Source organism: Massilimicrobiota sp. An134, assembly GCF_002160815.1.
GTDB classification, from domain to species: Bacteria; Bacillota_I; Bacilli_A; order Erysipelotrichales; family Coprobacillaceae; genus Allocoprobacillus; species Allocoprobacillus merdigallinarum.
Genome location: NZ_NFLH01000018.1, coordinates 1 through 46,722, shown reverse-complemented (window position 1 = coordinate 46,722; position 46,722 = coordinate 1). Strand labels below are relative to the sequence as shown.

The window sequence follows — 46,722 nt, the reverse complement described above, 5'->3', positions numbered from 1 at the left end:
TTGACATTTGATCAAAGACTGGAATTATTGGTTGATGCCGAAGTTGACAGTCAGCGTATACATAAGATAGAAAGACTGATCAATAATGCACATTTTGCGGAATCCAAAGCATCCATAACACAGATTAAATATTATGCAGACAGACATCTTGATAGAATCGTACCAAAATCACATACAATAAAGATACTAGGTGATAAATCAATGAGAAGTCGATAATAAATAAAAGGATCCTGATTAAACAATAATCAGGATTTCATTATTGATCAGATTGATCGGAATAGCTGGTCCGGATAATCAGAATGTCGAGAACAATGTTGGTTGATCAGGGATATCGGAATAGTTGGTCAGCATAATCGGAATGATTGGTCAACTTGAGCAGAATAATCAATTACAACTTATAGAAGGTATTTTTGATTATTTAATTTTATTATCAAAATGGCTCTCAACAGCAATCAGCATGGCTCTGCTCTGTTATACCAGAATATTCAGATAATCCATGAGATATATCCACCTTCATAATTCTTCAGTTGTTTAGGGTATGATTTATCCCATGATAATCTAGACCCCAATAACTGGAGAGTTCTCATTATTTTAGATTACCTTTAAATTAATTCTTATTATCTTTTTTTCTTTGCTTTTAAACCAAATTTATTTGCAAGAATACAAGCATCTTTAAACCCATCTTTCTTTTCAAAAGAATTCATAATTTTATTCATTGTTTCAGGAGTCCAATAAACAGCTAATTCATTTTTTGATCTAGTAATCGCAGTATAAAAAATATTATGTGTTATCTTTTCTTCAGAATCACTAGTAATCACTATTTTGACTGAATCATATTCTAATCCTTGAGCTTTATGAATTGAAACTGCATATGCAACCTGGAAAGGCATAACACTATCATATGATTCTACATCTTTATCAGAATCATCTTCTTTTGCTACACTAAATTCAATAATTGATTTACTTGATGCAGCATCATTACCTATATATTTAAGGCCTTCATAGTGTTTAACATCAAATTCATTAATACTTTTATTGAGTATAATTTGAAAAATTATTTCATCATCTTTATCATTGATATTATAAATCTTACCTTTTAAATTATTATGTATTAATGGAGAAAATCTATTTGAATCATTAAATAATATAGGATCTCCTACTTTATATGTATTTAATTTAAAGATATACTCTTTATTAAGATTACTACTTTGTAAAAATTTATTTATGTTATTTACACCATATAAACCATCATAATTTAAACATAATACAATCTCATCAATAGAAGTTTTACTAAATATTGAATTATCAATATTTTTTGTAAAATCATATGCAACCATTTTAGAAATCATATCATCTTTTATATTTCTAACAGATTGCCAAAAATCCAAAAGTTCTTCTTTTTCTGTTCTAAATGGTTTTGTTAATTCAAAAATAGATGATGAAGGAATAAAGTATCTTACGATTTTAAACCAATTTCCAAAATATATTGACTCAATTTGATAAATATCTCCCACTAGAATTAGTAAATCAAAATTAATGCTATTTAAAACTCTTGCCATATCTTGATTACTAACTGTGCTACACTCATCAATTATTAAAATATCATACGATAATTTTTTATTTATACTTGCTATTGTTGTAAAATCCGAATTTGATATATTAACTTTCTGTCTTAAATTCTCAACAGCTGGATTAGTATTTGCCAAATACAACTTTTTCTTATTAGCAAAAAATTTAGATATATAATTAATCAATGTTGTTTTACCAGTTCCAGCAGCTCCATAAATCATAGCAACAGATGACGAAATAAACAAATTTTTTAGAATTTGTTTTTTAGTATCATCATCTATCTGATTTTCTTGATTTGCTAGCCACCATTCAACAGAATCTTTATAACCTTCAATTCCATATTTTGATAATTCAAGAATTTTATTTATTATATTTATAGCATCTTTTTCATATTGACTAATATATAAATAATTTTTATATTCTAATAGCTTTCGATGTGTGTGTTTATAATATAATTTATTATTGTACTGTAAACTAAAATCATCAATTTGTTTAAAATTAATTAGTTCTGACTTATCAGTATATAATACTCCTCTATTTTCTGTATTTATTTTTATATAACGTGGTAAAAATTCAAACTCATGATTTTTGAAATCAAAACAATACATTAAGTCATATATTCTAGGATTATGTGCTTTAAGTGAAGTAACAAAAGGCATTTTATCAAAAGGAATACATCCATAATCTAAATACATTTTAGATAGATTATCATTTTCTTCTCCATATTGTTTTTTCAAAACTCTGTTATTCATAATATATAATAAATAACGTATTACATTTGATCCAGAAATATTATTATCAATAATATTTTTGCATTTATTTAATACATCAATATATTCTGCTTTTCTTACTGAGAAACTTATTTCACGCAAATATTCTTCAAAAAAGTATTGATCCAATTGTACCATATCTAATAAATTAATTTCATTTAATGTTAATATTTTCATTATATTTTTATATTCATTACTATTACTTTTTAAATCAGTTTTTATTCCTATCAATCTAGAAAAATTACTCAATTCACAAGGCCTAATTGAACATTCCCATCCCATTATTAAGGATATGGGCATTTCACTATCAATAACATTAATTTTATCTTGAACAATATCAACTTTTATTGCATAATTGGTCAATAATTTATATTTTGTAAAAGCTATCACTCTGTCAAATTTACTTATTTTATCATCAGCGGGAGTAAGTACAACTTCATAAATTAAATCATTATTTATGAAAATAGGTTTGAATTTTTGAACATAGCATCTTTGACCCTTTGAATTAGAAAATGGAGCATAATTTTCATACAAAGAAAATAGGTGATTAATTTTCAAATAATAATCATGAAGTTTTGGATCTATATCCATTGGATATTTATATAGCTTATCTAAAATATCAATATTATCTTCAGTTTTAACAAACTGCTTTATTTCTAATAAATATTCAAAATACTCTAACATTAATCTTTCTGATCCATCTTCATCCTGAATATAATGGGATTCTGTCATTTGTAGACAATTATGAAATTTATTCAAAAAAATCAATTTAGGATTTTTCTTTAAATATTTACTTGCTTCGCGTATTACATCCCAATTATATGATAGATTTTGTTTTGTAAACTTCATATAATATTTTACAGCCAATATCTCAACTAATGTACGAAATTGTGCTAATAAATTTTGTGAAATAAATCCTCTATTCTCTTCAGAAATCAAATTTAAATTTTTACAAATATTTTTATTAATATTATATAATTTATTATTTATATTATCCATTATAATTTATTCTCCCATTCGTCCTTCTAAGTCATTGTCTTTTTAAAATCAAATAATAAAATTGTTTCGAAAATATATTTTAATTGTCAGTACGTACCCAACCAGCAGGATAACTTCACAACTTATCTTAAGCGTCTATACAAACTTATCTTTTTATTATATTAGTTTCCTATTATCTTGTACTCAATATTTCATTTGTGATTATTTTCAAATATCAGTATTGTCTGCCCATAGTTCACATTGAATCATAACTGTTTGAACAGCATCAGACATTCCTTCTGGTGGATATCTATGTTTTTTTAATAGTTTTTTAATTAACATACGCATTTTTGCTCTTGCAGATTCTTTGCGTTGCCAATCAACTGTTTTATTTTTTCGTAATGTTTCTGTCAATTCTTTAGTTAATGCAATTAATTCATCATTCTCATAAAAATCTTTAATAGCTTGTGGTTTCGTTAAAGCATCATAAAAAGCCAATTCTTCATTAGTTAACCCTAACTTATTTCCTTCTTTTTGTGATTCTGAAATCTGCTTTGCTAAATTTAATAACTCCTGAATAACTTCTTCATTAGTTAACATTCCATTTAAATAACTATTTAGAGCTCTTTGAATTCTTTCGCTAAATTTTTCAGACTTAACTACATTTGTTCGTTTGTAAATGCTAACTTGTTCAGCAATTAATTTTTTCAATAATTCTACTGCTAAATTTTTTTCTTTCATTTTTGAAACTTCTTCTAAAAACTTAGAATCAAATATAGAAATCTCTTCTTTTACATCAGAAAACAAATTGATAACTCCATCACTTTTTATACTATATTTCAATAATTCATTTATTCTTTCATTCATTTCTTTTAAAGAAATTTTTTTATTTACACCTGTATTACTTAATCTCAAAACTAAGACACGAACTGATTCAAAGAAAGCCGCTTCAAAGCGTAAATCTTCTTCTACTAAAGAAGAACATAATGATAATGCTTGATGTAGCAATAATGATTCTTTGAGAAAATCTTGTTTTTCTTTTTCTCTGGATATATCAACAATAAAGTTGACTGCTCCACTAATTGTTTTTGCTCTTTCTAAGTCAGTTCCTTCCTTAAAATTAGAATAATCATATTCATAAAATAAATCTTGACATATAGATAATTTTTCTAAAAATTTAGGATATGCTACTTTAGCAATATCAGTATCGCCATAATTCTTTTTATCTCTAGAAGTATAATCATTCATAGCACGTTTTAAAGCTCCTGCTATTCCAACATAGTCAACAATAAGTCCACCTTCTTTATCTTTATAAACACGGTTAACACGTGCTATAGCTTGCATAAGGTTATGTCCAGCCATAGGCTTATATATGTACATAGTTGCTAAGGATGGGACATCAAAACCAGTAAGCCACATATCGACAACAATAGCAATTTTTAATTCACTTTCATTATCTTTGAATTTTTTTGCTAATTCATTTTTATATTTTTTATTTCCTATAATATCTCGCCATTCTTCAGGATCATTATTTCCAGAAGTCATGACAACTGCAACTTTTTGTGTCCAATTTGGGCGTAGATCCAAAATACGTTGATATATTTTCATAGCAATTGGTCTTGAATAAGCAACTATCATCGCTTTACCAGTTAATAAATGTTCCCTATTATTTTCATAATGATATAAAATGTCATCAACTAAAGAATTAATGGTGTCATCAGCCCCTAAAATAGCATCCATACGACTTAATTCTTTTTTACTTCTTTCAATGACTTCTTCATCAGCATTATTAGCCATTATTTCATATTCATTATCAATCAATTTCAAAGTTTCTTGGTCTAATTTTAATTTAACAACTCGACTTTCATAATATACAGGTCTTGTTGCCCCATCTTCAACCGCTTGTGTCATATCATAAATATCAATATAATTTCCAAAAACCTCTCTTGTACTTCTGTCTTTTGTCGAAATAGGAGTTCCTGTAAACCCTATATAAGTTGCATTTGGTAAACTATTACGTATCATTCTTGCAGTCCCAATAACTTTGGTGGCTATTTCTTCACCATCTTTATTTTTTGTTATTTTTATTTTTTCAGTCAATCCATATTGACCTCGATGAGCTTCATCTGCCATCACAACAATATTTCTTCTTTGTGATAATGAACTGTCATAATTTTCAAACTTTTGCATTGTTGTAAAGATAATTCCATTTGCTTTTCTACCTTCTAACAAAGATCTTAAATGTTCTCTATTTTCTGCTTGAATAGGTGTCTGTCTTAAAAAATCTTTACATTTTGAAAATTGTCCAAACAATTGATCATCCAAATCATTTCTATCTGTAATAACAACTATCGTTGGACTATTTAATTCCTCTTGTAATAAATGTGCATAAAATACCATAGATAATGATTTACCACTACCTTGAGTATGCCAAAAAACTCCACCTTTACCATCAGAAACCATAGCATTTTTCGTAGATTCAATTGCTTTCTTTACTGCAAAATATTGGTGATATCCTGCTAAAATTTTAAATTTTTCTATACCATCATTAGAAAAACATACAAAATTTTTAATAATATCTAATAATCTTTCTTTTTGGAACATTCCTTCAAAAAAAGTATCAAATTGAGCATGTTGTGTATTCTCTTTATTACCATCCACTGTTTTCCATTCCATGAAACGATCAATCCCAGAAGTAATAGTTCCAGCCCTAGAGCTCAATTGATCACTCATTACACATATAACATTGTAAACAAACATACTAGGAATTTCTTTCATATAATTTCTTAGCTGCCTATATGCATCTGATACATCAGTTTCTTCTCGAGAAGGAGATTTTAATTCCATTAATACAACGGGAATACCATTTAAAAATAATATAACATCAGGTATTTTTGTGCTATTTTCAATAAATGTCCACTGATTAGCAATAACAAATGAATTATTATCAATATTTTTATAATCAACAAGATAAACGATATCTGACTTTTCTTCACCATTATCAAAATAATTAACAGTTATTCCATTTTGTAAATAATCCATAAATACTATATTCTTTTGAACTAAAGAACCATTTTCAATATTTCTTAACTTATTTACCGCTTCCTGCAATGCAGTGTATGATAATCCTCTATTGATATTATGTAATGAATTTTCTAATTCTTCTTCATAAAATGGACTATAAAAGTCTCTTTCAATATTTGGACCATAAACATGTTCATAACCCATATTTTCAAATAATTCTATTATTGAATTTTCATAACTAGCTTCCGTAAATAACTGTTCCATACTATTCTCCATTCTCATTGTTAATCATATGCTTTTTTATTAACTCATTCATAATATTCATTATATTGTCAACTAAAAATTCAGGATTTTTTCCATTCAACAGATTTACACTTGATAAACAATAGGTACTAATGCTTCTCCTAATCTTGCTTCGTATATTTTCTCTTTTATACCAATCAACTACTAAATTATCTTTAACAATTTCTAAAATACTCTTGCACTCATTTTTATCTAAACAAGTAGATAAAAACTTTTCTATTTCAGTAATAAACTCTTTATTTAATATTTCTTCATTAACATTTTCATAGTCAATTATATTTTTATAATTCTCTTCATATTGATGAAAATCACTAACAGGATGTGTTTGATCTTGATGGATAAATTTAATATAACTTAATTGATGTTCCAATTCTGGAAATAAGGTTGACTCATTTATTCCCAATAAATCAAGTTCTTTAAGAATTAAGTTTTTATTTTCACCTAGCACATAAAAGTAGTTATCATCAAATTCACTTCTCAAATTTCTTGAACTCTTTGTGATAATTCCCTTCTCAACCGCATCATTAATTTCAACAGTAAATGAACTAACTAACAATAGTACTCCACTTTGCTTTTTTAATCTTTCATTACTATAAGTTGGAATAATCAAGTAATTACTTTGGATAATATCAATAAATTCTTTTATATGTTCCTTTTCTAACCACTTTTTTCTGTTATCATTACTTATAATATTTTCTTTAACTAATTTATCTAAAACATCCTTAATTGTATTTTCTCTATCTAAATTATATTTAGCTAAAGTGGTAACAATTCTAACATTAATATCATTTACTTGCGAAGGATAATATTTAGCAAAATACACAACCCCGTTTGGTTCTTTTTCCTCATCTTGATATCTAATTTTACCATGAAGTTTACATGCAAAATACAAAGCAACCAGTGGATTTGTGGTAAGGTCAAGTAGCCTAGTACACATGCCATAATGTTGATATTTTGTCATGATATCAAAAGTATCATTCAAATCTCTAAAATCAAAAGGATTTTTTTGTAATGGAATTCTCATAAGCTTATGTTCAACACTGAGCATATCATTTCTGAAAACGCTAGGTACTATTCCCCAGAAATCTACTTCTTGTCCTCTAAAGTAAATTTCCGTAGATGATCCATCTTCATCACTTCTCAATTTTTTTATTACATCAATAAATGCACCAACTGAAGTGATTTCGATACCATAACCCAAATTAGAATCTTTATTTTCCATTGATCTCCCTCCTTCCATATCTATTATAAAGTTACATACATAAACAATAATTTAGCGGCTTAAAACTCAATGTCGGAAACATCAATTTCACCAGACATCAATTTTGGTAAAAGAGTGTCTCTTAGGAGTTTAAGTTTTTCTATTTCTTTAGAATTAGAATAAATTTCTTCTGTCATTGCACGAGCAATTATGTCAAAAGAATTTAATTTTTCTTCTGAAGGCACATATATAGGATGTTTTACAATGTGTGTAACCTTTATACTTGGTTGTACAGAACCAATATTATATGAGACTAAGTCATTTTTTATATAATTTAGGTATTGATATATGTATAAAGGAGATATTCCTTTACTTCTAAAACCTACAACATTTTGAGCGATACAGCCGATATTACCAAGATATATTTTCATTTCAGCAAGACTTCCAACTGTTGAAATAAGAATGTCATAAGGTTTAGGATGACCACTTCTAAACCAACTATTATAAGTTTCCTCTAAGACATATTTTGTGCAGTTATTATAATCAACAATTCTTGATGTACCTGAAAGTGCTCTTACATCAATAATTGGATAGTTTGTTGGTTCAGATGACAGAGGGGGTGTTTTTCCCCTGTTATCAATACTTGTAACTAAATCACCAAGAGTTGTACTTGATTCAGTAAGCGAATCAATATATTCAGAGAATAATTCTTTAAATATTGCACAGAGTTGCTGCTCTAAATTATTGTTTATCTTATTATTCAATTCAATTTTATTATCTATTAAATCTAATATTGATGCTATTTTTCTTTGCTCATTTTTTGATTTAGGAATTTTCACTTCAAAATGCTTCATTACAGTTGCTGATACTTCTTTAAATGTAGTACCACTTCCTATATTTTCTATATTACTTTTATTATACTTTAATAGATAATACAAAAATAAATAATCTATGTTCTCATTAGGAACTATACTTTTAAATCCTTGATTAGTACATAATTCTTTATTAGCAATTGCAATATAGCCTATAGGTGCTCGTGAAGAAAAAAGTATTGAATTTTTAGGGATCAATCGAGTTGAACAACTTTTTAATCCTAATTCTGTTATATTTCTTTCTCCTCTATCAATATATCTGTCCTTAAAACAAGATAAATCTTTTGGCGTTATCCAAGAAATATTTCCATTTTCATAATTCTGTATTTGTTTAGTTGATGGTGTAGCACCTCCTACTATCATACCTAAATCTGATAGTTTACAAGTTATCCAATCTTTCACAAAAATCCCCCTATCCAATATATTTCTTATGTGCGATTTTTACATTACTTTGCTTAACCATTGCATATTGCAATGTTGTATCAATCTTTTGATGCCCTAATAATTTTTGCAATTGTTCAATGGGCATTCCTTTATCAATTGCCTTTGTTGCTAACGTCCTTCTAAATTTGTGAGGATGAGCTTTATGGATATCTAATTTTCTCCCCATCTCTCTAATTCTTGTTTCTATCCCGCTAATGGTAATACGATTAAATGGCTTTCTTAAAGTAACAAATAATGCTTTATTATCATCATTTCGACTATTTAAATAATTTTGTAAATGTATTTTTGTTCTAGCATCAAAATAAACGATACGTTCTTTATCACCTTTACCAAACACAACACATTCTCTTTCATTAAAGTTAATATCATCTTTATTTAACAACACTAATTCACCAACACGCATCCCAGTTGAAGCCAAGATATCAATTAAAGCTAAATCTCGCAAATTATCACAATTATCTCTCATTAATTCTAATGATTCATCACTATACGTTTCTTTAATAACAGAAGCAGATTTAACCTTATGTATTCTTCTAACAGGACTTTTTATAATAAAATCTTCATCCTCTAACCAAGAAAAGAAACTAGATAATATTCGTCGTATGTTATCAATTGTCACTCTACTTGATCCATGTTCTTCCTGATATTGTGTTAAATAATCTCTTAAATCATTAGTTGTAACATTTTTAATAGATTTATTTATTGAATTAAGTACTATTTCAATAGTTGATTTATAATATTTAAGTGATTTTTCAGAGCATCCTTCTAATCTTTTGGCTGATAAAAATGAATCTATATAGTGTTGATTCGTTTTGTCATTTGTTGCACTTTGAATCTCTTCAATTTGGTAATTAGACAATACTTTTATAAGTATGCAATTTAATTTTTCATATTGATTATCATCTAAACATGTAACCATATCATGTAATATCATATTTTTTATAATTTCATTCATATATATTCTCCTTTTTCGAGAACACATAGAGAGTGGTTGTTCTTCTTATTAACTCTTGCCACTCACAAGAGTTTTACATATATAAACAATAATTTAGAGCAGCAAGCACGAGCTCTTTATAAGTCTTGGTTTATCGATTTTGAACCTTTTGGTGGCGTAATGCCCATAGATTGGAGAACGGGTCAACTTAAAGATATTTTAAAATTGAAACGCAACTCAATCAAAGCTGGACAAAACACAGAGTTACCATATCTTCCAATTGATGTAATACCAATGAAAACGTTCGCAATCTCAGAATTCAAACTTAACGAAGAGGCAAAAAGCAGTTTAGTAACATTTTCAAAAAATGACATTATCATTGGTGCAATGCGTGTGTATTTTCACCGTGTTGTTTTAGCTCCTTGTGATGGAATTACAAGGACAACTTGTTTTACATTAGTGCCACATAATCCTGAATACCTTTCATATTGTTTGCTTTGTTGTGACTTAGATAGTAGCATCGAATATGCACAGACAACTTCAAAAGGTTCCACTATGCCATATGCTATATGGGATGGAGGATTAGGAGATATGGAAATCTCAATTCCATCTTTAAAAGTAGCAAAAGAATTTAACGATGTCATATTACCAATGTTGGAAAAAATACAATCGTCATATTATGAGAATACATACTTAAAAGAGTTGCGTGATTCCTTGTTGTCAAAGTTAATGTCAGGTGATATTGATGTTTCAAGAGTAGAAATTTAATAAGCTAAATTATTGTTTATCTGATTATTCAGTTTAATTTTGTCATCTAATATACATAATACAGATGATATTTTCTTTTGAATTGCAAACTCAGGAATCTCTAATTGTATTTTTCTAAACTCTGCTTGTTTAATACCTGTAACTGTTGTTCCAGATTCTCTAGATTTTAATAAATACTGTCCATTTGGAGATTGTAAAAAATACAACAAATAATCGTTATCTAAAATACCTTTTTTCCCTCGTAAAGTTAATAACCTTTGTGCAATTGCCACATCATCCCTATCTAATTTAGCAACCTCCCCAAGAGGTGCTTCGGTAGTTAATAAAACATCTCCTTTTTTAGGAAAACCTCTAACCATAAATTTTTTATATTCATCAGATGAAATATAATAACATTTTGAATAATCAATATATCCATTTTTAATAGTTTTAGCACTTAATGTTGGTATACCCTTTTCTGATTTTTTTGGAGTTTTACCTCTATAATCAATAATTACTTCTAAAACATCAGCCATCGTATATGTGTTATATTTCATATCCAATGACTCCTAACTTCTTACGTATTTCTTCTTCTAATTCATGAGATTTTTCAAACATGTCAGATAATTCAGAAGTTAAACGTTGCATTTTAACATCAAAGGGTTCTCCATCATCCTCTTGTTGTTCAATTCCTACATATCTGCCAGGAGTTAAAATATAATCTTGTTTTCTAATTTCTTCTGTTTCTACAACAGCACAGAAACCTTTTACATTTTCTAATGTTCCATTTTGAAATTCTTCAAATATATTTGCAAGTTTTTTTATGTCTTTTTCATCGTCAAAATCACGATGTTTTCTATCTACCATATGTCCCATTTTACGAGCATCTATAAATAACGTTTTTCCTTTTTGTTTTTTATTTTTTGATATAAACCAAAGAGTAACGGGAATTGTAACACTATAAAATAATTGAGGAGGTAGAGCAACTATTCCTTCTATAAGATCAGCTTCAATAATATTTTTACGTATTTCTCCTTCACCCGACGTCTGTGATGATAATGCGCCATTAGCTAGAACCAAACCAATTTTCCCATTTGGCGCTAAATGATGTATCATATGTTGAATCCAAGCAAAGTTTGCATTTCCAGCAGGTGGAATACCAAATTTCCAACGTTTATCATCTTTTAATTTATCCTGCCCCCAATTTGATAAGTTGAAAGGTGGGTTTGCCATAATAAAATCGGCTTTTAAAGTTGGATGTAAATCTTCAAAAAATGTATCTGCATGATAAGGCCCAAAATTTGCATCTATTCCTCTAATAGCCATATTCATTTTTGCCATTTTCCAAGTATCAGCATTTGACTCTTGTCCATAAACAGAAATATGATTTCTATTTCCACTATGAGCCTGTAAAAATTTAACACTTTGGACAAACATTCCCCCAGATCCACAACACGGATCGTATACTCTACAATTATCAAATGGTTTTAAAATTTCAACAATCGTTTTAACAATGCTTGACGGTGTATAGAATTCACCACCCTTTACTCCTTCATATGCAGCAAATTGTTGTATACAATATTCATATGTTCTTCCTAATAAATCTTTACTTTCTTCTGTGTTTCCCATATCCATATTAGTAAATAAATCAACAACGTCTCCTAATACTCTTTTATCAAGATCAGGACTTGCATAATTTTTTGGAAGCACATTTTTCAAAGTTTTATTTTCTTTTTCAATTGCCCTCATAGCATTATCAATAACTTTACCTATTTCTGGAGTATGTGCAGCTGACGATATTTGTTCCCATCTTGCTTCTTCAGGAACATAGAAAACATTTTCTTCAATATAGGCATCTCTATCATCCTCAAACCCATATCCTTCCTTGACTAAATCATTGTACCTTTTCTCAAAGGCACTTGAAATATAACGTAAAAATATTAATCCAACTATAACCTTTCTATATTCGGCAGCGGGTATGTGACCCCATAAAACACAAGCTGCATCCCATATTTGTTTTTCAAATCCAATATTTGCATTATTACTTGCCACTATCATCATCCTCTCTTTTTGTTAGTAAGATTTCTAATGCATCGTCAACTGTACAATTTAAGCCTCTAAAAATTTTGATAAATAATTCCATTGATACAAATTCATTTCTAGAAAGTTTTGCTAAAGTATTTTGACTTATATCTACTATTTAGCAAATTCTGTTTCCTTTAAATACTTATCTATCAACATTTAGAAAAACTTATTGTAGCAAACATCTATATTCTATCTTCCTTGACAAATATCTGCTAAATAATATTATAAAATATTTTTGTAAACAAAAAAATACTTTCTTTATATTTGGCAAGTTTTTTGTAAATATGGTTTTTGTAAATATCGAAAGTATTTTCAATAAAATAAATATCTATACTTATTGAATATGTGATAAAAATCATTCATTATACAGTTCTTTATATTTCATAATATAACTATAAATAGAATAATGACATATTCATTGATTAATAGATTTTTTAATTTTTTTATACTGCTTTTTGATTTTATGATTTTAATAAATTTTAATTCACTTTCCAAATCAAACCATTTATTCTAAACAAACATTAATATTTTTATATCCAATATTAGTTTGAATAGTTAATTATGCAATACTATATTAAAAAGTGAAAAATTATCATTTTAATCTTTTATGAATTAACACATTCAACAAATAGACTTTAATCAAAACATCTATATTCCCCATACTATTATTTATCATCTAGCTAAATTATAAAACTTTTAAATATTTATTTTATATACATTTTAAACTGTTTGTTTTTTGCGTTGAATAATCTTTGATACCAGTATCAAAGCAATCCCTATAACAAGCACTATCATCCCTATAATCTGCATCATACTTGTATTGATGTACATTGCTCTCCCTAAGAAATGATTTGTAAGTTCAAATCCAATACTTTGAGCAATACTTGGAATAATCCATGCAACAACAATTCCCACAATGAACACTGGTATGCCTAAATGCATCATAATTTTATTCAGTGATTGTTTCCAAGAAACAATCAAATAAACACTAATAATCAAAACAATCAGAAGAATAAACCTAAAGATCCAAGATGTTATAAACTGATACATCTTCATAAGCATTGATTGAACATCAGGTAAATAACTTGTATTTATAAGAGAATCAGTATACGTTTGAATTGATGATTCAATATCCTGACTTTTTTCAAGAAGTTGTGAAAGAATGACTTGTTGCTGTGATTCACTTATTTCAATATTTAAATGATTTTCTATTGTATTAATCGTTTCATTTGCTAATGTGACTAAATCATTGGAAATATCAGGATATTGAGGAACTTGATTGTTTGATATAGCATCACTCATTGCATCAATATACTTACCTGTAATTGTATCAAGAGCTTCTGAATTTCCAAGAGCCTCTTGAATATCAACCAATGTATCAATAGGTGTATCAGGAAAAGCTTCATCAACGACATCCATAATACGAATGGCTACTGCGTGACCAATAGCTCCTTCATTAACCGTTTGAACAATCATATCTTTTGCTGAAAAGCTGATACACATTAAACAAACAACAATACCAACAATAATATCAAAAAGTATAACCTTACCTTGTTTCATATTCTTTACTCCTTATGCTTACTTTCTTCATCATCATTATATTAGAAAAAATATATTTTAAAAGAACCACCATATGGAAACCATGCAAATCAATACATATAAATCTTCTTTAATCAATTATAATACTTATAATTGGATAAAATAAAGCTAAAATATGTCTTTATTTATTTTATAAGTTAATCGATAAATCAATAACTCCATTTTTATTTGGTCATTTATTTAGTCATTTTATTGGTCATCGCTATCATAAAAATTCTTTGACGTATGAAATTCTTTTAAAACTAAAAAATCAAACAATAAATAGCATTCAGGCTGTTGGCAAACAAAAAGCCAACAGCCTAAAAGAAGATGTTATAGATTCCTCTATTTTGCATCCTTGAGCCATTTTTTATTTTACCGATGTGTCTTTGCTCTCACACATCATCAAATTCTCGGTCATTTTTTATTTTACCGACGAGTCAGAACCGTCACTCGTCATCATAGGATGTCTTGAGGTTAAATAACTCATTATTAATAAATATTATACTTATTTAAATAATAAAATCTATAATTTTCAATACTAAATCAACCATAAAATTTTTCAAAAATGAAAATATTATTTTTGGAAATAAATTAATAAATGATTTATCTTTAAAGCAAAAAGGAATTCATTAACAATCACAAAAATTGATTATTTTAATTCATAGTTCATGTCTATTCTTACAATAATAGTTTTAAATAGAAATCATTGATTTTTTGACACTAAACTAAATTTCAAACATAGTAATAGATGAAGTTACTTCAAATTCTCTAACTCCTTTATTGCATCTAAATAATCTCTTTCTACATCACTTAATGTTCTTGCTTTATATTTCTTATACTCTGTTTCAGCTTTTTCCATAGCTTGTTGGTGAGAAACCGAACCATTGCCAACTAATAATTGTTCTCCAGTGACCGTTAAAATATTATCTAGGTGTTTGACCCAGTCTTCCATTGTCATCACTTGTTCACGCTGTGCTTGTCTTTCTGCAAAATCAAGATATCCTGACACAAGTTGCCCCATTGCCTTTAGCTCTTTTTCATTGAGATAATTCTTTGCAATTTTTGCTTCTCTTAGTGTTGGTTGATTACCTGCAAAAGTAGTTAAACCCATAAATTCCTTTTCAGCATCTGCTCTATGATAAATAACTTCAGCTGCAGTCTCACCATGAATAGCATAATGAATCTTATTTTGTACTTTTTTAAAGAATTGGATAGAAACATCAGCTGTTGGATCATAATCAATACTTGTAGCATATATTTCAAGTATCTGTCTATAAAATACTTTTTCAGATGCGCGAATATCTCGAATTCTTTCAAGCAACTCTTTAAAGTATCCTCCACCGCCTAGTTCTTTTAAACGATCATCATCAAGCACAAAACCTTTTTTCATATATTCTTTAATAAGATTAGTTGCCCATATTCTAAATTGAACTCCTCGTTTTGATTTTACACGATAGCCAACAGAGATAATTACGTCTAGATTATAGTAATCAACATGATATGTTTTTCCATCACTGGCAGTTGTTGCAAAATTTGCAACAACTGATTCTTTAATTAATTCGCCTTCATCAAAAATATTTTTAATATGCCTAGATATAGTAGATTTATCCCTCTGAAATAATGATGACATTTGATCTAACGATAACCAAACTGTTTCATCATTAAAAGTTGTTTCTATTTTCACCAAACCATCTTCTGTTGTATAAATAATCATTTTTGAATTATTATCCATTGTCATATTTCTCCTGGTATATTATATATTTAGTCTCTTATTTAAACATTATATCATAAAGTGATTTAACTATCATTTGCTTTTATTTTAATTTAAGTTTTTCATTCTCTTTTTCATTCTCTTTTTTATAAATCAAAAATTGTTCTTCAAATTAAATTTCTATTGACTTTAGAAAATAAAAAAGTGCTTCTATTCATATAGAAACACCTTCTTCGAAAATATAATTATTTATAGAGGTTTATAATGTATATTATGAAATATTCAAATTTTGATTTATACCTTATAATATATAATTATTTTGCATTGTCATTTTTAATTGCAAATTCAATTGATAAGATATTAGGAATTGTATCATGATTATTTAAATCAAAAATTTTCTTTGCTTCCTCTATTGGATTAATATTAGGAGAAGTAACTAGTGTATCAAATGATTGTAGAGAGACATTTCTCAATGATTCATTTTTTATAATATCATCTCTAACACTTTTTGAAATAAAATAATCTTCAGTATATAAAAATATTATGTAATTAATGATTGATAACTTTAATTCAAGAGGCAGTTTATTAAATTTTTTATAAAACTTTCTATATCTCTTATGTGTATTTTCTACAAACATTAAAATCTCCGTTTTGCTTTCAAAAGGGAAAATACAAATATGTAAGTTTGCAATTTTATATTTACAATCTTTATTATAAATATTATTTATAATTGCTCCATCTAAATCTGTTATTAAAGCCACAGTACCTTGAAATGCAATAGGAACTGTATAGTCCAATTTAATACGACTAAACAAATAATATTCTGTATTATCTTCCTTTTGACTTAACCGCTTCGCCTTGTAAAAACAAGACAAATATTCTTTCAAATCTAACATTTTCACTTCTTCATATAGTCTTTCAATTCCGATAGGATAATTAATTCCTAATTCTCTAGATGCTTTAGGCATTTCAAGTTCAATATTTCTTTTATCTATTTGTTTCAAATAATTCTTCATGGCGATTTCAGCTAACATTTTTCCACTGATTTTATCATTATAGCTAATAGGATTCTCGTATGTTTGAAAGGCTGTATTATCACATTTTTGACATATCAAATGAAAAGTTCCAGAATTTTTAATTCCTTTTTCTGTATCCATAAATGGTAAATCTATTAATTTATTAGAATAATATACCTTTCCTTGATTTGCAATTTGTTTTAAACAAAACGCAGGTATACTATGAGAATTGCAAAAACTGTCTACTTCTCTTCCACATATCAAACATCTACTTTTTTTAGAAGTCCTTCTTGCTTTAGATACAACTTGATTTATTTTCTTTTTGTATTTAATTTTATCTTTTTCTATTATTTCTTTATCAATGTCACTTAATTTAAAATTAGTGAAATCAACATCTTTCATTGTTGTTCCCTCCGACTATAAATATTTAATATTAACTATTTTTATATCAAACATCTAAGATCATTTCTCTTAACGATAGATACTTAAAGATAAGAAACAATTTCATTCCCTTAAATATTTTTCTGCTATATCATTAAATTTATCTGCTTGTCCTTTTAACCAATAAAAAAGTTACTAAATCAACTAATGAATTTTAGCGCAAGTACGGAACAATTACATCATAGAATTTTTTACTCCATTCAGCATGAAATCTCGCCATTTGAAGCCAATCTACTTCATTTTCAATACTTACATTATTCAATTGATAAAAAATCTTCGACGCCTTTGCTTCATCGTTCCTATTCCAACTCAAAGAAATTCCTAAGCTTGCTTCAATTTTCTCTTTATTTACAATTAGCATATCAAAAGTTTTCTTATTAATCTCTTTATCAGATTTTCCTAAATACATTTCTACTCTCGCAGAATCATAATTAGCAACACAATTAATTGAAAAACCACTAACACCTATAAATCCAGAAATATAATTTTCTATCGTTGCATTAACATTGCTAAAAGATTTATCTCCATGTGCTTCATGAATAAAATCAAGTGCATAAGTCCAATAGCGTCTTCTCAATTCGAAACGGCTACCCGGTTCATCTTCATTCTCCTCGTTTTCATCTCTTAAATAAAACACAAAATCATCAGGATCGACATCATACAATTTTACTAGCCTGCGTAAAATAGATAATTTCATATCAGTACTTGTGTTTTTCTCTGTATAGATATTTTCATCAATTTCTAGCGCAGATCTTAACGTATTTTTATTATCACTAAAATATACCGATAAATCATAATCTCCTTTTTGTGCTGCTAAGTGATTTAATACTGATTTTTCATCAGCATGTAGCAACTTCACGACTCTTTCATACATATCTACCCAACTTGTTACTGGCTGTTCAGCTTTTTTAAAACTAAATCGAACAATTTGTCTTCCACTTAAAGAAATATCTTCTCCTAACGTAACGCTATCCATCTGTTTTTCAGCAGGTAAATAATCTGTTATAGGTGCAGACCATATTTGTAATGCTTTATTTTTTAAATAATCACTTCTATCTTTAAGTTCAGCTAATGTCCATTTATCCTTTTGAGCAATATAAGTATTCATTCGTATTCCACTGTCTAAAAAACCATTTTGCATATTTTTCTTTTCTACGAAAGAGCTATTACTATATTTTGAGTTATAAGCAGTCAAAGTTAAATTCGCAATTCTATGAAGCCACTCCTCGTGAATTAATTCATAATTTTCACCAAGTTCTTTTTGCCATAATGGAGTAAGATGTTGGGGCATTATATGTTCAATTGAATATGTTCCATCATCACAATGACCATAAATATCCTTATCCTCAACAGTGCCAAAATTTTCAATACGTTCTAGGATATAGATTTTATTTTTACTATTCATTAAATAAATTTGTCGTTCGGTAAAATCACGAGCAAATTCATCATCATTTGGAAAACGTGCTCTATCTTTTTTTGATAATAATGTATATTTAAATTTAGATACGTAATCATTATCAGTTCCATCGTATCGAATAATCTCTCTATGCAACATCAAAAAAATTTTATTTAAAGCATTTGTTGGTAAATCACAAATATTTCTTCTAAACAAGTAATTTTCAGTTGTTATAAAAATATCCGAAACATCATCAATATTCAATTTATTTTCATCAAATAATCTTAAAACTTCCAAAAAAAATGGTCTCGTTACTGTTGTTTCTAAACGATTCAATCTATAGATACAAGCATTCAATATTTTATCAACACTATTTCCGTTTAGAAGTACTTGATATCTTTTAGCATATGCCAACATATCTTTCAATAGTTCTTCTGTTTCAATTTTTGTATATTCAACAAATTCTTTAAAATTAATATACACTTTCTTTTGAGATGGAATTGCTTGTTGTTTAATACTTAAGTAATCTCTGATAAAAGAACTAACATCATATTTAGTACAAATTTCAATTTTATTCCAATACTTATCATAATATTCATTTTGAACATTTGCTGGTAATCCCATTAAAATAAAATTGCGAATTTTATCTCCTTCACTAAGATCTAGTCCAGTAGAGTTCAAACTCTCAAAAATCAATTGAGGATTATCATCATTGCTAAGTGTGATATTAATAATTTCAAGCTTACAAATAGCATCGAATAATTCATCAACTGTAACCTCTTGTTTTTTTATGCGATCATAAAAATAATTGTAATTCGTAGTTAGATTTGAATCGCGTATATATTCATCTTCACTATTAAACAACTTATCAAATGCCTCTCTATCATTCTTAACTGGTTTTAATTTAATACGTGTTTCCTTTGGCTGATATTTATCAACCAAAAAGTCTTCATAAATTTGATTTGCTAATGTTTTTTCCTCGACTACAACTAATTCTTTTGAAATTAGGTTATACATTGCCAAAAGTAACAACGAAACAGTTGTTAAACGCTGTTGACCATCAATAACAAGAAACTCAGTATTTCTACCAGAAGACTCATATACTGATACTAAGCTACCAAAAAAATGACTATTTCTGTGATTTTTAACAACCTTTACCAAATCATCATAAAGTTGCTTACAATTTTCAGTCTTCCAATCATAATTTCGCTGATACACAGGAATTATAAAACGTTTCTTTGAACCATCCATATATTCAATCAATCTGCATTCTGAACCTTTCAAAATTATACCACCATCCTGTTTTTTGACTCATCTTATACAATTTAATTTGATATAAAAATTATATTACGACCATACGTATCTCTTCATTAACAAAAATTTCACGATAGCAACATTAAATAGAAGATCGTATATCGTTATAATTATACTTCTATGCACATAAACTCTCAATAAAAATCAAACTAAATAATTATTTCAATATAAGTGTAAAATGTAATAAAATTACTTACACACTTTTATTGAAAAATATATTAAAAAGAAGTTGGTTTGACCTGCTTCAATCATTTCCTTAATAACTATTTTCTCAGCAGTATTTCTAATGTTATTGCAGGCTTTGACTGCTACTCTTATTTTTTTATTTATGATGAATATGTTTTGCCTTTGTTTACCACTCTTTTTTCTCTTCACTTGTAGCTTTCATTCGAAAATAATGTAAGTACCCATAGAGTACACTTTTAATCGCTAAATTTGATATCTTTTTCTAAGCAAAAATGACCCATTTTTTAACTTTTTAAGGTCATTTTCTTTTTAATATTCAAAATACACTTTATTTATCAGCTATTTTTGAGTTAGCTTTTTATTCGAACTCTATAGTCCCAGGAGGCTTCGATGTAATATCATAGAATACTCTATTCACACCACGAACCTCGTTAATAATTCTTGACATTACTTTATTTAAAACTTCATAAGGAATTTGTGCTGCTTCTGCAGTCATGAAGTCAATTGTATTGACAGCACGTAAAGCAATCGCATAATCATAAGTTCTTTCATCACCCATGACACCAACAGAACGCATATTTGTCAGTGCTGCAAAGTATTGACCAATTGTACGATCTAATCCAGCATTGGCAATTTCTTCACGATAAATAGCATCTGCATCTTGTACAATTCTCACTTTTTCAGCAGTCACTTCACCAATAATACGAATACCAAGTCCTGGTCCTGGGAATGGTTGTCTGAATACTAAATATTCAGGAATACCTAATTCCAATCCCACTTTACGAACTTCATCTTTAAATAAATCTCTTAATGGTTCAATGATTTCTCTAAAATCTACATAATCAGGAAGTCCACCTACGTTATGATGTGACTTGATGACCGCAGATTCTCCACCTAATCCACTTTCAACAACATCTGGATAGATTGTTCCTTGAACTAAGAAATCAACAGCCCCAATCTTTTTTGCTTCTTCTTCAAAGACACGAATGAACTCTTCACCAATAATTTTTCTTTTGGCTTCAGGTTCAGTCACACCTTTTAATTTTTCATAATATCTTTCTTGCGCATTTACTCTAATGAAGTTTAATTCATATGGTCCTTCAGATCCAAAAACAGCTTCCACTTCATCACCTTCGTTTTTACGAAGTAATCCATGATCAACAAATACACAAGTCAATTGATTTCCAATCGCTTTAGAAAGAAGAACAGCTGCTACTGATGAATCCACTCCACCAGATAAGGCACATAAGACTTTTCCATCTCCAACTTTTTCTCTAATCGCTTTGATTTGTTCTTCAACAAATGAGTCCATACGCCAATCTCCTGAACATCCACAAACATTCAAGACAAAGTTAGATAAAATTGTTTTTCCATATTCTGTATGTAAAACTTCAGGATGGAATTGAATGGCATACAATTTCTTTGCTTCATTTTCACATGAAGCCACTGGACAATCTTTTGTATAAGATGAAATCTCAAATCCATCAGCAATCTCAGAAATATAATCAAAATGACTCATCCAGCAAGTTGATTCTTTAGGCACATCTGTAAATAAAGCTGAATTTTCTTTACTCACAATTAAATGAGATTTTCCATATTCTCTCACATCAGCACGTTCTACCTTACCACCTAAAACATGCTGCATTAATTGTGCCCCATAACATAATCCTAAAACAGGAATACCAAGTTCAAATAATTCCTTTGAATATGTAGGTGAATCTGCTTCATAACAGCTGTTAGGTCCACCTGTTAAAATAATTCCTTTAGGATTCATTTCTTTAATCTTTTCAAGATCAGTTTTATATGAATAAATTTCACAATAAACATTACATTCTCGAACACGTCTAGCCACTAACTGATTATACTGACCACCAAAGTCTAAAACAATGACTAATTCTCTCTTCACTCATTTCCCTCCTTAAAATTGAATATCTTTTAAAACAACTGTCTGTTCTCTATCTGGTCCTACTGAGAACATGACAATTGGACAATGAATTAATTCTTCAATACGTCTGATATAATTTTGACAATTGACTGGTAATTCTTCAAAAGATTTCACATGTGTAATATCTTCTTTCCATCCAGGCATTTCTTCATAAATAGGTTCCACTTCTTCAATACCTTTAATTGTAGAAGGTAAACCATGAATCACTTCACCTTTATATTTATAGGCCGTACAGATTTTAATGGTATCTAAACCACTTAAAACATCCAATAACATTAAAGCAATTCCTGTTAAACTAGACATTCTACGTGATTGATTGACAACAACTGCATCAAACCATCCTGTACGTCTTGCACGTTGTGTCACTGTTCCATATTCATGTCCTCTTTCACGAATAAAATCTCCAACTTCATCATGTAATTCTGTTGGGAAAGGTCCAGCTCCTACACGTGTTGTATATGATTTGATAATCCCAATCGCTTCTTTAATATATAAAGGCCCAATACCAGTCCCTTCACTTACTCCATTAGCGCCTGGATGAGAACTTGTTACATATGGATAAGTTCCATAATCAATATCCAACATAGCGCCTTGTGCACCTTCAAATAACACTTTACGATCTTCACGTAAATATTGATCTAATAACATTCCTGTATCACAAACAAGTGGTTTGATCACTTTGGCATATTCTTTATATTCTTCAAAAATACTTTCAACAGTGAATTGTCCTTCTAATTCAGGATATTCCATCACTTTCATTGGGAAAGTTTCTTTCAATCTTTCTAAAAATAAGTCTTCATCAACAAACTCACCCATACGAATACCAATACGACTATACTTATCAATATAACATGGTCCAATACCACGTTTTGTTGTCCCAATGCTATGATCTCCTTTTCTTGCTTCCTGAATCGCATCAATTTCAAGATGATAAGGTAAAATCACATGACAACGATCACTGACACGAATCTTACTTGTATCAATACCCGCATCATTTAAATATTTGACTTCTTCCAAAAAGGCTTTAGGATTAACAACCATCCCATTTCCCATCATAACTTCATGTCCACTAAAAATTCCAGAAGGTATTAATTTCAATGCAAATTTCTTTCCATCATACACAATTGTATGTCCTGCATTGTTTCCTCCTGCATAACGTACAACAACATCAGCTTTTTGGGCAAGATAATCAGTAACTTTTCCTTTACCTTCATCTCCCCACATGCTTCCTACTACAACCACACCAGCCATAAAACTTCATCCTTTCTTTTTACATCAATATTATATAAAATATGACTCCTATATACAATCAAAATTTATCATAATTGACGTATCAACACTTCTATTATAAAATAAAACAAAACATTAGTAAAATTAATATTTAAAAACATTGATATAAGGAGAGCTAATATGAACATTAAACTAGAACAATATAAAATCTTTAATGAGGCCGCCTCAACGCTTTCTTTTTCTCTCGCTGCCAGAAATCTCTTTATTTCACAATCCGCTGTCAGTCAGGCCATTCGTCTTTTAGAAAAAGAATTACATACGCAACTATTTATTCGTCAATCTAAAGGGGTTATTTTGACTAAAGAAGGACAAATCCTCCATCAGAAGATTTCTGAAGCCTTATCCTTAATTACCAGTGCTGAAAATCAAATTGCCCATTTTCATGAATTAAATCAGGGAGAACTGCTTATAGGTGCCGGTGACACATTAAGCGAAAACTATATCATGCCTTATCTTGTTCTTTTTCACCAGCATTATCCTCATGTCAAAATCAAGATGGTCAATCGTACCAGTCTGGAAATCATAGACTTATTAAAAACAGGAGATATTGATTTGGGATTTATTAATATGCCTCTTTATGATGAAGCCATTACCATTCGTGAATGTTTACAAATTCATGATATTTTTGTCAGCTCACATCAAGACTCTCATTCATATACAATGGAAGAGCTTGTGAATGAACCTCTCATCATGTTAGAGAAAAATTCAAATTCCAGACAGTTTGTTGATGACTATTTTGCTATGCAAGGTTTCTTATTAAACCCTAGCATTGAACTGGGTTCTCATAATCTTCTTTTAGAAGCTGCTAAAAATCATTTAGGAAAAGCTTGTGTGATTAAAGAATTCTCACAACATGAACTGGATAGTCACCAGATTTATGAAGTGAATCTCACGCACGCTTTACCTAAACGCAGCATTGGATATGCTTATCTTTCACGCAAGACATTGACTCCTGCCACATCCAAATTCATTGAACTTTTACCAGTTTTTCAAAATGAATGACATAAGAAAAGAGCGATACACCCTGAAATATCGCTCTTTTCTTATATCGATCCATAGCGCTGCTGTTCACTATTTGGCTGTTAGACTGCTGCCTCTAACAGGGATCATTTTGAGTAAATTATATGAATACTTTGCTTTCCATGTATATCGAGGAATATTATGATATGATATACACATTGTCCCTTTGGACAACTCCTATTATATATAAAGTTTGTTTTCATGCAACTAAAAATTTAAAATTATGTTGATTTTATCAATATTTTTTCAATTTTATTAAAATGTAAACACTTTCACTATACAAACATAGGAATAGTTTTCAAAAATACCATATTTTTACTGATTATGTCTCACTATATATTGGTAGAGTTTTGCTACAAATCTAGCTTCTACTTTCGCATAAGAATATTCAGCTTTCACAAATGTTGGAATTTCAAAATAACCATCATTCATAGATACACAGACAACTTCTCCAAGAGATTCCTGTCTTGTATAAACCATGATATGAATATTAGCAGACTCATGCATCAATGGTTTCAACCATTCATCATGAAAACGAAAGTCACCATGATATGTCAAAGAAATTTTGGGCTGTTTTTTGAGTACAGCTGCTTTTAAATCTTTTTCTTGAATGATATATTCAGCCATACGATGTTCTATTTCCATTTTCACATCTTTCATCAAGGCATCAGCCACCTCTTGAGAAGATGCTTTAACAGCCAAACGAATACGTACTGTTTCTTCTCCAGCATATAAGGCTATAGAAACATCTTTTTGACCTTCAATCAAATCTCTCAACATTTCATCAATCTTACTTTCACCAATAAACATTGTTAAATATTCATAAGTATAAATCGTATCTTGTTTCCATTTGGTAAGATAAGGAATCAAAGAGTGTTCAACAACATATTGCAGTTCTTTAGGTGGACCAGGTAAATTAATGATCATACGTTGTCCATCAGACATGGCACAGCCATTAGCTGTTCCCATATCATTTTCTAAAATATAAGCGTCTCGAGGATAATAAGCCTGCTTAAAATTATTGTCAGGAATCTGGTCAACACCTGTACAATAGCGACATTTGATATCTACTTTTCGTGCTTCTTCTTCATTATAAACCATTTCCAAGCCTAAATACTTAGCTGACAGTTCTTTAGTCAAATCGTCTGTCGTAGGTCCGAGTCCTCCTGTTGTGATGACACAGTCAGCCCCACGTTCAAAAGCAATCTTTAAACAATCATATAATCTTTGAGGATTATCACCCACAACACTTTGATAATACACATTAAATCCTAAATCTTTGCATACCTTTTGTAAAAGTGTGGCATTGGTATTCACAATTTCACCCAATAATAATTCTGTTCCAACATTCATAATTTCTACATTCATCAATCAAATCTCCTTATATCCATTCCATAAACCATGTCTATGTTTGATTTCTTATTTCTATTGTATAAAATAAATGTTTATTTTTCTACTCTTTTTCAAACTATGACTCCAACAAAGATAAAATTTCCTCTTCACTCCAAAATATCTGAATACACTCTATAAATTCATCCAAAGCTCTATGTTTCATACGATAATAACTGGCACGTGAATAAAAGCTCATCCACCATGAAGCCTGATAATAATTAATATACTCATGTTCAATAAATTCATAAGTGTCTTTTGATAAATGATTATGTATCTGATGAATAATCCCAACAAAACTTTCTAATTTCTGCTTACGCTCTAATTGCTTAATCATTTTCTCATCACCATTATGATATGAAGATGATGTGTCTTTCACTTTAAACATATCAACCTGTGGATAATAATTATAATGCTGATTCAAATACAGGATATCTAACTGGGCTCTTTGATAAGTTTTATAAATTTTCCTTGCGACATGATCCTTCTGTTTTAAAGTTAAATGTTTTTCCATAAAAAATCCCTCCTAATACTTATATACGCATTTTAGAGGGCATTTTTCTTTTTTAAATTGTAAAATTCTCAATTAATTGTTCAATTTCTTCATTTTTTAACCCAATTTCCAATAAATACTCTTTAGCACTACCATAATGTTCTCTTAAATAATCCAATAACTCCATCATATATCGAGGTGAAGATCTTAAATATTGTTTCGCTTCTTCATTATCCATCATTTGTGCCAAAGACGCATTAATATCTATATTATTTTCATAAGATTCACTATAATCTTTCACAATATCATATTCATGACATCCAATCAGATCCAACAATAAAGCTGCAGTGACACCTGTACGATCTTTACCAGCAGAACAATGAAACATAACGCCTTCATAAGGATATTTCACAAAGATATCAAACAATTCTTTAAATTTATGTTTCATCCCTTCTAACATATAAATATAGACACCACCTAAGTCTTTATAAGTTTTCACTTCTTCAGGAACAATAGCGGCTTTAGTAGAATCAAATAAATTCACTTCATAATAATCAATATCTTTTTCATTTTGAAATGGATTAGGCTGACACTCTTTTTCAAAATCACTTCTTAAATCAATCACAACTTTAACACCATAATTCTTTAAAGTCTGAATGTCTTTTGAAGTTGCATAAGTAGGTGCAGCCGCTCTGATATACTTATGAGCACGACTATACATTCCACCCTGTGTTTCATAACCACCTAAATCTCTTGTATTAACCATTTTCTCTAATTGAATCTGACGCTGTTCTCTTGTCATATATAACATATTTTCACTCTCCTACTCTTCAAAAGGACGGACACGTAAAGTCACGCCTAAATCATCACAAATTGCCTGACATTTCTTTATTTTCTCTTCACCAATAATATCTACAACACTCATCACAACAAATGGAACATACTCTAGGCAAGACTTTGCAAAATCAAGCATAGCCTGAAAAGACTCTATCCCAAAACGACTGCGTGTTAATGCATCATATTCCTTAGCATCAGGAGCATTTAAACTGATCGAAACTGTATCAATTCTTCCCTTGAATTCAGGTGTTACATCTCTTTGATGAATCAAACAAGCTAAACCATTGGTATTGACACGAATAGGTAAATCTCTTCGAAAATGCTTTAAAATCCCTGCAATCTGTATCACATCTTCCACTCTTTCTAAGGGTTCACCAAAACCACAGAAAACAACTTCATGGAAATCATCTAAATCATATTTTTGAAACTCTTTAATCACATCTTCAACAGTCGGTTCCTCTTTAAGCCATAAACTATGCCCTTCTTCCATTTCCTTTGTCTGTCTTAAACAAAATGTACAGGCACAAGGACAACGATTGGTTAAATTAACATAAACTGTAACATCTTCTAATGAAGCTAATTCACTGATATCCTGATAACCATTGCCGTGTATTGTATATAAAATCATAAATCTTCTCCTAACTCATATAAATATTCTTCAAAGCTCAAACCATAATGATGAGGGACGTGTGTCTGTTCACAAAAGCGAATACATTTTGAAGCAAAGGCTGTTGCTTTTTTGACACTTTCATAAAAACTCAATCCATTCAAATAGCTTCCTGCTATGACAGCCGCAATAACATCTCCTGTTCCACAACGATCTTTACCAATGCGATCCACCATTACAATCTGATAATCTTCATGTTTATTATAAATAAAATTTAAAATCTGTTTATCATTAAACGGTATACCTGTCACAACAATATGAGATGGTCCTTGTCTTGATAACTGTTCACACATCTCTTTGAGTTCATCAAATGAAGGCAAAGACTCAGGGTAAGGGCGATCAACTAAAGTGACAAGTTCAGTTAAATTCGGTGTCATTAAATCCGCATATTGAACCAGTTCTTTCATCTTCTGACACATGGCAGGTGTATATGTCATATACAATTTTCCATGATCTCCCATCACAGGATCCACAAGAATAAACGTTTCTTTTCTTTTAAAAGTCTGTATAAAATCAATCACAATATCAACCTGTTCTTCAGAACCTAAAAAGCCTGTCGCAATGGCATCAAATTCTAAATGCAGATCTTTATAAGTCTGGATATAATCTTTCATCCTTGATGTATAATCATCAAAATAATAAACGGGAAATTGGGTATGGGTTGATAAAATAGCGGTAGGAATAGGAACAGCCTGTATCTTCATAGCGGATACAATAGGTGCCATAGCCGCAATCGCACATCTTCCAAATCCTGTCATATCATTAATTAAAGCAATCTTCTTTTGCATACTTACACCTCATTTTTATCCTATTTTATCACAAACACATCTAAAAAAGAAGAAATGTATCTTGAAAAGGAACAACTCTGTATGATTTCATTTTCTATCATTCTATGTTATGATAATGAAAAATATCAGAAAAGGAGTTCATTATGGATAAGCATTGTTTCAAAACAGATTTAGCTCAAGACACAATCATAGATCAACATTATCAGGATGAAGCTATTTTTGATAGTCATTTCAAACATAAAGACTTTCAACATTGTCAGTTTGAACATATTGATTTTCAAGATGTTTCTTTTGAAAACAGTTATTTTGTCAATGTCACTTTTATTCATTGTGATTTATCCAATATCAAATTGAACCATACACTTTTTAGACATGTCTGTTTTGAAAACTGTAAATTGATGGGTACTGACTTTTCTGAATCCATCTTTGATCAGGTTATTTTTCAAGAATGTCTATGCTCATTTGCGAATTTTGCATTCATGCATAATAAAACAGTGCAGTTTCAACATTGTTGTCTACAAAATGCCAGTTTTGTAGAAGTCAAAATGACAAAAACAAGCTTTGATGAATGCGATTTACGAGAATGTGAATTTCTCCATGCTTCACTTTCTCACATTGATTTATCTTCATGTCAGATTGAAGGCATCATGACATCTTCTCAAGATATTGCTGGGGCTATCATCGCCTATAATCAGGCTCCAGCTCTCATCCATTTATTAAAAGTCAAAATCAAGGAATAAAAAAACTATGGTGATTAGAAGTGAACTTCATGATTTGGAAATTCAAATCATGAAGTTCATTTCTTTTTTCCATAGTTTTAATATGCTCTTGCAAAATAAACAATATGTTTTGCTTTCTTACCACAAATTGGACAAACCCCATCAGCGTGAGCATCTGTATCAATACAACGTGATGTTGCAGCAGTGTCTTCTTTGATCTTCACTTCACATGCTTCATCACCACACCAAGGCATTTTAACGTAACCACCTTTGTTATTTAAAACGTCTTTAAATTCTTCATAAGTTGTGACATCAGTGATATGTTCATCTCTAAATTTTAAAGCTTTCTGATACATTTCTTCATGAACTTCATCTAGTAAATGAGCTAATTTTTCTGGTAATGTCTCATCAAGAGCTAAAGTTAATTTTTCACCATTCACACGTTTAGCGACAACACATTGACCATTCTGTAAATCTCTTGGACCAACTTCTAAACGTAATGGAATACCACGCATTTCAGCTTCTGAGAACTTCCATCCTGGTGATTTGTCACTCGCATCCACTTTCACACGGATACCTTTAGCCTGTAATTGAGCCTGAAGTTCATAAGCTTTATCTAAGATTCCTTCTTTTTGTTGTTGAATTGGAATAATCATCACTTGTGTTGGTGCGACTCTTGGCGGTAATACTAACCCATTATCATCACCATGAACCATAATAATCGCTCCAAGTAAACGTGTTGAAACACCCCATGAAGTCTGATAAACATATTTAAGCTGATTATCTTTGTCTAAGAATTTCATATCAAAAGCTTTCGCAAAACCATCACCAAAATAATGTGAGGTTCCAGACTGCAATGCTTTTCCATCATGCATTAAAGCTTCAATTGTATATGTTTCTTCTGCTCCTGCAAATTTTTCTCTTTCTGTTTTTCTACCTGTTACCATTGGAATAGCCAATAATTCTCTGGCAGTTGTTTCATAGATATCCAACATACGCATTGTTTCTTCTTTCGCTTCTTTTGCTGTTGCATGAATCGTATGTCCTTCCTGCCATAAAAATTCTGAACCTCTTAAAAATGGTCTTGTTGTTTTCTCCCAACGCACAACAGAGCACCATTGATTATATAATTTTGGTAAATCACGATAAGAATTGACAATCTTTGCATAATGTTCACAAAATAATGTTTCAGATGTTGGACGAATCAATAAACGTTCTTCCAATTCATCTAATCCACCACGTGTGACAACTGCACATTCAGGCGCAAATCCTTCAACATGATCAGCTTCTTTTTTTAATAATGATTCAGGGATTAACATCGGCATATAAACATTTTCATGTCCCGTTTCTTTAAATTTTTTGTCCATATAGGCTTGAATCATTTCCCATAACGCATAACCATATGGGCGATAGATAATAAACCCTTTGACACTTGAATAATCCATTAATTCGGCTTTACGACAAACATCTGTATACCATTTCGCAAAGTCTTCATCTCTTGATGTAATCGCATCATTTTTTACTTTATTTGCCATTTTTTCTATACCCCTTCTCTAATATTTACCTTACTATTATACAAGAATTTAACTAAAAAGCAATTAGGACTCGACTTTTTCTTTTTCAAAAACCAAATCTATTTCTTCTATGTAACCATTGCCTCTTTGCAAAACTGGAATCCAACCCGCATAACGCCATCCTTCACTTGCATAACCATCAATGATCTCATGCAACTTTTCAAAACGATATTCAGTGATTCCAAAACCTGAAACCTTGGCTGTCATACGATGATATTTATAAATCAGTTTCATTTGGCTTATCCCCTTTCAATATGTAATGAACTGCCCTGTTGTCCTTTTTCTACAATAATCTGAGTATCAATTCTTTCTTTCAATTCATCAACATGAGAAATAATACCAATCGTCTTATGATCATTCTTTAAATCCATTAAAACTGATAAAGCCTGATCAATAGATTCATGATCTAAAGTCCCAAAACCTTCATCAATAAATAGCGTATTTAATTCAATGCCTCCGGCATAATTTTGAATCATAGACGATAGACCTAAAGCCAGTGATAAAGCCGCTTTAAAAGATTCTCCACCTGATAAAGACTGAATATCTCGCATCATTCCCGTTTCATAATCCAGAACACTTAAATCCAATCCTTGTTGTTTAACACCTTTGACATCTTTTTTACGATACAAGGCAAATCGTCCTTGTGTCATTTTTAATAGCTCAATATTTGCAAATTCGAGAATCTGTTCAAAATAAGCTGATAAAACATATCTTTCAAAAGACATACGTAAAGGATTCTTTCCTGATGTATAATCATATAAATCCTGATAAAGTGTATACTTTTCAAAAATATCCTGATTTTTATGATAATCCTTATCTAACTGATCTAATGTTTCCTGATTTTGCTTATAAACATGTAAAGTCTCATGATATTGTGTATAAGTTTCATCACGTTTTTGTGCCAATGCATCTAACTGTTGTTTTTCTAAAGACAAATCAGTCATGTGATAATCTTTGGTTTTCTTTTCTAAAAGCTGTTTTTGTTTCCCTAACGCTTCTTTTTGAATGATATAATTCTGATAATCTTTTTCCTGATTGAAAATAGACTGTTGACGTTTTTGATAATCTAAAAACTGTTCTTCACTTTCAAAGTATTGATCAATAAATGCCTGATAACGCTGTGTATATGCTTCCTGTTTTGATTCTAAATCATCTATTTGACTAGAGAATGTTTCAAGCTGATGCGTATAAACAGAAATATCTTTTTGGCATTGATGATATTGATTTTCAATATCATGAATATGCTGGTCTAGCTGTTGAAATTGTATTTGTTGATGTTTCAATAAAACAGAGATATCTTGTTCATTAGAAAAATGATATTCTTCTTGAAGCTGTGTATATTGTTGATGTAATAAAGATAACTGTTTTTCTTTATCAATAATCTGATTTTGCATATCCTGTAGATATTGATTCTGTTGTTGAAGTAAAAGATGATCCTGTTTCAGATTTTTTTGAATCTTCTTTAAATAAATCACATCATTATATTTTTTCTGATATGTTTTTTCCTGTTCATCAATAACCTGTACAATATCAGATAATAAACGAATAAAAACTTCTTTTGATAATTCTTCTTGAATATCCAGCTGCTCTTTTAACATCTCAATACGTGTTTTCATTTGTTGAACAAATTCATTTTGTTGGAAAACGTCCTGATATGCTTCCTGTTGTTGTTGATTAAGCACTTCTACCTGTTGAGATAAATTTTCTAATTCATGAGAAGATAAAACCGATGTTTCCAGTTGAGCCAAATGAGGATGATGCGTTGAGCCACAGACTGGACAAGGTTCATTTTCTTTTAAATGAGATGCTAAAATGCCTGCCTGTTGACGACGGAAGAGCTCATCTTCATGGCGATATTTGACTAATATATCTTCATATTTTTGATGCTTCTTTTGATAATTCACTGACAAATCATAGTGATGATCTTCTAAAGATTTCCATTCATCATAAAACTGACTGAGTTCATGAATCATGACTCTTTTTTTATTAATATCTTTGACATTTTTCTCATTTTGTTCTAATTCCAATTCTAAGCGCGGTAAACGATTGACATTTTCCTGATCACGTTGAATGCGATTGTCTAACTTTTCATAGCGTGACTGTAAATTTTGATAATCGTTTTGCATAGATTGATATTGTTTGTACTGGTTTTGATATTGTTGGAGAAGCTGATGATATTGTTGATATTTTTCTAAAGATTGTTTGGTATTATCAATATCTAATAAAAGCTGATCTTTTTGTTGTTTCTCTTTTTCTAATTGCTGATATTCTCTTTCAAGCTGTTCAAACTGTTTTTGAGAAGTTTCTAACTGTTTATGAACTTTTTGTTTTTGATTCATGGCCTGTTGATATGATAGTTTGATTTGTTGATACTGGTCTAATAAAGATTGATGATCTTTGATGGCTGTCACTTGATCTAAATCATGTTTCAATGAAGCCATCATCTTTTCTTGATTTTGTAAAGTCTGATATTGTTGTGTGATTTGTTGTAATTCTGATAATTGAAGATTTTGTTGTTGTTTTTGATAATAAAGATTCGCAAACTGATCATAGCTTGTCTTCGCATTTTGATACGATGTCTGATAGTGTTGTAACTGATCATGAAGCTTTTCATTTTCCAAAGTGGCCTCCTGAATATAGGAAGGATGGAATTCCTGTTGATGCATGTCCATAAACGCAGAATCTAGCTGCAACATGGAAAAACGTGATGATAAAGCTTGTGATGATAATAAAAACTGATCTTTGTAAGTTTTCACCTGTTCTTTCAATAGATTTTCAAAAACAACTAGTGATTCACTATGAAAAACATGACGTAAAACACGTTCTCTTTCTTCACTGCTGGCATAAATCAGTTTCGTAAACTCACCTTGTGCAATCATGACAATCTGTTTAAACTGATGAACATCAACACCCAATAATTCCTTGATTTTGGCATTGACTTCTTTAACTCCTTCAATCATGTGTTCTCCATCATCTAAATAAGCATTGGCATTTTTAGGTGTTTTATAGCCTTCACGATAATAAGTCGGTGAACGCTTGATTGTATAGATATGCTGATGTAATTCAAAAGTCAATTCTACATACGTTTCATCTTTTGCATCCGCAAAGTCACTGCGAAAATAAGAAACATGACGATGTGAACCACTGGCTTCTCCATACAAAGCAAACGTAATCGCATCAAAGAGAGTTGTTTTTCCTGAACCTGTTGGTCCACTAATTAAATATAAGCCATGATCTAACATATTTTCAAAATCAACAACAGTGAAATCTTTATAGGTCATAAAAGCATTCATTGTTAATTTAATAATTCTCACTCTCTTCACCTGCCTTTTCCAATAATGTTTTGACAACATCTTTTTGTAAGTCATTTAATTTTTGACTTTTGACATCTTGATAAAATTGTTCAAATAATGACAAAGTATCCATCTGTTGAATAGATTGTATCGGTTGAAATGAACTTGTTTGATTATGTTTCATTAAATATTGATAAGTGATCTGTAAAAGATGGGGATATAAAACACGAAGTTGTTCAATCGCATGAGGAACAATGGTTTCATCTAATAATTCAAAAGCTAAAAAATCATCTTTTTTCTCAATAAAATCATTTTGCATAAACTGTGCAAATGTACCTTGATATTTTTTTAAGGTCTGACGTGGATGTAATTCATGGGTTGTGATAGACAAATCATCTGTATCCACAATCACAATAGATTTTTTTTGATTCACTTCATCAAAAGAATAACACATCAAAGATCCACTATAACGCATCGTTTCACGTTTCACCTTTTGAGGTGCATGAAGATGTCCTAAAGCGACATAATCAAAATCATCAAATAAAGAAGCATCAATGATTTCACTGCCTCCTACACTTAATGGAACTTCTGATTCACTTGTGACACTAGAATGTCCAACAAATTGATGTGTGACCAGTATATTTTGATAATCATAGTCAAGACTTTGCTTGGAAAGATAAAAAGATAACGCACTTTGATAATCATGCATGTCCTGATCAGGATATAACATTTTCACCTGTGATGGCTTGACAAAAGGCAATAAATAAAACCTTGTCTTTCCATACTCTACAAAAGCCATATTCTCTTTTAAATATGTTTCAATATGTAAACCATTTTTAGATAAAATAGAACTTGCAAAATGTAAACGATCTCTACTATCATGATTACCACTAATCATTAAAACCTGAATATGATAAGTTAGTAAAGCCTGACTTAAAAAATCATCTAATAAATTCACTGCCTCCTGACTTGGTATCAAACGATCATAAACATCACCTGCAATGACTAATAAACGGATATCCTGTTCATCCATATATGTTAATAATTCAAATAACAATTCACGTTGAATATCTAATAAAGAATATTGATGTATGACTTTCCCTAAATGTAAATCCCCAATATGTACAAACTTCATGTTATGCCTCCTTTTCCATTATTATAAAACAAACACATTATATTTCCCAAATAAAAACCATTTTTTCCTTTTCATCACTCGCAAAAAAACGACGCTGTTTTGCAGGAATAACCTTTCTTTCTATATATCTTGCGCCTAATTTTTGAATAGTACGTAAAGAAGCCTGATTATGAGGATCACAAGTTAAAATCACCTGATGAAACTGTAATTGTTTTTGTAAAAGCAAACAAGCCTGATAAGCATAATGATGACCACGATAAGCTTCATCAATATGATAACCAATATGACCATCAAAATAGTGTTGTTGTATGGTTCCTTCTCTAAAAGTTAAACGCCCCACTTCTATTGAATCAACCATAATGGCATAAATATAATAAGGCGTAAAGCCCCTAGGCAAATGCTCATGAACGTATTCCAGTAATTCAAGTTTCATATATGCTTCACCTCTTTTTTACATACTCTTATCATAACAATATTGACAGTTACGTGCAATATGATAAAATAGAACACATAAAAGGGAGTAGTTAGCATCATTTCATGATGTTATATAATCGACATCACGCTAAGTTTATTAGCCGGTTTTATATATGAAATAACGAGACTTTTATTGCAGTGTTGTGGTAGTTGTCTTTTTTTTGTATCACAAACATATAGAGCCAAAAAATAAAAGGAGAGTGAAGTTATGGACTCTATACCCTCGCAATTATTATTGCAGATTATTTTAATTTTATTGAATGCATTCTTTGCAGCAACAGAAATTGCTGTACTATCATTAAACAAAACACAGTTAGAGAAAAAAGCTGAAAATGGTGAAAAAACAGCTAAACGCTTATTAATTCTTCTACAAGAACCTTCTGGATTCTTATCAACAATTCAAATTGGAATTACGTTAGCTGGATTTTTAGGAAGTGCCTTTGCGGCTGATAACTTTTCAGAATACCTTGTTCAATGGGTATCACAGGATTTAGGAATCACAAGTATCCCATTAAATGTCCTTGATACACTATCAGTCATTGTTATTACAATTATTTTATCTTATTTTACTTTAATTCTAGGTGAATTGGTTCCTAAAAGAATTGCCATGCAAAAACCATATGAAGTATCTAAAATCTCATGTGGCACAGTTTTAATGATTGCAAAAATTATGAACCCCGTTGTCAAATTCTTATCTTTTTCAACCAATGCCGTTTTAAAACTATTACACTTAAAAACAGAAGCTGAAGAAGATAGCATCACCGAAGAAGAAATCTTGACAATGATCGAACTCGGTGAAAAACGTGGCGTTTTAGATGAAGATGAAAGTGAATGGCTACAAAATATTTTTGATTTTAATGATACAGATATTTCTGAAATTATGACACCTTCTGTTGATATTGTTTGTATTTCAGCAGATGCCTCGCAAGAAGAGATTATTAAAATCATTCAAAATACTGGATTATCACGTTATCCTGTTTATCAAAACGATGAAAACAACATTATCGGTGTCTTACATGTCAGAGATTATTTGTTGAATCTCCAAACAAAAAAGAAACCATTTGAAAAGATTCTTACAAAACCATACTTTATTCCAGATTCCATGAGAGCTGATGATTTATTTGCAGATATGCAAAATAAAAATATTCATTTTGCTATTGCTATTGACGAATTTGGAGGTATCAGTGGAATCATTACATTAGAAGACTTAGTTGAAGAAATCTTTGGAAATATCTATGATGAACATGACTCACGTGAGCGCCCAGATATTCAAAAAATCAATGAAACACAATGGCGTGTCAATGGAAATACAGATATCGAAGATCTTATCGAAGCAACAGGTATTCAATTTCCAGAAGATGAAGATTACAATACCATTGGTGGTTACATATACAGTCATCTTCGTTCTATCCCAAAAGATGGTACAACGAAAACAATTCACATAGATAACATAACTTTCCAGATCACCAAGATTCAAGATCGTCGTATCAAAGAAGTCATCATAACAAAAAAGCCTAGTTGAAATCAATCAACTAGACTAATTGAGTCAACCTAAAAGTTGGCTCTTTTTACTTAGTACAAATTGTCTGCACTAAACTTCAAAGTGACATCACAAGTATTGCTAGGTTCAAAATTGTGAGATGTTACACAGGTAAAATATACTGTTCCTTTACTACATCCATGTTCATTCACAAGAATCATTCTATCTAAAGGAATTCCTACAAGATTAGATTTATAATTTTTATTTATATCTACTAACTCAGCATAATTTCCTAAAGCTGCATCCCCATGTGTCTTTTTAAATGTACCAATTTGACTTGTCATAGTTTTTTTACTTCCATAAGTTGTATCAAAATGTTCTCCTCCCCAAGCAGGAATATTTCTGTGTGTCACCGTTTGATATCTTGTTCCTTGTTCATATACATAAGCTAAAGCTGAAGTCATTGTTCCTCCTAAAACAAGAAAACTTAAACCTAACGCCATAACCTTTTTTTGGATTGACATAACCCTCACCTCCTTTCGACAATAGTCTACCAAAATACTCAAAAAAGTTATTCTATATATAAAATTTGTGCATATTTTAACTATAAAAATGCACACTTTGGGTATTTTTTCTGATATAAAAATCTTTGTCATATAATGTAGATAGTTGTCAAAAAGGAGGTAGAAATTATGCGTATCGCAATATGTGACGACGAATTATTTTATGTACAAAATATTATGGAAAGGATTAAAAACTATGAGTTTCATGACACAAAGCCCACCATCATAGATGGATATACAAAAGGTAATGAATTAATTGATGCATTTAGAATTGAACCTTATGATCTTGTTTTTCTAGACATTGAGCTTGATAACTCTCAAAATGGTATTGAATTAGCTAAAATGATTAAAGATATCAAAGCAAATTGTATTTTTATTTTTATTACAGCATATCACTATTATTTACCTGAATCTATGTGGATTGGAGCTGATTTATTTATTGATAAGCCTATTGATCAAAAATTATTTCAAAGAGAACTTCATCATGCAAATCAGGTTTATAAGCGTTTAAATCGTACAGTATTATTTTCGACAACTGAGGGAAAGGTTTATATTAAAACTGATCAAATTCTCTATCTAGAAACAAGTTATGGTAAATACAAGTTAAAAACAACCAAACATCATTATTTTGGTAATCTTAAAACCATAACGAAATCCAAACAACAATTACTAGAATATCATTTCTTCCAACTCAATCGAAGTATCATCATTAATTTTAAACATGTCAAATCATTCTGTTTTGACTACATCACAATGACCAATGATGATATTCTCCCATTAACGAAACGAATTCGCAAAGAATTCAAAGAAAAATATTTTAATTTTATAGATAAGGAGATGTAATTTATGACAATTGTATTAAATCTATTTTGTAAAGCCTTTATTGCCATTTTAGATATATTATTATTAGATTTTTATTTAAAAAATATCTATCATAATATCTATCAAGACAAAGCCCAAAATATGTGTTATTTGTTATATACTTTTGTATTTATCGGTTTAACGTTATCAACTAATATAAAAATTAATATTATTATTTATGCTTTAACTTTCATAATTTTAACATTACTTTTTCATAAATGGAAAGTTTCTACGATTAATTTCATTAAACAAATCAGTATATTTATTATTATTAATTGGTTTATATTTTGTATAACAACATTATTTATTTCTTGGATTTTCGATACAAGAGTTGCAATAAACTATACTGATTTCTCAACTTCACATTTTATTTTTGTCCATTGTATTTCAAAATTTCTTTCATATACCTTATTCTCTTTTAAATTAAAAGGAATTAACAACTTAAGAAAATTTAAAAATTTATATATCCTAGTATTTACATATTTTAGTTTAACTTTTATCTTAAATAATAATGTATTATTTTTCATACCCACAATTGCCCGTACTTACATCTTCACTGTCATGATCAGCATTATTGCATTAATATGTTTTGATAGAATGCAAACGAAATATGAAAAAGATAAGCATTTACAAGAATCTATTATACAGAACTTGGAGAAAGAAAAAGAATTTAACCAACAAAGAGAACAACAACAAAAAGAGATTAGAAAGATTAACCATAATCTCAATAACATCTTAATTATTTTACAATCACATTTGGAAAAAGAAGAATATGAAGAAGCAAAGAATTATATTGAACAGAACTTAAAAACACATGTTGAAGCATATCAGGCATTAACACATACTGGTATTGCAGCGATTGATGGTGCATTGAATGCTCATATTCAAAGTATTAAAGAAAAGGGTATTCAATATGATGAAGATATTTCTAAAATATTACATTTAGGAAGTATTGTTCCTGGTGATTTAGCTTTAATTATCAGTTTAGCATTAGATAATGCCAAAGAAGCATGTGAGAACATAGATGGTGAAAAACATATTTCATTAAAGCTTCAAAGCAAACAGACACATGTGATTCTTTATATTGAAAATTCTATTCCAGAAGGAAGTCATCCAACTTTTCATAAAACAAGTAAAAAAGATAAAATTGCTCATGGATTTGGTGTTAGCAGTATTAAAGAAATGGCAGAACGCTATCATGGTGAAGCCAAATATGAAGTAAAGCATGATCAAGTTATTTTAAGAGTTGTCTTACAAAAATAAAAAATAAGACTCAAAAATGGTCTTATTTTTTATCAGCTAGAAATTGATAGAATCTTCTTTTAAACTCTTTATAGCGTTTCTTTGAAACCATCAGCATGCTTTCATCTGACATATATAATAATATGTTATCAACTTTGACAATATGTTCCATATTCACAATAAAACTTCTTTGAATTTTAACAAACGTATAATCTAACAATGCTTTTCTAATACTATTGACAGCTTTTAAAGAACCATAATATACACCACGTGTTGTATGAATCTTATAATTTTTATAAGCTGTTTCTAAATATATAATTTCTGATAGATTAAAAATAATACGTCCTTGTGAAGTTGGAAATACAAAAGCTTTTTGCATATATTGATAATGTTTGATAGCTCTTTTCAATTCATATGTAAAAAGTGGATCTTTTAATGGTTTTGTCAGATATTGAAAAGCATTAACAACATAAGACTGATGTATATAACTCATATGACTTGTCATAAAAATAATCATTGTTGAAGCTTTTTTCTCATGAATCATATGAGCTAAATGAACACCATTGATATCATTTAATTCAATATCTAAATAAATCAAATCATATGGATGTTCCTCAAAACTATCTAAAAATTCCTTTCCTTGAGTAAATGTATCAACCTCAATATCTATATCATGAAATGACTGTTTAAAATTTTCTATTTTTGAATAAACATCTTGAATGTAAAATGTTTCATCATCTATCACCGCAATTCTCAATTTATTTCTCCCCATTCCTTAATTTTTCTTTTTCTTCTTTTTCTTTTAAAAATTTTTCAAATAAAAGATGATTTTGTATCAATGTTTTACGACTTGTCGGAAAGACTTCCCTTGATTTTAAAATAACATTACGATCCGTTAAAAAATCAATACATTTCATATTCACTAAAACACTTTGATTCACTTGCATAAACCATCGTGACTTTAATACTGGTCGTAACTTATAACGATTTTTAACATGTGTCATGAAATGCTGATCATCCACCGTTACAATTTCTAAATCATTATAATAAGTTTCAAAATACTTGATTTCATCAACATCAAAAATACGTTTACGTCCTAATTCTCTAATGGGTATGACAAATTTGACATTTTGATGCAAATACCAATCCATTAAATAATCAAAAACACTTTGAAATTGCTTTGTATTAATGGGTTTTAGTAAATATTCCCTTGCCTTTACCGCAAATGCTTCATGAATGTGATAATATTGATCACTAATAAAGACAACCTGACAGGCACGATTCAGTTCTCTTAATCGATAAGCTGCTTCAATACCACGATCATTTTCGACTTTCATTTCAATGAATGCAAATTCATAACAACGAAATTTTGTACTATACAGCATCTCTTGAATTGTAGAAAAAGTATAAACATTTAATTCCATTTCTGGTTCATGAAAACATTCAATAAGCTTTTTCTTAATCAAGTTTAAATAATCCAGCTGATCATCACATACAGCAATGTTCATTGTTCCCTCTCCCCTTCTTTAATTATCTTGATAATTTTATTGTAGTCAATTTGCAATGAGAAATCAGTCCACTTTTCTCCCATTTTTGGTCATTTTTATGCCAATTTGTAGAAATTTGTCGAGAATTGTCGAATGACAAAAGAGTTGAAATTATGATGAATTTACCTAAAGCAAATCTTCGTAGTGTATAATAGCTTTAAGGTGGTGAAAACATGAGTATTGGTCAAAGATTAAAAGCATTAAGAAAAGAAGCGGGATTATCACAAAAGCAAGTAGCGGAAGCATTAAAAATGTCTAAACCTATTGTTTCTCAATATGAATCTGATCAAAGAACACCTTCTGTTCCTAAACTTATTCGTTTCTCACGTTTTTATAAAGCGTCATTAGATTATATTTGCGAAAACGTGGAAAAGAAAAATGAATTTTATGGAATTAAAGAATTAGATAAATAATAACAGGAAATCTTACAGTTTGATAAAACTGTAATTTTTTTTACATTCTTTTTTTGACGAATCTGTAAATTTATTATTCTTTTCATGGTTTTTATGCTTTTCAATTCGTTTTTTATTTGTTTATTCGTTATAATAAATTTGTCTTTAAAGAACACCTGTATATTGATGTATGAAAATGAACTTATAAAATAAAAAAGAAAGGGATTTTTCTCATCAGCAACCGCATCAATATATAGAAGATATAAATAAGATTGTGACTTAGCCTAAATGAACCTGGCTTCTTACATCCTTATTTATATGTGATGCATCATGAACGAAAGATTTTTCTTTCGTTCTTTTTATATTTCAATTTCACCATGTTTAAGATCATGTTCTAAACGATCAAACTCCGGCTTATAATGCCGACTGGAAATTAAAATATCATCATTATCAAGAATAATTCTACGCCGACTCCCTCTTTGAATTTTATAAGTTTTCACATGTCTGATATTCACAAGTGTCCGCACATTAATCTGATAAAAGCCATAATCCTGTACCCGCTGTTTTAAGCGTTCCATTTTCACACAATAAATACGATAGACATCTTTTTCAGTATAGGCATAAAACTTTTGGTCTACCATTTCAAAATAGTATATAGCCAAAAGGGGGACATAATATTTATTATGGTATTCATCATAGAGTTCAACTTCACCTAAATTTTCAGTAAATTGTTTTAATAAAAGCTGTGCTAATTTTTTGTTTTTGGGATGATAAACAAGTTTTAATTCATGATGATTCATTTGTTCATTTTCATCATAGATGATCTTCATGTTTTCATCCCTCCCCATATAGATATATAAAATGCATTTTTATATCAAAACACAAGAGAAGTTTATAGAACACCTATGTCTGTAATAAATAAAATGCACATTTGCCTAAATATTGTATATTTTTCTACAAAATTCGACATATTTCTACATGTTTTTTACCCAAAAACTAGCATTTTTTGCACAAAAAAAAGATCTCATGACGAGATCTCAAATAACGATTTCATATCATCTAAACTCATGGTACTAATCGTTCCTTCATTTCCTTCAACAAAAGTATCTGCTAAGTTTTTCTTTTGTTTTTGTAATTCCATTATCTTTTCTTCAATTGTATTTTTCATAATCAATGAGAATACTTGAACATTTTCTAACTGACCAATACGATGTGCACGATCTGTTGCCTGATTTTTCGCTGACATATTCCACCATGGGTCATAATGAATGACAGCTTGAGCACTTGTTAAATTCAAACCTGACCCCCCTGCTTTTAAAGAAATAAGGAATAATGTTGTTTGATCATTTTGGAAAGCATCAACCATTTGTTTACGTTTTTCTTTTGAAGTCGAACCATCTAAAAGATAATAAGATATATGTTCTTTTTGACATTGTTCTTCAATCAAATGTAATAATGAAGTAAATGAAGAAAATAATAATATTTTCTTATGATTATCTTTTAAAGAATGAATCAGTTCCATACATCCTTTTAACTTTGAAGAAGGCTCTTGTATATCCTGATATAATAAACGTGAATCTTGGCACAATTGTCTTAAACGTGTCAACATTGCTAGAATATCAATACGTCCTAACTGTTGAACTTGAAGTTTTTCCTGTAAAGATTTATTAACCTGGACAAGATTAGCCAGATAAAGTTTCTCTTCTTCTTCATTAAAACGCATATAGATCGTCTGTTCAATTTTTTCTGGTAATTCTGTTAAAACATCTTTTTTATTTCTTCTTAAAACAAATGGTGTAATCATCTGTTTGAGACGTTCCTGTTTTTGTTCATCATGTTCTTTTACAATAGGGCGTTCAAACTGTTCTAAAAAGTAGTGATAATGATAGAGATAATAAGGCATTAAAAAGTCAAAGATTGACCATAATTCAGCTAATGAATTCTCAATCGGTGTTCCGGTTAAAGCAAAACGCTGTTTAGCCTTTAAACGCTTTACACAAATGGCATTTCGTGTTTTAGGATTCTTGATATTTTGAGCTTCATCAATCACAACTGTATGGAACTGATATGTTTCATACAGTTCAATATCTCTTCTCAAATAATCATAAGATGTGATCACAACATCATAATCTTCTTTATGTTCTAAAAGCTTTTCTCTGGCTTCTTTATGACCATAAACACATAAAACCTTTAAATCTTGAGAGAATTTTTGAAATTCATCCTGCCAGTTAAAAATCAGACTTGCAGGCGCAATAACCATATGTGTTCCTTGTCCTTTTAAACTATCAAAATAAGTAATCATCTGTAATGTTTTTCCAAGCCCCATATCATCAGCCAGAATACCACCAAAACCATAATGTTCCATCAGTCTTAACCACTGATAACCAAGCTTCTGATAATCTCTTAAAATACTTTGATAATGTTGAGGAATATCAAAATCATATTCTCTTTGTTTAAAGTCTTCCGTCCATTTCTTTAATTCAGCACTTCTTTGATAATGTAAAGAAGATTCCTGATTCATCATCTGATCAATTTCAAACAGACGATAAGTTGGAATTTGAATCTCCCCTCCCACAATATCTTTCATATTCAGTGATAAAGAATGTGTCAGATGATCCAAATCCTGAAGTTCCTGATTTTCTAACGAAAGAATCTGACCATTTTTTAACTTATAGAATTTTCTTTTTTTCTTATAAGCTTTTAATAGATCTATAAGTTCTTCTTTTTGGACATGAATACTATGAATATCAATAGACAATAAGCCTCGACGCAGATGTACACCCACCTGTATATCTACTGGTGTAACCTGAGAAAAACTATTTAAGGCATCACTGACAAAAATCTGGCAATAATGCGAAAGATATGGCAAGCTTTCTTTTAAAAACTGATAAGTAAAATCATGATCATATTGAAGATAAATCATATGATCATCAATATCTTCAATATAAGGACGCAAATAATCTTCTATTAAATCTGCTTTCTTTGATTTATGCGTATTATCTTCATCAAAACCATAACAGATATGATCATCATAAATATATTCTAATTGAACACAAATCTGATCATCACGCGTCATATCAGCATAAAGATTAATCATATCTTCCTGATGATAGGCATCAAAAAGATGTGTCTTTAAATCAATATCATCACTTAAATCATATAAAACATATTTATAAAAATCCATTAAAGCATTTTGAGGAATATAGAAACCGCCTTTGGTTTCCATCCACTTTTTGATAAATGTGATAGCTTGGATAGGCGCATGGAACATATAGCGATATAAAGTATCATTATGAAAACTGTATAAATATTGTGAGGATATCATCACATCTTCAAATTCATTATAATCAGCTAAATCTAAAACATAGCTGTCTTCTTTTAAGGAAATATCTAAGGGAATCGTATAATTCTTCTTATCAAAAGCAATATCACAATAAGAAGAAGGTAAAGCACTCATGATATTATAAAATTCATCTATATCATCCTGTATCATTAATACTTTGATAACACACTGTTGAATAAACTGATTTTTTAAAAAGCTTTTTTTCATAAAATCAATGATTTCTCTAGAGTCTTCATCAAAAGCTTCCCTACTATGAATGAATTCAAAATTCTTGCTGTATTGTAAATGTTCATGATGTTCAATGGCTTTTAAAAAGGAATCAATATTTTTAATCATATAGCTTTGAGTCGATGTTAAAACTTTAAAAGCAACCCATAATTGATTCTTTTTTTGTTGAACAAAGACTTTAAGCTGATATTGTTGTGAAATAAATGGAACAAAAGATTCTCTTAATAACTGATCTTTATATAAATGAATCAAATCTAATGATTCCTGCTGTTTTTTATGCAGGATGCGTTCTTGTCGTTGTTTTTCTATTTTTAAGAGTTGCTGTTGCTTATTCCAATGATCATCTTTTTCATAAAAATAAGGGAAAGATGTCACTTCTAATTTCTTTAAAAAGAACAAAATTCCTGCAATATGACGACATTGTCCTTTTAAAGGACAACTACAATGAGATTGAATAATCTCCCCATCCTGTGAGATTTTCATAGATACAATCAATTTATCATTTGACATTGAAATTCTTGCATTGATTCTATAACAGTGATTATTTTCATCATAGGAGATCGTCATTCTTTCTAAATATTCTTTCATATCCATAAAACGACCATAACGATATTCCTTTTCATTTTGCACAATACGTCTGATTTCTTTTTCCTGTATAAGCATCATGATTCCTCCAATCAATTTTTTATTATATCATATTATGACCAGAGTGTAAGCTATAATCACATGCATTTTCACTGATTAACGGATCTCGTAAATTGAAAAACTAAATTCCATCCCTAAATCAATTTATATGGAATTTAATTTTACAAATCCAATGATAGAATTTAATTCTGCAAACTTTTATAATAATAGTGGGTATTCCTTCTA

Annotated in this window: 35 protein-coding genes and 1 pseudogene; 8 read left to right on the top strand and 28 right to left on the bottom strand. The window is 29.6% G+C overall.

Going from position 1 to position 46,722, the window contains the following annotated elements; translation table 11 throughout:
• Positions 1 to 216, top strand: a pseudogene (locus B5E79_RS13485) (hypothetical protein); the annotation flags it as partial.
• A 401-nt stretch (positions 217 to 617) separates the two neighbouring features.
• Here the strand turns inward: B5E79_RS13485 and B5E79_RS08445 are convergent.
• The 5 genes from B5E79_RS08445 to xerA all read right to left on the bottom strand — a co-directional run bounded on the left by B5E79_RS08445 (position 618) and on the right by xerA (position 10,116).
• Positions 618 to 3,338: an ATP-dependent DNA helicase gene (locus tag B5E79_RS08445; protein ID WP_087297679.1), complete on the bottom strand. Its 2,721-nt coding sequence runs from the start codon at positions 3,336 to 3,338 to the stop codon at positions 618 to 620.
• 207 nt (positions 3,339 to 3,545) lie between these two features.
• The gene (locus B5E79_RS08440; protein ID WP_087297678.1) at positions 3,546 to 6,605 is read right to left on the bottom strand and encodes a type I restriction endonuclease subunit R; all 3,060 of its coding nucleotides are present in this window, start codon (positions 6,603 to 6,605) and stop codon (positions 3,546 to 3,548) included.
• Between the two features lies 1 nt (position 6,606).
• Positions 6,607 to 7,866 carry an FRG domain-containing protein gene (locus B5E79_RS08435; protein ID WP_158095489.1) on the bottom strand — a complete coding sequence of 420 codons (1,260 nt, stop codon included), beginning with the start codon at positions 7,864 to 7,866 and terminating at the stop codon, positions 6,607 to 6,609.
• Positions 7,867 to 7,925: 59 nt separating this feature from the next.
• Positions 7,926 to 9,119 (bottom strand): restriction endonuclease subunit S, encoded by a 1,194-nt coding sequence (locus tag B5E79_RS08430; protein ID WP_206393172.1) that lies wholly within the window; start codon positions 9,117 to 9,119, stop codon positions 7,926 to 7,928.
• Between the two features lie 10 nt (positions 9,120 to 9,129).
• The gene (gene xerA / locus B5E79_RS08425; RefSeq protein ID WP_087297676.1) at positions 9,130 to 10,116 is read right to left on the bottom strand and encodes a site-specific tyrosine recombinase/integron integrase; all 987 of its coding nucleotides are present in this window, start codon (positions 10,114 to 10,116) and stop codon (positions 9,130 to 9,132) included.
• 159 nt (positions 10,117 to 10,275) lie between these two features.
• On the opposite strand from xerA, the gene B5E79_RS08420 reads away from it, so the two are divergent.
• Positions 10,276 to 10,863, top strand: coding sequence for a restriction endonuclease subunit S (locus B5E79_RS08420; protein ID WP_087297675.1), 588 nt, complete (start codon positions 10,276 to 10,278; stop codon positions 10,861 to 10,863).
• Here the strand turns inward: B5E79_RS08420 and B5E79_RS08415 are convergent.
• From B5E79_RS08415 to B5E79_RS08375, 8 genes are all read right to left on the bottom strand, one after another.
• Positions 10,860 to 11,399 carry a restriction endonuclease subunit S gene (locus B5E79_RS08415; protein WP_087297674.1) on the bottom strand — a complete coding sequence of 180 codons (540 nt, stop codon included), beginning with the start codon at positions 11,397 to 11,399 and terminating at the stop codon, positions 10,860 to 10,862. The two genes, B5E79_RS08420 and B5E79_RS08415, sit on opposite strands and share 4 nt — an antisense overlap.
• Positions 11,389 to 12,900, bottom strand: a complete 1,512-nt coding sequence (locus B5E79_RS08410) for a type I restriction-modification system subunit M (protein WP_275532612.1) — start codon at positions 12,898 to 12,900, stop codon at positions 11,389 to 11,391. Before B5E79_RS08410 ends, B5E79_RS08415 begins: the two co-directional genes overlap by 11 nt.
• A gap of 747 nt (positions 12,901 to 13,647) precedes the next feature.
• Positions 13,648 to 14,487 (bottom strand): hypothetical protein, encoded by an 840-nt coding sequence (locus tag B5E79_RS08400; protein WP_087297673.1) that lies wholly within the window; start codon positions 14,485 to 14,487, stop codon positions 13,648 to 13,650.
• Between the two features lie 775 nt (positions 14,488 to 15,262).
• Entirely contained in the window at positions 15,263 to 16,240 is a 978-nt protein-coding gene (locus B5E79_RS08395) for a virulence RhuM family protein (protein ID WP_087297672.1), read from the bottom strand.
• Positions 16,241 to 16,533: 293 nt separating this feature from the next.
• The gene (locus B5E79_RS08390; protein WP_087297671.1) at positions 16,534 to 17,637 is read right to left on the bottom strand and encodes a hypothetical protein; all 1,104 of its coding nucleotides are present in this window, start codon (positions 17,635 to 17,637) and stop codon (positions 16,534 to 16,536) included.
• A gap of 193 nt (positions 17,638 to 17,830) precedes the next feature.
• Complete coding sequence (locus tag B5E79_RS08385; protein WP_087297670.1) at positions 17,831 to 20,356, bottom strand: DUF4268 domain-containing protein; 2,526 nt, start codon at positions 20,354 to 20,356, stop codon at positions 17,831 to 17,833.
• A 574-nt stretch (positions 20,357 to 20,930) separates the two neighbouring features.
• Positions 20,931 to 22,478: a glutamine-hydrolyzing GMP synthase gene (gene guaA / locus B5E79_RS08380; protein WP_087297669.1), complete on the bottom strand. Its 1,548-nt coding sequence runs from the start codon at positions 22,476 to 22,478 to the stop codon at positions 20,931 to 20,933.
• A gap of 12 nt (positions 22,479 to 22,490) precedes the next feature.
• Positions 22,491 to 23,768 carry an adenylosuccinate synthase gene (locus tag B5E79_RS08375; protein ID WP_087297668.1) on the bottom strand — a complete coding sequence of 426 codons (1,278 nt, stop codon included), beginning with the start codon at positions 23,766 to 23,768 and terminating at the stop codon, positions 22,491 to 22,493.
• A 159-nt stretch (positions 23,769 to 23,927) separates the two neighbouring features.
• On the opposite strand from B5E79_RS08375, the gene B5E79_RS08370 reads away from it, so the two are divergent.
• Positions 23,928 to 24,809 carry a LysR family transcriptional regulator gene (locus tag B5E79_RS08370; protein ID WP_087297667.1) on the top strand — a complete coding sequence of 294 codons (882 nt, stop codon included), beginning with the start codon at positions 23,928 to 23,930 and terminating at the stop codon, positions 24,807 to 24,809.
• Between the two features lie 333 nt (positions 24,810 to 25,142).
• Here B5E79_RS08370 and B5E79_RS08365 read toward each other — a convergent pair whose 3' ends face one another.
• The 5 genes from B5E79_RS08365 to B5E79_RS08345 form a co-directional block, all read right to left on the bottom strand.
• Positions 25,143 to 26,195, bottom strand: coding sequence for a molybdopterin-binding protein (locus B5E79_RS08365; RefSeq protein WP_087297666.1), 1,053 nt, complete (start codon positions 26,193 to 26,195; stop codon positions 25,143 to 25,145).
• A gap of 100 nt (positions 26,196 to 26,295) precedes the next feature.
• Entirely contained in the window at positions 26,296 to 26,730 is a 435-nt protein-coding gene (locus B5E79_RS08360) for an MG284/MPN403 family protein (protein ID WP_087243974.1), read from the bottom strand.
• Positions 26,731 to 26,782: 52 nt separating this feature from the next.
• Complete coding sequence (locus tag B5E79_RS08355) at positions 26,783 to 27,520, bottom strand: tyrosine-protein phosphatase (protein ID WP_087297665.1); 738 nt, start codon at positions 27,518 to 27,520, stop codon at positions 26,783 to 26,785.
• 12 nt (positions 27,521 to 27,532) lie between these two features.
• The gene (locus B5E79_RS08350) at positions 27,533 to 28,174 is read right to left on the bottom strand and encodes a TatD family nuclease-associated radical SAM protein (RefSeq protein ID WP_087243972.1); all 642 of its coding nucleotides are present in this window, start codon (positions 28,172 to 28,174) and stop codon (positions 27,533 to 27,535) included.
• Positions 28,171 to 29,001 carry a pyridoxamine kinase gene (locus tag B5E79_RS08345; RefSeq protein ID WP_087297664.1) on the bottom strand — a complete coding sequence of 277 codons (831 nt, stop codon included), beginning with the start codon at positions 28,999 to 29,001 and terminating at the stop codon, positions 28,171 to 28,173. The genes B5E79_RS08350 and B5E79_RS08345 overlap by 4 nt, the downstream gene beginning before the upstream one ends.
• 143 nt (positions 29,002 to 29,144) lie before the next feature.
• On the opposite strand from B5E79_RS08345, the gene B5E79_RS08340 reads away from it, so the two are divergent.
• Entirely contained in the window at positions 29,145 to 29,741 is a 597-nt protein-coding gene (locus B5E79_RS08340; RefSeq protein ID WP_087297663.1) for a pentapeptide repeat-containing protein, read from the top strand.
• A 77-nt stretch (positions 29,742 to 29,818) separates the two neighbouring features.
• On the opposite strand, the gene proS is transcribed toward B5E79_RS08340, so the two are convergent.
• The 5 genes from proS to B5E79_RS08315 form a co-directional block, all read right to left on the bottom strand.
• On the bottom strand, positions 29,819 to 31,255 hold the full coding sequence (gene proS, locus B5E79_RS08335) for a proline--tRNA ligase (protein WP_087297662.1): 1,437 nt from the start codon (positions 31,253 to 31,255) through the stop codon (positions 29,819 to 29,821).
• A gap of 63 nt (positions 31,256 to 31,318) precedes the next feature.
• On the bottom strand, positions 31,319 to 31,528 hold the full coding sequence (locus tag B5E79_RS08330; protein ID WP_087297661.1) for a DUF4177 domain-containing protein: 210 nt from the start codon (positions 31,526 to 31,528) through the stop codon (positions 31,319 to 31,321).
• 5 nt (positions 31,529 to 31,533) lie between these two features.
• Complete coding sequence (locus tag B5E79_RS08325) at positions 31,534 to 34,608, bottom strand: AAA family ATPase (protein WP_087297660.1); 3,075 nt, start codon at positions 34,606 to 34,608, stop codon at positions 31,534 to 31,536.
• Positions 34,595 to 35,722, bottom strand: a complete 1,128-nt coding sequence (locus B5E79_RS08320; RefSeq protein WP_087297659.1) for an exonuclease SbcCD subunit D — start codon at positions 35,720 to 35,722, stop codon at positions 34,595 to 34,597. Before B5E79_RS08320 ends, B5E79_RS08325 begins: the two co-directional genes overlap by 14 nt.
• A gap of 37 nt (positions 35,723 to 35,759) precedes the next feature.
• Entirely contained in the window at positions 35,760 to 36,155 is a 396-nt protein-coding gene (locus B5E79_RS08315; protein ID WP_087297658.1) for a GNAT family N-acetyltransferase, read from the bottom strand.
• A 249-nt stretch (positions 36,156 to 36,404) separates the two neighbouring features.
• Between B5E79_RS08315 and B5E79_RS08310 the strand changes: the two genes are divergently transcribed.
• On the top strand, positions 36,405 to 37,718 hold the full coding sequence (locus B5E79_RS08310) for a hemolysin family protein (protein ID WP_087297657.1): 1,314 nt from the start codon (positions 36,405 to 36,407) through the stop codon (positions 37,716 to 37,718).
• A 50-nt stretch (positions 37,719 to 37,768) separates the two neighbouring features.
• Here B5E79_RS08310 and B5E79_RS08305 read toward each other — a convergent pair whose 3' ends face one another.
• Positions 37,769 to 38,200, bottom strand: coding sequence for a hypothetical protein (locus tag B5E79_RS08305; protein WP_087297656.1), 432 nt, complete (start codon positions 38,198 to 38,200; stop codon positions 37,769 to 37,771).
• A 168-nt stretch (positions 38,201 to 38,368) separates the two neighbouring features.
• Here B5E79_RS08305 and B5E79_RS08300 point away from each other — a divergent pair, with 168 nt between their 5' ends.
• A complete protein-coding gene (locus B5E79_RS08300) occupies positions 38,369 to 39,082 on the top strand; it encodes a LytR/AlgR family response regulator transcription factor (protein ID WP_087297655.1) in 714 nt (237 codons plus the stop codon).
• Between the two features lie 3 nt (positions 39,083 to 39,085).
• Positions 39,086 to 40,363, top strand: coding sequence for a sensor histidine kinase (locus B5E79_RS08295; RefSeq protein ID WP_087297654.1), 1,278 nt, complete (start codon positions 39,086 to 39,088; stop codon positions 40,361 to 40,363).
• Positions 40,364 to 40,385: 22 nt separating this feature from the next.
• On the opposite strand, the gene B5E79_RS08290 is transcribed toward B5E79_RS08295, so the two are convergent.
• Both B5E79_RS08290 and B5E79_RS08285 read right to left on the bottom strand, forming a co-directional pair.
• Positions 40,386 to 41,099 (bottom strand): LytR/AlgR family response regulator transcription factor, encoded by a 714-nt coding sequence (locus B5E79_RS08290; RefSeq protein WP_087243960.1) that lies wholly within the window; start codon positions 41,097 to 41,099, stop codon positions 40,386 to 40,388.
• A gap of 1 nt (position 41,100) precedes the next feature.
• Entirely contained in the window at positions 41,101 to 41,850 is a 750-nt protein-coding gene (locus tag B5E79_RS08285; protein ID WP_087297652.1) for a LytR/AlgR family response regulator transcription factor, read from the bottom strand.
• Positions 41,851 to 42,062: 212 nt separating this feature from the next.
• Between B5E79_RS08285 and B5E79_RS08280 the strand changes: the two genes are divergently transcribed.
• A complete protein-coding gene (locus B5E79_RS08280) occupies positions 42,063 to 42,302 on the top strand; it encodes a helix-turn-helix domain-containing protein (protein WP_087297651.1) in 240 nt (79 codons plus the stop codon).
• A 338-nt stretch (positions 42,303 to 42,640) separates the two neighbouring features.
• Here the strand turns inward: B5E79_RS08280 and B5E79_RS08275 are convergent, their stop codons facing one another.
• Together B5E79_RS08275 and B5E79_RS08270 are read right to left on the bottom strand one after the other, a co-directional pair.
• Positions 42,641 to 43,111 carry a LytTR family DNA-binding domain-containing protein gene (locus B5E79_RS08275; RefSeq protein ID WP_087243957.1) on the bottom strand — a complete coding sequence of 157 codons (471 nt, stop codon included), beginning with the start codon at positions 43,109 to 43,111 and terminating at the stop codon, positions 42,641 to 42,643.
• A gap of 194 nt (positions 43,112 to 43,305) precedes the next feature.
• A complete protein-coding gene (locus B5E79_RS08270) occupies positions 43,306 to 46,518 on the bottom strand; it encodes a DEAD/DEAH box helicase (RefSeq protein WP_241147474.1) in 3,213 nt (1,070 codons plus the stop codon).
• Between the last annotated feature and the right edge of the window lie 204 nt (positions 46,519 to 46,722).

Excerpts from the sequence above, each read along its gene's own strand:
- B5E79_RS08445 (WP_087297679.1), bottom strand. The coding sequence starts at position 3,338 with ATGGATAATATAAATAATAAATTATATAATATTAATAAAAATATTTGT.
- B5E79_RS08440 (WP_087297678.1), bottom strand. The coding sequence starts at position 6,605 with ATGGAACAGTTATTTACGGAAGCTAGTTATGAAAATTCAATAATAGAA.
- B5E79_RS08435 (WP_158095489.1), bottom strand. The coding sequence starts at position 7,866 with ATGGAAAATAAAGATTCTAATTTGGGTTATGGTATCGAAATCACTTCA.
- xerA (WP_087297676.1), bottom strand. The coding sequence starts at position 10,116 with ATGAATGAAATTATAAAAAATATGATATTACATGATATGGTTACATGT.
- B5E79_RS08420 (WP_087297675.1), top strand. The coding sequence starts at position 10,276 with ATGCCCATAGATTGGAGAACGGGTCAACTTAAAGATATTTTAAAATTG.
- B5E79_RS08415 (WP_087297674.1), bottom strand. The coding sequence starts at position 11,399 with ATGAAATATAACACATATACGATGGCTGATGTTTTAGAAGTAATTATT.
- B5E79_RS08410 (WP_275532612.1), bottom strand. The coding sequence starts at position 12,900 with ATGATAGTGGCAAGTAATAATGCAAATATTGGATTTGAAAAACAAATA.
- B5E79_RS08400 (WP_087297673.1), bottom strand. The coding sequence starts at position 14,487 with ATGAAACAAGGTAAGGTTATACTTTTTGATATTATTGTTGGTATTGTT.
- B5E79_RS08395 (WP_087297672.1), bottom strand. The coding sequence starts at position 16,240 with ATGGATAATAATTCAAAAATGATTATTTATACAACAGAAGATGGTTTG.
- B5E79_RS08390 (WP_087297671.1), bottom strand. The coding sequence starts at position 17,637 with ATGAAAGATGTTGATTTCACTAATTTTAAATTAAGTGACATTGATAAA.
- B5E79_RS08375 (WP_087297668.1), bottom strand. The coding sequence starts at position 23,768 with ATGGCTGGTGTGGTTGTAGTAGGAAGCATGTGGGGAGATGAAGGTAAA.
- B5E79_RS08370 (WP_087297667.1), top strand. The coding sequence starts at position 23,928 with ATGAACATTAAACTAGAACAATATAAAATCTTTAATGAGGCCGCCTCA.
- B5E79_RS08365 (WP_087297666.1), bottom strand. The coding sequence starts at position 26,195 with ATGAATGTAGAAATTATGAATGTTGGAACAGAATTATTATTGGGTGAA.
- B5E79_RS08360 (WP_087243974.1), bottom strand. The coding sequence starts at position 26,730 with ATGGAAAAACATTTAACTTTAAAACAGAAGGATCATGTCGCAAGGAAA.
- B5E79_RS08355 (WP_087297665.1), bottom strand. The coding sequence starts at position 27,520 with ATGTTATATATGACAAGAGAACAGCGTCAGATTCAATTAGAGAAAATG.
- B5E79_RS08350 (WP_087243972.1), bottom strand. The coding sequence starts at position 28,174 with ATGATTTTATATACAATACACGGCAATGGTTATCAGGATATCAGTGAA.
- B5E79_RS08345 (WP_087297664.1), bottom strand. The coding sequence starts at position 29,001 with ATGCAAAAGAAGATTGCTTTAATTAATGATATGACAGGATTTGGAAGA.
- B5E79_RS08340 (WP_087297663.1), top strand. The coding sequence starts at position 29,145 with ATGGATAAGCATTGTTTCAAAACAGATTTAGCTCAAGACACAATCATA.
- proS (WP_087297662.1), bottom strand. The coding sequence starts at position 31,255 with ATGGCAAATAAAGTAAAAAATGATGCGATTACATCAAGAGATGAAGAC.
- B5E79_RS08330 (WP_087297661.1), bottom strand. The coding sequence starts at position 31,528 with ATGAAACTGATTTATAAATATCATCGTATGACAGCCAAGGTTTCAGGT.
- B5E79_RS08320 (WP_087297659.1), bottom strand. The coding sequence starts at position 35,722 with ATGAAGTTTGTACATATTGGGGATTTACATTTAGGGAAAGTCATACAT.
- B5E79_RS08315 (WP_087297658.1), bottom strand. The coding sequence starts at position 36,155 with ATGAAACTTGAATTACTGGAATACGTTCATGAGCATTTGCCTAGGGGC.
- B5E79_RS08310 (WP_087297657.1), top strand. The coding sequence starts at position 36,405 with ATGGACTCTATACCCTCGCAATTATTATTGCAGATTATTTTAATTTTA.
- B5E79_RS08305 (WP_087297656.1), bottom strand. The coding sequence starts at position 38,200 with ATGTCAATCCAAAAAAAGGTTATGGCGTTAGGTTTAAGTTTTCTTGTT.
- B5E79_RS08300 (WP_087297655.1), top strand. The coding sequence starts at position 38,369 with ATGCGTATCGCAATATGTGACGACGAATTATTTTATGTACAAAATATT.
- B5E79_RS08295 (WP_087297654.1), top strand. The coding sequence starts at position 39,086 with ATGACAATTGTATTAAATCTATTTTGTAAAGCCTTTATTGCCATTTTA.
- B5E79_RS08285 (WP_087297652.1), bottom strand. The coding sequence starts at position 41,850 with ATGAACATTGCTGTATGTGATGATCAGCTGGATTATTTAAACTTGATT.
- B5E79_RS08280 (WP_087297651.1), top strand. The coding sequence starts at position 42,063 with ATGAGTATTGGTCAAAGATTAAAAGCATTAAGAAAAGAAGCGGGATTA.
- B5E79_RS08275 (WP_087243957.1), bottom strand. The coding sequence starts at position 43,111 with ATGAAGATCATCTATGATGAAAATGAACAAATGAATCATCATGAATTA.
- B5E79_RS08270 (WP_241147474.1), bottom strand. The coding sequence starts at position 46,518 with ATGATGCTTATACAGGAAAAAGAAATCAGACGTATTGTGCAAAATGAA.